Source organism: Tsuneonella sp. HG222 (assembly GCF_053819185.1).
Map to the genome: position 1 here is coordinate 1,265,139 of NZ_JBSOQZ010000001.1, position 56,580 is coordinate 1,321,718.

The window sequence follows — 56,580 nt, forward strand, 5'->3', positions numbered from 1 at the left end:
CACCGTGGGCGGGATGAGCGAGTTCGCCAGCGGCAACCGCGCGAAGCTGATCCGCTTCGACAAGCAGATGGGCCGCCAGCGTGAGTACGGCCTGCGCCTCGCCGACCTGCTCAAGAAGGGCGACAGCCGCGCCAACGTGATGCTGCAGCCCGGCGATGTGATCATCATCCCGGAATCGATGTTCTGACCGGAAATCAGGGGGACAGGGCTTGAACGGTCTTATCGAGGAAGCGCGCGAGGCGCTCTGGGCGATCTGGAACCGCCGGTGGATGGCGCTCGCCGTCGCCTGGGGGTTCTGCCTGCTCGGCTGGCTGGTCGTGGCGCTGATTCCCAACGCCTACGATTCCAAGACGCGGATCTTCGTCCAGCTCGACGACGCGCTGGCGCAGCAGATCGGCATCGGCGCGGCCACGCGTGAGAAGGAAATGCAGCAGGTCCAGCAAACGCTGAAGAGCGCGGTGAACCTTGAAAAGGTCATCCGTTCGACCCGCATCGGCGACGAGATCACCACCCCCGGCGAGATGGAGCGCGCGGTCCAGGGTCTGGGCGAAAAGATCATCGTGCTCGCCCAGGGCGAAAACCTGTTCGAGATCACCGCCACCAGCGGCCGCAGCGACCTGTCGGATGCCGAGAACGCACAACTGGCGCAGGACATCGCGCAGCGGATGATCGACATCTTCCGCGAGAGCAACATCGGCGGTTCGCGCGGGGAAATGCGCGAGACGATCGAGTTCCTCGACGCGCAACTGGCCGAGCGCAGCAAGCAGCTCGAGGAGGCCGAGCAGAAGCGCCTCGCTTTCGAAGCGCAGCATCCCGACCTTGCCGGCGGGACCGAGACCATTTCGCAGAAGATCGAGAACCAGCGCAACGAACTGCGCGCGGTGCAGGCCGATCTGGCCGCCGCTCGCAGCGCACTGGCCGCGATCGACGGCCAGCTTGCCTCCACTCCGCGCAACCTGGCCACGTCGGACACTGGCGGACCGCGCGCTTCGCTGGCGCAGGCGCAGTCCAACCTTGCCTCGATGCGCGGGCGCGGGCTGACCGACAGCCACCCCGACGTCGTCGCCGCGCAGAAGCAGATCGCCGCCCTGCGCACCGCCGCGGCGAGCGACGGCGGCAACTACGGGATGCCGAACCCGGCCTACACCTCGCTGCAGGGCATCCGCATCGAGCGGCAGGCCAATCTCGAGGCGCTGTCGAGCCGCGCGGCCGCGATCAGCACCACTCTGGCCGACTTCTCCGCCAGCCAGGCGACCGAGCCGGGCGTGGCGGCCGAAGCCCAGCGCATCAGCCGCGATTACCAGGTCCTGCGCGAGCAGTACGACAAGCTGCTGGGCGACCGCGAGGAATTGCGCCTGCGCGGCCAGGTTGAGACCGAGCGCAGCGCGATCAAGTTCGAGGTCATCGATCCGCCCAGCACGCCGCGCGTGCCGAGCTGGCCGAACCGGCCGATCCTGCTGTTCGCCGTGCTGTTCCTCGGCCTCTGCATCGGCGGCGGCGTGGCCTACCTGCTGCACAAGATGCGCTCGAGCTTCTCCACCGCGGCGAAGCTGGAAAGCACGTTCGAATTGCCGGTCGTGGGGACCATTTCGCTCGCCCTGACCGACGCCGCCAAGGCGCTGGCCAGGAAGCGTTACCGGCGGTTTGCCGCCGCAGCAGGCGGACTGGGCGCGCTATTCGTCATCCTGCTCGCGGCCGAGTTCGTCCAGCGCGGGATGGTGGCGTGAGGAGCGCGACATGACTGAACACACCAAGATCCCGCTGCCGACCGAAGGCGAAGGCGCCCACAAGGGAACGTCGCTGTTCGAGCGCGCGGATGCGCTTTACGGGCTCACCCCCGCAGCGGTCCCGGCGCAGCTGGCGCCGCCCGTCGCCAAGCGCGGCCGTACGGCGAAGGGCAAGGCCCAGGCAGAGGTCGTGCCGGCGCCGGCCGTCGCCCCCTCCTCGACGCCCATCGAACCCGTGGCGAGCTCGCCGGTCGTTGCAGCCCCCGAAGCGCCCAAGCCGCAGCCTGAACCGGCAGTAGTGCCGGCGAGTCCGGTCGTCGCGGTGCAGCCCGCCGTGTTCCGCTCGCAGCGCCATCCGATCGATCGCGCGCACCTGGCCAAGCAGGGCCTGATCCTGCCCGAAGGCAAGGTGAGCGGGCTGCTGGAGGAATTCCGCATCGTGAAGCGCGAGCTGCTCAAGGCGGCGCACGCTGCAACGGACAAGGGCGCCGGCGCCAAGGCCCAGCGTATCCTGATCTGCTCGCCGCTGCCGGGCGAGGGCAAGACCTTCTGCGCCACCAATTTGGCGCTGGCGATGGCGGCGGAAAAGGACGGCGAGGTCGTGCTGATCGATGCCGACTTCGCCAAGCCCTCGATCCTCTCGACGCTCGGCCTGCCGGGCGGTTCGGGTCTGATGGACGCGCTCGCCGACAAGACCCTGCGGGTCGAGGACTGCGTGCTGGCGACCGACGTCGCCGGGCTGTTCGTGCTGCCGGCCGGCAACCAGACCAATTCGGACAGCGAGTATCTTTCGTCCAACCGCACGGCCGAAGTGCTGGCGCGGCTGACCGACGGCGCGCCCAACCGCATGCTCATCTTCGATTCGCCCCCGGCGCTGGCGGCATCGCCCGCGGCGGAGCTGGCCAAGTACTGCGCGCAGGCGGTGGTCGTCGCGCGGGCGGATTCGACCGGTCAGACCTCGCTCGAGGATGCGCTTTCGCTGCTGTCGAACTGCCCGGACATCAAGCTGCTGCTCAACGCGGCGCATTTCAGCCCGAGCGGCCGCCGCTTCGGTTCCTATTACGGGTACGAGGGGTAATCCGATGAAAACCCATCTCCACACCAGCTCGCTGGCCGCCATGGCAGCCGCGCTGATCCTCCCGGCCAGTGCCGCCGCGCAGCAGGTCCAGGGCGAGCCGGTGCTCGAGAGCGGGTCCGCGCCGCGTGTCGGCCATGTCGAGGTCACGCCCTACATCGAAGCCGCGCAGGTCTTCACCACGCAGCTTGAGCCGATCAACGACAGCGTCACCTACACCAGCGTCGCTGCCGGAGTGGACGCGAGCGTGCAGGGCCGCAATTCGGCCGGCTCCGCCTCGGTCCGCTACGAACGCCGGTTCGGATACGACAGCGGGTTTTCAGACAGCGACACGGTGAGCGGCATCGCCCGTGCCTCGGTCGGTCTGGGTTCGCCCAACGTGACGATCGAGGCCGGTGCGCTCGCCTCGCGCACGCGCGTCGATTCCAACGGCGTCGCCACCACCGGCGCCTTCGCCCAGAACGACAGCCAGACCAGCCAGGTCTATTCGGGCTACGTCGGCCCGTCGATCCGCAGCCGCCAGGGCGCCGTCGAAATCGAGGGCCACTATCGGTTCGGCTACACCCGGGTGGAGGCTCCCGATGCGGTCGTGATCGCGCCCGCCGGGCCGACCCGCATCGACCTGGCCGACGACAGCACCACGCATTCCGCCAACGCGCGCGTGGGCCTTGCCCCGCGCACCGTCCTGCCGGTCGGCGTGGGCGTCGGCGGAGGGTGGAACGAACAGAACACCTCGAACCTCGACCAGCGCGTGCGCGATCGCCACGCGCGCGCCGACGTGAGCCTTCCGGTGTCGGAAAGCCTCGCGCTCGTCGGCGGCGTCGGGTACGAGGATGTGCAGATTTCCAGCCGCGACGCAGTGCGCGATCCGGTCACCGGCGCGCCGGTGGTTGGGCCGGACGGCCGCTACGTGACCAACGAGGCCGCGCCGCGGGTCATCGCCTACGAGACCGACGGGCTGATTTGGGATGCAGGCGTGATGTGGCGCCCCAGCCGCCGGACCTCGCTGCAGGCCTTCGTCGGCAAGCGTTACGATTCCACGACGTACTACGGCAGCTTCGCCTACGCGCCGAGCACCCGCCAGAGCATCAACCTGTCGGTCTACGACGGAATCCAGACCTTCGGCGGCGTGATTACCGACCGGTTGGCCGGGTTGCCCGCGCAGTTCCAGGCGATCCGCAACCCGTTCAGCGGCGACGTCGGCGGGTGCGTGACCACGACCCAGGGCAACAATTGCCTGGGCGGGGCCTTCGCCTCGCTCAATTCGGCGGTGTTCCGCAACCGCGGCGTGTCGCTCAGCTACGGGCTCAACCTTGGCCGCACGCAGCTCGGCCTGGGCGCGGGGTACGACCGGCGCAAGTTCATCGCCGCGCCCGGCACCGTGCTCGGGGCAGCGAACGGCGTGGTCGACGAAAGCTACTGGGTGGCCGCCAACCTCGGCACCCAGCTGGACGACAAGTCGAGCATCACCTCGAACGTCTACGCCAGCTGGTACGACAGCGGGCTGAGCGGCGACATGGCGCTCGGCTACTCGGCCTCGGTCGCCTACGCCCGGCGCCTGTTCGGGGGGCTCAGCGGCACCGCCGCCGTGGGCCTCGACGGGGTCGACCAGGACAATCTGCCCGATCTGCAATCCGCGTCCGCCCTTGTGGGCCTGCGCTACAGCTTCTGACGTTCGGAGAACGAGACGATGTTCGACAATTTTTACGGTCTCACCGGCAAGCCCTTCCAGCTTACCCCGGATCCTGCGTTCTATTTCCGCAGCACGACGCACCGCAAGGCGCTGTCGTACCTCGGTTACGGCCTTGCGCAGGGCGAAGGCTTCATCGTCATCACCGGCGAGGTCGGAGCGGGCAAGTCCACCCTGGTCGCGCACCTGATGGGCACGGTCGATCCCGATCGGCTGACCGTGGGCCAGATCGTCACCAGCAAGCTCGACGAGGAGGAGATTGTCCACGTCGTCGCGCAGAGCTTCGGGCTCGACATCGAAGGGCACGACAAGGCGACCGCGCTGGGCGCGATCGAGGGCTTCCTGCATGACGAGGCGCGCGCCGGCCGGCGCTGCCTGCTGGTGGTCGACGAATCGCAGAACCTGGCGATCCCCGCGCTCGAGGAACTGCGGATGCTGTCGAACTTCCAGCTCGGCAACCATCCGCTGCTGCAGACCTTGCTGCTCGGCCAGCCCGAGTTCCGTGCCACCCTGCAGACCAGCCCGGATCTGGAGCAGCTGCGCCAGCGGGTCATCGCCGCGCACCACCTCGAGCCGATGGAGAAGGGCGAGATCGAGCCCTACATCGTCCACCGGCTGCAGAAGGTCGGCTACAGCGGCAATCCCTCGTTCGACCAGCGCGTGTTCACCGAGCTGTACGAAGCGAGCGGCGGCATCCCGCGGCGCGTCAACCAGATCGCCAACCGGCTCCTGCTGCTCGGTGCGGTCGAGGAGCGTACCCGGATCGATTCCGCGATGCTCAAGGCCGTGCTCGACGAAATGGCTGGCGAGAAGGCCTTTCCCGAGGCCGCGCCCAAGCCCATGCCCCGGGTCGAGCGGCCGGCCGCTGCGCCGGTGCCGATCAACCACGAGCCCCGGCTCGAGCGTGCGACCGTCGAGGCTATGCTGGCCGAACGCGACGCGCAGATCGCCGAACTGCAGCAGGCCATCGTGGAGATGGCCAGCCAGCGCGACGAGGCCAATATCCAGGCGCTGATGCCCGAGATCGCCGCACTGCAGGAAAAGCTCGCCGCAACCGAAGCCAAGGCCTTCGAGCAGGAGCGCACGATCCGCCATACGCTGACCATGCTCATCGAATGGATCGAGAGCGAAATGGACGAAGCGCAGGCCGCCTGAGGCCGCGCGGCAGGCAGTCGGGCATGAATGCGGTAACGCCTTTCCACCGAGCCGACGGTGCCGCGGCGCCCGGCGGCGCGCACGATCACGCGATCGTCAACGGCCTGTCGGTCGACGTCGAGGACTGGTTCCAGGTCGGCGCGTTCGAGAGCGTGATCGAGAAGGACGACTGGCCATCTTTGGCCGATCGGGTCGAGCGCAACGTGCACGAGATCCTCGACCTGTTCGATGCGGCCGAGGTCAAGGCGACCTTCTTCGCGCTGGGCTGGGTGGCCGAGCGCCACGGCAGCATGATCCGCCAGATCGTCGACCGCGGGCACGAGATGGCAAGTCACGGCTGGGACCACGGGCGCGTCTTCCGCATGGACCGCCAGCAGTTCGGCGCGGATATCGCCCGGGCGCGCAAGGTGCTGGAGGATGCCTCCGGCTGCCGCGTGACCGGTTACCGCGCGCCCAGCTTCTCGATCGACCAGCGCACGCCCTGGGCGTTCCAGGAACTGGCCGAGCAGGGTTACGCCTACTCCTCCAGCGTCGCCCCCGTGAGCCACGACCATTACGGCTGGGCCGACGCTCCGCGCTTCGCCTTTCGGCCGATGCCGTGGTCGCCGCTGCTGGAAATCCCGGTCACCACCGCCATGTTCGCGGGCAAGCGGCTCGCGGCGGGGGGCGGGGGGTTCTTCCGTGTCATCCCCTATGCCTTCACCCGCTGGGCCGTGCGCCAGGTCAACCGACGCGAAGGCCGCCCGGCGATCTTCTATTTCCATCCGTGGGAGATCGACCCCGGCCAGCCACGCGTTGCCGGAGCGCCGCTCAAGTCGCGGCTGCGGCATTATACCAATCTCGAGGGAATGGCGCCCAAGCTGCGCCAGCTTGTCCGCGAGTTCGCCTGGGGCCGGATGGACGTCTTGGCCAACCGCGAGAATGTCCGCCTCGATGCGGAGGCGGCATGAATGCGCCCTTCGGCCTGACAAGGAGCACAATCCGGCTGGCCGACCTGCGCCAGCCGGACGAAGTCGCGCGGATCGAAGGGTTTGTTGCCGACATGGGCGGCAGTCTTTTTCACCGGCCAGCTTGGTCGATGGCGATCGAGCGCGGTACGGGGCAACGCTCGTGCGGGCTTCTCGCCGAAAAGGGCAGGGCGATCACGGGGTGGTTGCCGCTGAGCGAAATCCATTCGCCTCTGTTCGGCCGCATGCTGGCGTCCAGCGGATTCGCGGTCGAGGGCGGGGCGCTCGCCGTCGATTCCGTGACGGCCGACAGCCTGTGCCGAGCCGCCGAGGAACTGGCATTGCGCCGGTCGTGCACCACCATCGAACTGCGCGGCGGGGCTGCGCCTTCGGGCTGGACGGTGCGGTGCGACAGCCATCTCGCGTTTCAGGCCCTATTGGCACTCGACGATGAAGCTCAGTTGCTCGCCGTGCCGCGAAAGCAGCGCGCGGAAATCCGCAAGGGTCTTGAGCAGGATGTCGAAATCCGGATCGGCCGAGACCAGGCGGACCGTGCTGTACACTACGCCGTTTATTCCGAGAGCGTCCGCAATCTCGGTACGCCGGTTTTTCCGCGCGGCCTGTTCGACGCGGCCCTCGACGCTCTCGACAGCGATATCCTAACGGTGCTTCATGAGGGCCGGCCGGTCGCGAGCGTCCTGTCGTTCTATCACGGCGGTATGGTCATGCCCTACTGGGGCGGCGGCGTGCGCGCTGCGCGGCGCCTGCGGGCAAACGATCGGATGTACTTCGAGCTGATGCGTCACGCACGGCGTGACAAGGGAAGTGCCCGTTTCGACTTCGGTCGCTCGAAGACCGGCAGCGGGCCGGCGGCGTTCAAGAAGAATTTCGGATTCGAAGGCAAGCCGTTCACCTATTCGACCTGGACCGCGCCGGGCTGCGAGGCCCGCGACGCCGATCCCACCAGCCGGCGGCACGCGCGCAGGATCGCGCTGTGGCAGAAGCTGCCTTTGGCCGTGGCGAACCGGCTCGGCCCGCCCATCGCCCGGGGCCTGGGATGACTCGCGAGATCCTCTTCCTGGCGCACCGGCTGCCGTTTCCGCCCGATCGCGGCGACAAGATCCGCTCGCACCACATCCTCAAGGCGCTGGCGGAGCTGGCGCCGGTCCATGTCGGATGCTTCGGCGAAACCGAGGCAGACCTCGCGAACGAGCATCTGCTGGCCCAGGTTGCGGCAAGCCATTGCATGCCCATGCGTACCAAACCGCTGGTAGCGGCAGGGATCGAGGCGCTCCTGTCCGACGAACCGGTCAGCGTCACCGCATTCCGCCATCCCGCGCTGCAAGCATGGGTCGAGCGGACGCTGGCCGAACGGCCGATCGACACGATCTACGTCTTCTCCGGCCAGATGGGGCAGTACGTCCCGCCCGACTGGACCGAGCGGCTGGTGGTCGATCTGGTCGACGTCGATTCCGCCAAATTCGAGTCCTATGCCGCGGCCAAGCGGTGGCCGCTCGGCTGGATCGACCGGCGCGAGGGCAGGTTGCTTCAGGTGATGGAGGGCCGCCTGGCGCGCATCGCCGACCGGACCTTGCTCGTCAGCGAGGCCGAGGCCGACCTGCTCAAGTCGCGCCTGACTTATCCGCAATCCGCGCACGTCTCGGCACTGGGCAACGGCATCGACGCGTCGGCCTTCGACCCGGCGGCATGGCACCCCGCAGACCAGTTTGCGGCGGCACCGGGTCCGCACATCGTCTTTACCGGCCAGATGGATTACGCGCCCAACGTGACAGCCGTGACGCGCATGGCCGGCGCGGTTCTGCCGGAAGTCCTGCGGCAGCATCCCGACGCGCATTTCCACATCGTTGGACGTGCGCCAACGGCGGATGTCCGTGCCCTGGCCGGCAGGGACGTTACCGTCTGGGGCGAGGTGGCAGCGGTGCAGCCGTTCCTCATCTCTGCCGACCTGGTGGTGGCCCCTCTCGCAATCGCCCGCGGCGTGCAGAACAAGGTCCTCGAGGCGATGGCCATGGGCTGCACCGTGCTGCTGACGCCGGAGGCCGCGACGGGCATCGACGCGGTGGACGGCTTCCACTTCGCCATCGCGGCCGACGACAGCGCGCTCGCCCGGCGGGCTCTGGCGCTGCTCGCCGACCGCCCCCGCGCCCGGGCCATGGGTAACGAGGCACGCCGTTACGTGGTGGAGCGGATGAGTTGGACCGCCATGCTCTCCAAGCTGCCCGCGATCGTCGGCCACCGCGCGCCCGACGTCCGGCGCGACGCTGCCTGAGATGGCCGTCGCCAGCCTCCCCGCAGCGCGGCTGCCCGCCGTTCCGCACGGCTGGCGGGTTCCGCTCACCTGCCTTGCGCTGTCATGGCTGGCGCTGTTCGCGCTCACCCTGCGCGACTGGGTGGCGATGGCGCACCAGTGGTGGGACGTCTCGACATACAACCATGCGCTGCTGATCCCCGCGATACTCGCCTGGCTGGTGCATTCGCGCCTTTCTATCCTGCAGGGAATCGAGCCGCGGGCCTGGTGGCCCGGGCTGGTGCCGCTGGCCGGCGCGCTGCTGCTCTGGCTGCTCGGCACGGCGTCGAGCCTGGACAGCGCGAGCCAACTCGCGGCGGTCGTCATGCTGCAATCGGCGGTGCTGGCCGTGCTCGGCCCGCGCGTTGCCGCCGCGCTGCTGTTCCCGCTGGCCTACATGCTGTTCCTCGTGCCGTTCGGCGACGAACTGGTGCCGCTGCTGCAGATGATAACGGCCAAGCTGACCATCGCTTTGACACACTGGAGCGGTATTCCTGCAGAGATCGACGGGGTTTTCATCGATACGCCCGTGGGGCTGTTCGAGGTGGCCGAGGCCTGCTCGGGAGTGAAGTTCCTGATCGCCATGGTCGCGCTCGGCGCCCTGGCTGCGAACGTGTGTTTCCGTAGCACCGGACGCCGCGCGGCGTTCATGGCGCTGGCGGTGGTCCTGCCGGTCGTGGCCAACGGCATCCGGGCCTGGGGCACAATCTACATCGCGCAGTCGCAAGGCATCGCCTTCGCCGCCGGGTTCGATCACATCTTCTACGGCTGGATCTTCTTCGCCATCGTGATGATCGCCCTGTTCGCGCTGAGCTGGCGGTTCTTCGATCGCGCCCCGGGCGATGTGGACCCGGCGCCCGAATGGCCCATCCTCGCGATGCTGGAGCGGGGGCGGGCCGACCCGCGCAAGGTCGTCGCTGCGATCGCCGGGCTCTCGCTCGTCTTCGCCCTCTGGGCAGGGGCCAGTCGGGCCCTGGCGGCCGAATTGCCCGCACGCATTGCCCTTCCGCAGGTCGCGGGATGGCAGCGTGTCGACTACGAGCCCGCCGTCTGGTGGGAGCCGCGTGCCGGCGGTGCCGATCACCGGCTGCTGGGGCGGTACCGCGACGCGCAAGGCCGCGAAGTCGACGTATCGCTCGCGCTTTACGGCAGCCAGCATGGCGGTAGCGATGCGGGCGCTTCCGGGGAAGGCGCGTTGATGCCAGACACCGCGTGGCGCTGGCTGCGCCCCGAACCATCGCTGGCGGGCGGACAGGCACAATGGCTGCGCGCTGGTGGCAGCGTGCGGCGTCTGGCGGTAACCTGGTACGTCAGCGGTGACCTGGTCACAGCGCGGCGCTCGCAGCTCAAGCTGGCGACGATGGCCGACCGGCTGGCGATGCGCGCCCGGCCCGTGGGCGTACTGATCCTGTCGGCCGAGGCATCCGGAACCGACAATCCTCGCGAAGCCATTTCCGCGTTCCTCTCCGCCAGCGGCTCGCCCGGCGCGTGGATGGACGGCGTGGTCCGGACCAACTAAGCGCCCCGGCCATGTGCGGGATCGCGGGCATTTTCCATTGCGGGACGATCAAGCCGGTCGATCCCATGCGGGTCGAGCGGATGTGCGACGCGATCGCCCATCGCGGACCCGACGGCTCCGGCGTGTGGACCGCGCCCGGCGTGGGGCTGGGGCATCGCCGCCTGTCGATCATCGACCTCGCCGGATCGCCGCAACCGATGCTGTCGGCCGACGGGCGCGCGGCGATCGTCTTCAACGGCGAGATCTACAACTACCGCGAGTTGCGCAAGGAACTCGCCGGAATGGGCGCGGTCTTTCGCACCGACGGCGACACGGAGGTGATCCTGGCCGCCTGGCAGCGCTGGGGTACCGAATGCCTTGGCCGGCTCCACGGGATGTTCGCCTTCGCGCTCTACGACCTTGAGAAGCGCGAACTGCTGCTTGCCCGCGATCGCCTGGGCGTGAAACCGCTGTTCATGGCGCCCTTGTCCGACGGAAGTCTGGCCTTCTGCTCCGAACTGAAGGGCCTGCTGGCCCATCCCCTGCTGCGGCGCGAGGCCGATCCGCTGGCTGTCGAGGATTACCTCACCTGGGGCTACGTCCCCGATCACCGCTCTATCCTTGCCGGGGTCGAGAAGCTGCCGGCGGGGCACTATCGCCTCCTGCGCCACGATGCGGCGCCTGCCACGCCGGTGCGCTGGTGGGACATTTCGTTCGCCGAACGTCGCAAGGGCTCCGACGCCGATCTTGAGGCCGAGCTGCTGCATCACCTGCGCGAGGCGGTGACGAGCCGGATGGTGGCCGACGTGCCGCTCGGTGCCTTCCTGTCTGGCGGAGTCGATTCCTCCAGCGTCGTCGCTCTGATGGCCGAGGCGAGCCGCGATCCCGTCCGCACCTGTTCGATCGGGTTCGACGTCGCCGCGCATGACGAGACCGGATACGCCGATGAGGTGGCGCGGCTGTTCGCCACCGATCACCGGAGCCGCACCGTCAGCGCCGACCAGTTCGACGCCATCGGCGAACTGGCGGCGATGTTCGACGAGCCCTTCGCCGATGCCTCGGCCCTGCCGACCTGGCGCGTGTCGCAACTGGCGCGCGAAACGGTCACCGTCGCGCTGTCGGGCGACGGGGCGGACGAGGCGTTCGCCGGATATCGCCGCCAGGTCTTCCACGCTCACGAGGAGCGCGCACGCGCCTTGCTGCCCGCAGGACTGCGCCGCAGCGTGCTCGAACCGCTGGGCCGGGCCTGGCCCAAGGCCGACTGGGCGCCGCGCCCGCTCCGCCTCAAGACCACGCTGCAGTCGCTCGCCGGCAGCGGCGCGGAAGGCTACGCCGCAGCCGTCTCCACCACGCCGCCGGCCGTTCGCCGGGCCCTTTATTCGGACGATTTCCTGCGCCAGATCGGCGACTATCGCGGCGAACAGGCATGGATCGACACGATGGCCCGCGCGCCCGCGCGCTCGGGCCTCGACCGGGCGCAATATGCCGACCTCATGTTCTGGCTGCCGGGGGACATCCTGACCAAGGCGGACCGCACGAGCATGGCGGTGGGCCTCGAAGCCCGCGAGCCGCTGCTCGATCACAGATTGCTCGAATTCGCCTCCACCTTGCCCGATCGGCTGCGGGTTCGCGGCAGGCAGGGCAAGTGGCTGCTCAAGAAGGCGATGCGGCGCTACCTGCCCGATTCCGTCCTCTACCGGCCCAAACAAGGTTTCGTGACGCCGGTGGCCGAATGGCTGCGCGGTCCGCTCGCAGGGGAAGCCCGGGCCATCGCCAGCAGCGCGGCGCTGGCACGCACGGGCTGGTTCGATGCACGCCGCATTTCCCCGCTGGTCGAGGCGCATATCGCGGGCCGGGCGGACCACGGCAGGCTGCTGTGGCAACTGGTCATGCTGGACCGATCCTTGCGCAATCTGGGCGTTGTCACCTGACTTTCGTCAGTGTTACCCCCCGGTCACAGGGTCCGTGCCGAATTGAGACGCAGGTGTTCCGGGCAATACTTAGGGTAAATAACAAGTTGCCAAATTGACTCTCGCAAGCGTAGCCTCTGCTTGTTCAGCCCGAAAATCGAGCGGACAACAGGGTCGTGCGACGGGGTGGCAATGGATCGTTTGACGGGACAGCTCGAAAACGCAGAAAAGGTTTCAGAAGAAACCGATGCGCCTCTCATTGCGTTCGGTTGCGGTGAAGAACATCTTGTCGAGTTGCGGTCGGACCGGCCGAATATAGATCGGCAATTGTTCGAACTGTCCGAGCTCGAGTGCCGGTACGATCCCACGAACGCCGCGCTCTGGACTTTCATGAAGCCCGCCGGCCGGCCGAGTTTCACACCGCCGATGCTGCGCGATTTCGACAGCTGGCAGCGGTTGATCACCGACAATTTCGGCGATGACCGGGTGCCGCTGCGCTACCTCGTTCTCGGCAGCCATGCGCCGGGCGTGTTCTGCTTCGGCGGCGATCTCGAACTGTTCCAGCAGCTCATTCGCGCGGGCGACAGGCGCGGGCTGGAGCATTACGGCTTTCGCTGCGTGGAAATTCTGCATCGCAACATGAACGCGCTGGACCTGCCGATGCTGACCATCGGCCTGGTCGAAGGCGCAGCCCTTGGCGGCGGGTTCGAGGCGCTGCTGTCGTTCGATTTCATCATTGCCGAACGGGGCGCTACCTTCGGCCTGCCCGAGGTGCTGTTCGGCCTGTTCCCGGGGATGGGCGCGCACGCGATCCTGTCGCGCAAGCTCGGCGCGGCGATGGCCAGCCGGATCATCCTGTCGAACGAGACCTACACCGCCGAGCAGATGTACGATCTGGGGATCGTCCACCAGCTCGCCGAGCGGGGCGAGGGGCGCAAGGCCTGTGAGGACTTCATCAAGCGCTCCGAACGGCGCCACCTCGGGCTGGTCAACTCGCGCCGCGCGATGAGCCGATCGGCCGGTATCGAGCTGCGCGAGCTGAAGGACATCGTCGAACTCTGGGCCGAAACCGCGCTGCAGCTCTCCGAAGGCGACCTCAAGGTGATGAGCCGCCTGACCCGCGCGCAGGAGCGGGTCGCGGCGGCCTGATCGTGCGCTAGCGCGCGTCCACCATCACGAGTTCGCAGTCCTCGATCGCTTCGACCGTCAGAGTTTCCTCGCCGGTGATGGCGATGCCGTCGCGCGGCGCGGCTTCCGCGCCGTTGACGCGGATGCGACCCCCGGTCGCCACCAAGTACTGGTGACGCCACGGCGACGCTTCGTAAGTCGCGGTTTCACCCGCGGCGAGCGTGGCCGCCATGACCCGCGCGTCGGCACGGATCGGCAGCGCGGCGTCGGCCTCCGGATCGCCGCTCGCCAGGATTTCCCACTTGCCGGACCGCTCGCCGCGCGGGAATTCGCGCATGCCCCAGCCGGGCTCGCCGCCCGCGCTGTCGGGCAGGATCCAGATCTGGAACAAGGTCGTATCCTCGCTCTCGAGATTGTATTCGGCATGGGCCACGCCGGTCCCGGCGCTCATGACCTGCACGTCGCCCGCGCCGGTGCGGCCCTCGTTGCCCATCGAGTCGCGGTGGCTGATCGCCCCGCTGCGCACGAAGGTGACGATCTCCATGTCCGCATGGCTGTGCGGCGGAAAGCCGGATTGCGCGGCGATCTTGTCGTCGTTCCACACCCGGATCCGGCCCCAGCCCATGCGGTCACGGTCCATGTAATCGGAAAAGCTGAAGTGATAGCGGGTGTCGAGCCAGCCATGGTCACGGTGGGCCAGGCCGTCGAAAGGTCTGATGTCGATCATTGGAATATTCCACCTCGGCGGGGTGTTACCGCCGGCATGGGCGAAATGTGGGTAGCCTGCCGGATCATGCAAGCCCGTGTCCGCGCGCCATGTAGGCCTCGCTCTGCATCTCCTTCAGGCGGCTGACCGTGCGCTCGAACTCGAAGGCGCCTTCGCCGGCGGTGTAGAGTGCTTCCGGCTCGGCCGCGGCGGTAGCGAAGAGCTTGACGTTGTTCTCGTACAGCGCATCGACCAGCGTCACGAACCGTGCCGCCTGGTCGCGATTGTCGGGGCCCATTACCGGGATCCCGACCACGATCACCGTGTGATAGGCCTGCGCCACGGCGAGGTAATCGGCCGCGCCGCGGTTCTCGCCGCACAGCCGCTTGAAGCTGAAAACGGCCACGCCCTTCAGGCTCTTGGGGACATGCAGGATCCGGCCGCCGCCGAGGTCGAGCTCGGCAGAAGGGACGTGTGCGGCATCTTCGGGCCGGTAGTCGGTCAGCCGGAAGAATGCCTCCCTCACTTTCGCGGTGGCCTCCTCGCCAACGGGGCTGTGCCAGGTGTCCAGCCCGCCGATCCGGTCGAGCCGGTAATCGGTCGGCCCGTTCAGCGCGACCACGTCGAGCTCACTTTCGATCAGGGCGATGAAGGGCAGGAAAAGATCGCGGTTGATCCCGTCCTTGTACAGGTCGGCGGGCGGGCGGTTGGATGTCGTGACGACGGTGACGTTCTCGTCGCGGATCAGCGCGGTGAACAGCCGCCCCATGATCGCGGCATCGGCGGTGTTCTTCACCACCATCTCGTCGAAGGCGAGGCAGCGCAGATCCTCGCCGATGCGCCGGGCCACCGGGGCGATCGGGTCGCCGGCCTCCTTCGCGCGCTCCTCGCGGATCATCCGGTCGACCTCGAGCATGAAGGCGTGGAAGTGGACCCGGCGCTTGCGGCGGATCGGCAGCGTCTCGGCGAACAGGTCCATCAGCATCGACTTGCCGCGCCCGACGCCGCCCCACATGTAGACCCCGCGCACCCGGTCCTGCCCCTTGCCAAACAGGCGGGCCAGTGTTCCCGGCTCGCGTGCCGCGACGAGATCGCCCTGCAGGCGCTGCAATCGCACCGCCGCGGCGCGCTGGTCCGGGTCGGGCTGCAACTCGCCGGCGGCGACGAGCGCGTCGTAGCGAGCGAGCATGCCGGTCATTACGATATCTTGCGCACGATGCCCGAGAAGCCGGCGACGGCAATGTCGCCCTGGACGATGCGGCCCTGGACGAAGATCATCCGCCCCGTTTCCCGCAGCACCGAGACGACGGCGTCGAGCGGCTGGTCGATCACCCCCGCGCCGACGAACTGGACCGAGAGCTCGATCGTCGCCGCGGCCGCCAGGCGGCCCCCGCGCAGCACGCCGGGCCCGGCGAACAGCGACGCATCGGCGAAGGCGGAGATCATCCCGCCGTGCAGGTTGCCGACGATATTGCCCATGTGCGGTGCGGGCATGATTCGGGTGCGGGCGGTGCCGTCACCCTCGTCGCGGACCAGCAGGCGGCCCAGGACGTCGCGGTTGAAGGCGCCGGGCACTCGCCATTCCTGCCAGCCGGGATGGTCCGGGCAGTCGCGCAGGACAGGCTCATCGCTCACGCGAACCTCAGAGCTGGCGCTCGACCAGCATCTTCTTGGTCTCGGCGATGGCCTTGGCGGGCGACAGGCCCTTGGGGCACACGTTGGCGCAGTTCATGATCGTGTGGCAGCGATAGAGCCGGAAGGGATCTTCCAAATCGTCGAGCCGCTCGCCGGTCATCTCGTCGCGGCTGTCGGCCAGCCAGCGATAGGCCTGCAGCAGGATCGCCGGGCCGAGGAACTTGTCCGAATTCCACCAGTAGCTGGGGCACGCGGTCGAACAGCAGGCGCACAGGATGCACTCGTAGAGCCCGTCGAGCTTCTCGCGCTGTTCCGGGCTCTGCAACCGCTCCTTGCCGCTCGGCGTGGGGCTGACGGTCTGCAACCACGGGCGGATGCTGGCATACTGGGCGTAGAAGTGGGTGAAGTCGGGGACGAGGTCCTTGACCACCTCCATGTGCGGCAGCGGGGTGATCCTGATCTCGCCCTTCAGGTCTTCCATCGCCGTGGTGCAGGCCAGGCCGTTCTTGCCGTTCATGTTCATCGAGCACGAACCGCAGATTCCCTCGCGGCAGCTGCGGCGGAAGGTCAACGTGGGATCGACCTCGTTCTTGATCTTGATCAGCGCGTCGAGAACCATCGGCCCGCAGGCGTCGAGATCGATCTCGAAGGTGTCGTAGCGCGGGTTCTCCCCGCTTTCCGGGTCCCAGCGATAGATGCGGAAGGATTGCACGCGCGCGGCGCCATCAGCCTTGTGGCTGCGACCTTTGCCGGTGATCTTCGAGTTAGCGGGGAGGGCGAATTCGGCCATCGGAAGTCCTCGTTTGGGGTCTCTCTAGCGAACCTTGCCCCGAGGGCAAGATCAGAGACATGGACCGGATGTTACACGGTCCAGAGAGAAGAAAGTTTGCCGGGCGACAAAACGCGGCCAACTCTGCCTGGGGGCGCGGGGAGCAGGCGAATTCACAATCATCGAACCACCTTGAACATGCGGTGAGCGTGTAGGAAAGTCGTTTTCCGGGGAGAGGGGGAAAGAGGGATGGGCCTGCGCCACTGGTACGAGGAGACGGTTCTCCCCAAGATGATCGGCTGCGCCTGCGCCGATCCCAAGATCGCCGCGCTGCGCGCCAAGGTGGTGCCGAAGGCCAGAGGCCGCGTTTTCGAGATCGGCTGCGGCGGCGGGCTCAATCATCCGCTTTACGACGAGGGCAAGGTTACTCATTTCGCCGGGATCGACCCCAACGGCGCCCTGCTGGAGCAGGCCCGCGCCGCGGCGCGCGCGAAGGGCTGGGAGGCCGACATCCGCGAAGGGCGGGGCGAGGCGATCTCATTCGCCGACGCGAGCTTTGATACGGTGGTGTGCACCTACACGCTGTGCTCGGTCGACGACCCACATCAGGTGCTGTCCGAACTGCGCCGCATCCTGAAACCCGGCGGGCGGCTGCTCTATCTCGAGCACGGCAAGTCGCCCGATGCCGGGCCGGCGAAATGGCAGCGGAGGTTGGAACCGGTGTGGAAGCGCGTCATGGGCAACTGCCACCTGACTCGTCCCGTCAGCGGCTTAGTCACACAGGGCGGCTTTGCGCTGGAGGAACAGGGCAGCACATACATGGAGGGCATGCCAAGGTGGGCCGGCTGGATGGAATGGGGCGTGGGGGTGCGGTGATGGCGAGGCGAGTGACCATTGGCATTGCGAATCTTCGCGTGGAAACGACGTTGCTTCGTGATAAGTCTTAGTTATTCGGCGGGAGGTTATTATGCCTGAAGTGCGCGATTTTACCGCGATACTAAGCGGATCAATCCACGGACAAACAAATACGGGCGCTTTTGTCACATTCTCTTTTCCTACCGCGCCACCGCCGGATTACCACGGCCAGTTGCCTGCAGCACTGTTGCAAACATTCCGAGCTTTTACGGAAGCGGAGAAAGAGATCGTTCGGTCGGCCCTCAACCAATGGGGGTCGATTTCAGGCCTGACGCTGTTCGAAGTGCCGGAAGGCTTGGGTGAGATCCGTTTCGGCATTTACGACCTTTCGACATTGGCGGCTGGCACCGCCGGCTTCGGGTCGATACCCTTCGGCATCGGAGACGGTTTCACAAGCGACGTCCTCTTCCATCTGGCAGGCCCAAATCCGTTTCTTGCCTTACACGAAATTGGGCATGCGCTCGGCCTCAAGCACCCAGAGGAAGGCAATGTCGTCCTGGCACAGGATCTGAGGCACGTCGGATCGACAGTGCTGTCAAATCGATTTCTTGATGGGCAATCGGGGACCAGCTTGGGCCCGCTCGATCGCGATGCAATAATTCATCTTTATGGCGGCGCATCTGCCGATGGCACTCAAGTCGCTAGCTGGAATTGGAATCCCAATACGTTCGTGTTGACCCAGACGGGAAATGAACTTGCGAATAAAATTGTTGGTAGCGGCTCGCGGGACGTAATCAATGGGCTGGGAGGTGACGATATACTTTATGGTAAGGACGGCGACGACGCCATTGATGGAGGAAGTGGTCGAGACACCGTATATGCCGGTACAGGCAACGATTTAGTAAAAGGTGGTTCAGACGACGATACCATTCTTGGCTGGACCGGAAACGATACTATCGAGGGCGACGAAGGGAACGACTACCTCATAGGTTCAGAAGGGATTGATCGAATAGCAGGCGGTGAGGGAAATGACCGGCTTCTCGGCGAAGCCGGAGACGATTTCCTCGAAGGGGGCGAAGGGAATGATTACCTGTACGGTCGAAATGAAATGCCGCTGCGAGGGGGGACCAGCTTGCCACTCGCCGGCATTGATTTCCTCTCTGGTGGCGGCGGCGACGATCGCATCTATGCGACCGACTTTGATACGGTTTCAGGAGGTGACGGCAACGACATAGTATTTTTAGAGATGAAGAATGCTGTCGCTCTTCCATCAGCCGATGGCGGGTTCGGAACAGACCAGTTAGTTTTGACATTCCTTCAAACGTCGTATTTCGAGTTCACGAGCACCGACCTCAGTAAAGTTTCTGGATTTGAATCGCTCGAAATCTTGGCACTGAACGCCGGACTTTATCTGGATTTTCGCGCTTTCGTACCCTTCCTGAATTCGATCAGCATCGAAACCGGGAATTCGGACGACGTTTTGATTCTTAATACGGCGACCGAAGGATTTGTCCGCACCATGGGTGGTTCGGACCGCATCGTATTCCTCAGTCCGCAGGTGGGCTCACAGCGAGGCGTCAACATTGCGGACTTCGAGCGGGACAAGGACAAGATCGACCTTTCCAATCTAGAAGGCAGCGTGTCGTTGCAGGTGAATGAGGGCACTACTTCCGTAATAGTGACGAACGGCTCCAAAGAATTTTGGTTCATCGTTTTTGCGGCGATAGACATGTCGGATATCATTGCCCCGAAGGTTTCTTTGGTCGGCATGAACGGCGATGACAATCTTCAGGGTACGGCGACAGCCGATGCGCTTTGGGGTTTTGACGGCAACGACGTGCTCGCCGGAGGGGCTGGAGACGATTTCCTCCGCGGCGGGCTTGGCTCGGACGCGCTGAACGGCGGACCAGGCACCGACACGGCGATTTATGATAACGAGCAAGGCGGCGTGTTCGTCAACCTCTCGCTCGGCCGAGGCTATGGCAACTCCTCTTTCGGCGACACCTACGAAAGCGTAGAAAATATCACTGGAACTGCGTTCATCGATTTCCTGATTGGCGATCCTTCAGTAAACGCGATCGACGGCGGCGGTGGCAACGACACGATAATCGGCGGCCTGGGACCGGATGTTTTGACTGGAGGCTCGGGCGATGATCTGCTCAGCTATGAAGACAACTCTGGCACCGTCTTCATCAATCTACTTACCGGGGCGGGCTTCAACAACGCGGCGCAAGGGGACGTTTACAAGGGGTTCGAGAATGTCATCGGCGGGTTGTTCGATGATACGCTGATCGGCGATCATCGTGCCAATCGGATCGATGGTGCTCTTGGAGCCGATACTTTGGTTGGCAACGGCGGAGCAGATACCTTCGTATTTCGTTTCGCACCCAGCGCACCGAACACGTTCGAAAATCCCTTTGCAGGGCTGAATATCGACACGATTTTCGATTTTACGCAGGGAGAGGATTTGCTGGAAATCAGCGCCGTGGCTTTCGGCGGAGGCCTTGTTGCCGGATCCGTAGGAGCCTCAGCCTTTGTGCTGGGTGCGTCTGCGCTCGACGGAAATGATCGGTTTATCTACGATCAAGCCAACGGCAGGCTCTATTTCGACCCCGATGGCAACGGCTCGGCAGCGCAAGTGCTTATGGCGCTCATGCCAAACCACAACGCCATCGCCGCGACCGATTTCATCGTGGTGTAACGCCTCGACCCTTGCCTGACGCGGTGGTGCGGCTAACCTCTTTCACGAGGGAGAGCCCATGAAGAAATCCATCCTGCTTGCCGCCGTCGCGCTGACCGCCTGCGCTGCGCAGCCCGCGGCCGAACCGCTGCTCGCGGTGGCCGGGCCGCAGGATGCCTGCGCCGGGCTGGCCGCGCGCGATTTCGGCCCGGGCATCGCGATCACCTCGGCCAGCCGGATGGGCGCCGCCGCGGCGGGCACACTCGGTCAGGGACCGATGGCCAATCCCGATCTGCCGGCGCATTGCCTGGTCAAAGGCATGATAAACGAGCGGACCAACAGCGCGGGCAAGACGTACGGCATCGGTTTCGAGCTGGCGCTGCCGGCCGACTGGAGCGGGCGGTTCCTCATGATGGGCGGAGGCGGGCTCAACGGCTCGATCCGTCCGCCGTGGGGGCCGGTGGCCGCCGGGACCGTCCCGGCGCTGGCGCGCGGTTTCGCCGTGGTGAGCCACGACAGCGGGCACAAAGGTGCCGGATTCGACGCTTCGTTCAACACCGACCAGCGCGCGGCGCTCGATTTCGCGGAGACTAGCGTCCTGACGGTGACGAAGGCCGCCAAGGCGATCACCGAGGCGTTCTACGGCAACCCGATCGCCCGGTCCTACATGACCGGCTGTTCGACCGGCGGGCGCGAGGGGATGCTGGCGATCCAGCGCTATCCCGAGCTGTTCGACGGGGTGGTAATCGGCGCCCCGGCGATGCGCACCGGCGACAGCAACCTGGCGATCGAGAAGGGCGCGGTCGATTTCAACCGGGCCGCGCCGCTCGGCGCCGACGGCAAGCCCGACGTGACGCGCATCTTCTCCGATGCAGACCGGGCGACGATCAAGGCCGGTATCCTGAACCAGTGCGACGGTCTCGACGGCCTGAAGGACGGCGTGATCGAGAACGTCGCCCAGTGCCGTTTCGATGCCTCCAAGCTCACCTGCCGGCCGGGCCAGACCGAAGGGTGCCTGAGCGCCAAGCAGTCCGACGCGCTGGCGAAGGGATTCCAGCCGCCGGTGGATGCCGGGGGCAGGGCGCTTTACACGCGCTTCCCCTACGACAGCGGGGTGACCGATCCCCAGGGCGGTTACATCCCCTCGGGCCGGCCGGGGCCATTCGGCCCGCCGAGCACCGCGCTGACGATCGACGTCGACGCGCGCATCGCCGAGGTCCGCGCCGATGCGATGCAGCGACTGACCGACACCACATACTGGACCAACCTCAACACCTTCCTCGACCGCGGCGGGAAGACGATCTTCTATCACGGCGTCTCGGACTTCTGGTTCAGCCCGTTCGCCACATGGGATTGGTGGGAACGCGCCGCGCAGACCAACGGGAAGGCCTTCACCGATGCCAGCCGGATGTACATGATCCCGGGCATGTTCCATTGCCGGGGCGGCGACAGCTTCGACAATTTCGACCTCTTGGGCGAAGTGGTCGACTGGGTGGAACGCGGCGAGGCGCCCGACCGGCCGATCGCCAGCCGTGCCGACGGCAGCGCCAGTCGCCCGCTGTGCCAGTACCCGGCCTATCCGCACTACACCGGGGGCGATGCGACCAGGCCGGAGAGCTTCCAGTGCCGGGTCGGCACCTGACGACGGAACCGGAGCGGCGCCCGCGGGGTTGGGGAGCATAACTGCAAGGGACGCCAATCGATGTCGAACATTCCGAATTCCGCCATGCCCCATGCCTGGGCCGAAGATTCCCCTCACGCCCGCGAGGTGCGCCGTGCGCGCGGGGAGGAGTCCGGCCAGTGGAGCCTGGGCGCCAAGATCGCGCTGGGCCTTGGCCTGGGTTATATCGCGTTGAAGGCTTTCGGCCGCTGAGCGCGCTTGGGGCGTAGGTCACTCGACGGGGGGCGCCGGTAGGATCATACTCTTTCCTCGCGGTCGCGACGAGGAGAGTGGCGATGATGAAGCGATACGTGATCGAGCGCGACCTGCCCGGCGTGGGCCAGATGTCGGGCGGCGAGCTTGGCGGCGCCGCGAAAACCTCCAATGCTGCGCTCGCGGCAATTCCCGGCATCCAGTGGGAACATTCCTACGTCGCCGGCGACAAGACCTTCTGCATCTACCTCGCTGAAGACGAGCAGCGGATCCATGAACACGCGGAACGGTCCGGCTTTCCGGCCAGCAGGATAACCGAAGTCGTGACCGTGATCGATCCCACGACCGAGCTCAGCTGCGCCGTCTGACCCGCAACGAAAAAGCCCCGGCGCGCAGGCCGGGGCTTCTCGTTCTTTCGAAAGGCGATGTTATTCGCCGAAGGTCCGCTGCCACCAGCCCCGGCGCGGCGCCCCTTCGGCGGCCTCCACCGGTTCGGGCGCGCCGTTGGCGTCGTTCGCCGCGGCAGGCGCTTCGAGGACCAGTTCGGCGTCGGTCTTCTTCTTGCGGGTCCGCTTGGGCTTGGGCTTCTCCTCGACCGCCTCGGGCGCGAGCGCCTCTGCGGTGTCCGGAGCCGCGGCGGGCACTTCCGCCACCTCGGCCTTCTTGCGCCGCGAGCGCTTGGGCGGTGTGTCGCTGACGACTTCGGTCTCAGGCGAGACGTCGGTGCGGGCAGCCTGTTCCGCGTCGGGAGCGCTGGTCGCGGCTTCCTCGGCAGGTTCGGCATCCACCTTGCGGCGGCGCGAGCGACGCACCTTGGGCTTCTCCTCGGCCGGCGGTGCGGCATCGGGATCCGCGTCTTCCCCGCCAAGCGGCGCTTCGACCACCGCGCTGTCGACGGCGTCGTCCACCGCGTCGACCGTCAGCTCGACCTGACTGGTGATGTCCTCGACCGCGTCCTCGAGTTCCTCGGAGCCCGTTTCGCCTTCGTCACGCCGGCGGTTCCTGCGACGGCCACCACGGCGGCGGCGCTTCTTCGGACGGTCGCCGTTCTCGCCGTCCTCGTACTCGCCGCCCGATCCCTCGCCGGACTCCTCGCCGGTTTCCTCGGTGGACTCCTCGCGGTCGTCCTCTCCGGCAGTCTGGTCGGCCTGATCGCTATCCCTGTTACGGCCCCGGCCGCCCCGGCGGCGCCTGCGGCGCTTCTGCGAACGATCGTCTTCGTCCTCGGCGGCGGAGTCCTCTTCGACCTCGTCCTCTTCGTCCTCGATCCCGCCGTCGTCGTATTCCTCGGCGATGGGTTCGAACTTGGGGGTCGACGTCGGGCGCGGGCCGCTGCTGGTGACGCGCATCTTGGCGCCTTCATCCTCACCCTCGGGCACGACTTCGACGCTGACGCCGTAGAGCTGCTCGATGCCCGCCAGGTCGGAACGCTTGGCGTTGAGCAGGTAGATCGCGGCTTCGGTGCTGGCATAGAGCGTGATGATCGTGCCCTTGCCCTTGGCCGCTTCGTCCTCGATCAGGCGCAGGGCGGAAAGGCCGGCGCTGCTGGCGGTCCGCACGAGCCCGGTGCCGTCGCAGTGCGGGCACGAGCGGGTGGTCGCCTCGAGCACGCCGGTACGCAGGCGCTGGCGGCTCATTTCCATCAGGCCGAAGCCGGAAATGCGACCAATCTGGATACGCGCCCGGTCGTTCTTGAGCGCATCCTTCATACACTTCTCGACCTTGCGGACGTTCGATCCGTATTCCATGTCGATGAAGTCGATGACGACGAGCCCGGCCATGTCGCGCAGGCGCAACTGGCGGGCGATCTCCTTGGCCGCTTCGAGGTTGGTCGACAGCGCCGTCGCCTCGATGCCGTGCTCCTTGGTGGAGCGGCCGGAGTTGATGTCGATCGAAACGAGCGCCTCGGTCGGGTTGATGACCAGGTAGCCGCCGCTTTTGAGCTGCACGACCGGATCGTACATCGCCGAAAGCTGATCTTCCGCGCCGAAGCGCTGGAACAGCGGGACGGGATCGGAATAGGCCTTAACCCGCCGGGCGTGGCTGGGCATCAGGAGCTTCATGAACTCGCGCGCGGAACGGTAGCCTTCCTCGCCCTCGACCACGACCTCCTCGATCTCGCGATTGTAGATGTCGCGGATGGCGCGCTTGATCAGGTCGCTGTCCGAATGGATCATCGCCGGCGCCTGGCTGCCGAGCGTCTTCTCGCGGATTTCGTCCCACAGGCGGGCAAGATAATCGAAGTCGCGTTTGATCTCGGTCTTGGTGCGCTGGAGGCCCGCGGTGCGCACGATCATCCCCATCGAACGCGGCAGGCTGAGCTCGCCGACGATCGACTTGAGGCGCTTGCGATCGCTGGCGCTGGAGATCTTGCGGCTGATGCCGCCGCCGTGGCTGCTGTTGGGCATGAGCACGCAGTAGCGGCCGGCGAGGCTCAGGTAGGTGGTGAGGGCAGCGCCCTTGTTGCCGCGCTCTTCCTTGACGACCTGGACGAGCAGCACCTGGCGGCGCTGGATGACGTCCTGGATCTTGTAGCGGCGACGCAGCGCCATGCGCTTGTCGCGCAGTTCGTCCATCGCCTTGGCACGCGACTGACCACCGTTCTGGCCGCCGCGGCCATCGCGCTGTCCCTGCCGGCGGCCGCGACCGCGGCGCCCGCGCGGACGTTCGTCGGCCCCTTCGTCCTCGTCGGCGGCGGCATATTCGTCGCCGCTGTCGACATGGCCGTCCTCGATCGTGGCGACATCGTCCTTCTCGGACGTGTCGATTTCCTCGACCCCGGCGTCGCCGCCTTCGTCCTCGTCGTCGTGATCCTCGGCGTCGAGGTGGTCATCATCGTCCTCGGCGGCGCGCAGGGCGGCCTCTTCCTCGGCGTGGGCCTGTTCCTCGGCAATGAGGGCCTCGCGGTCCTCCTTGGGGATCTGGTAGTAATCGGGATGGATCTCGCTGAAGGCGAGGAACCCGTGGCGATTGCCGCCGAAGTCGACGAATGCCGCCTGCAGCGACGGTTCGACCCGAGTTACCTTTGCGAGATAGATATTGCCCTTGATCTGCTTGTGGTCAGCAGATTCGAAGTCGAATTCCTCAATCCGATTGCCCTGAAGCACCGCCACCCGGGTTTCTTCCGAGTGGCGCGCATCGATCAGCATGCGCGTTGCCATTGAATAGTCTCCATGCGCGCGGCACCCGAGCCGGGGCGAGCCCTGATCGGGCGGCAGCGCGCATCCTTAAGTGGGATCCGGAGCGCACGGATGCGCGGCCGGACAATGAAATGGCGCCGCTGCAAATAGACGCGGCGGCGCGGCTTGATGTGTCTGTCTCAGGCGAAAACTGCAGGGTTTCGATCTGCAAGCATGCGCGGCCCGACGCGTTGCCGGCCAGGGGCCGCAACGTGGTCGATAAGCGCATAATTTTCACGAGTGACATCAACCTGTATGCAATTCGGACAAGCCCGGAGGCAGTGCCGAGGAGTGGACGGGACGTGGTTGCCCGGTCCGCCCCTGCAATAGCAATGCCATAAACTTACGGCAAGTTCGTTGCAGCATACGCCAGAAAACGCTTGTCGCGCCCGGCGGCCGGTCGATAACCATGCGCTCGGATGAGCTATCGCCTGCAGATCCTTGCCGTGTTCCTGTTGCCGGTTGCGATCGTCGGCACGCTCTTCCTGCTGGGGCTGACCCTGCCGGTTCCGGCATTGGGACGGGCCTATGTCATCCGCTTCGACCTGCCGCAGGCCGGCGCAAGTGTTGGCCTGCCGCCGATCGAAGGGCCGCAGGATCCTTCGCGCCCGCTCGTCGTGATCGACCCCGGCCATGGCGGCCACGATCCGGGGGCGAGCGGTGCGGGCTTTCGCGAGAAATCGCTGGTCCTCGGCCTTGCCCAGGCGTTGCGCGACACACTTGTGCTGGAAGGCGGCATCCGCGTGGCCATGACGCGCGACGACGACCGCTTCCTGGTCCTGGGCGAACGCGCCGAGATCGCCCGCAAGCTGGGCGCCGACCTGTTTCTGTCGATCCATGCCGATTCCGCCGGGGAGAAGGACGATGTGACCGGGGCAAGCGTCTACACCCTGTCGGACCGGGCCTCGAGCGAGGCGGCGGCGCGCTTCGCGGCACGCGAGAACAGCGCCGACAAGGTCAACGGCGTCGCGCTTTCGGGGCGGAGCGAGGCGGTCAACTCGATCCTGGTCGATCTCGCCCAGCGCCGGACGTCCGACCAATCGGCGCAGTTCGCCGGGCTGATCCTGCGCGAGGGGGAGGGCGTGCTCACTTTCCATCCCCAGGCCCGCCGCTCGGCCGCGCTGGTGGTGCTGCGCGCGCCAGACGTGCCTTCCGTCCTGTATGAATCGGGCTTCATCTCCAATCCCGACGACGCCGAACGCCTCTCCTCGCCCGAGGGTCGCAAACGCTTCGCCACCACGATGGCGCAGGCGATCCGCGTCTTCTTCGCCCGCCAGGCCGGGGCCTGAGGGCGCCCTACGACGGGGCAAAGCGTGGTGTTTCATTCTGGCGCTGGACAGAATCGGCATGCTAGGGACGCGCCATCATGGCCGAAGCTGAGCTCCCGACCCGCGACTACATCCGCTATCGCATTCGCCGCGACGCGAGCGGCCTGGCCTCCTGGTTTCGTGAAGGTTGGCACGGCAGCCGCCGCTTCAGGTGGAGCTCGATCGTGTTGGGCGGGGGCGCGTTGCTTGCGCTCGCGCTGTGGATCTTCCTGTCCGCCGGGCTCCCCGATGCGCGCCGCCTGCTCAATTACGAGCCGCCGCTGCCCAGCGTCGTGCGCGGCGTCGATGGCGAGATCGTCCATTCCTATGCGCGCGAGCGGCGGGTCCAGCTGCAGTTCCAGGACTTTCCGCGCCAGCTGATCAACGCCTACACCTCGGCCGAGGACAAGACCTTCTGGACGCACGGCGGGATCGACTACTTCGGGTTTGCCGGGGCGGTGGTCGATTACCTCAATCCCGCGCGCACCGGGCGCGCCGTCGGCGGTTCGACGATCACCCAGCAGGTGGCCAAGAACATCCTCATCGGCGACGAGTACTCGGTCACCCGCAAGCTCAAGGAGATCATCCTCGCCCGCCGGATCGAGGACGTGCTGAGCAAGCAGGAAATCATCACCCTCTACCTCAACGAAATTCCCCTCGGGCGGCGCAGCTTCGGCGTGCAGGCGGCGAGCCGGGCCTATTTCGACAAGGACGTCGACGCCCTGACCCTGCCCGAGATGGCCTTCCTCGCCATCCTCCCCAAGGCGCCCGAACGCTATGGCCGCGCGGCCAACCGCGATCTGGCGATCGAGCGGCGCAACTTCGTGATCGACCAGATGGAAGACAACGGCCATGTCACCGCGGCGCAGGCCGCGGCGGCCAAGGCCGCGCCGCTCGGCCTCGTCACCCAGCGCGACGACACGCGCTCGGTCGATGCGGGCTATTTCCTCGAGGAAGTCCGACGCGAGCTGATCGGCAAGTACGGCGAGAAGGCGGAGGACGGGCCCCACAGCGTCTATGCCGGCGGCCTGTGGGTGCGCACGTCGCTCGATCCCGAGATGGCGATCGCGGCGCGCGATTCGCTGCGCCAGGGCCTGCTGGCCTATGCCGCGGGCAAGGGCTGGCACGGGCCGATCGCGACGTTGAAGGCCAGCGACGGCAACCTGACGGGGCAGCTCGCCAGCAGCAATTTGGGCATCCGCTACAAGGACTGGCGCGTTGGCGTCGTCACCGAACGCAGCGGCAACAGCGCCCGCATCGGCTTCTCGTCGGGCGAGGATGCGCCGCTGACGGGCCTGCCCGATGCGCTCAAGGTGGGCGACGTGATCGCCGCTGCGCCCAACGGCAGTTCGTGGGCGGTGCGGACCGTGCCCGAGGTCTCGGGCGGGTTCCTGGCCATGGACCCCCACTCCGGCCGCGTGCTGGCGATGCAGGGCGGGTTCGACAGCCGGCTGGGCGATTTCAACCGCGCCACGCAGGCGCTGCGCCAGCCCGGCTCCACCATCAAGCCGTTCGTTTACGCCACCGGCCTCGATTCCGGCATGACGCCCGCCACGATGGTCCCCGACCAGACCTATTGCTATTACCAGGGCGCCAACCTGGGCGAGAAATGCTTCCGCAACTTCGGCGGCGGCGGGGGCGGCGAGCACACGATGCGCTGGGGGCTCGAGCAGAGCCGCAACCTGATGACGGTCCACATCGCGATGGACGCCGGCATGGAGAACGTGACCAAGACGTTCGAGCGCGTGGGCATCGGCAAATACGAGAACTATCCGGCCTTCGCGCTGGGGGCAGGCGACACGACCGTGTTGAAGATGGTCAACGCCTACGCCGCGCTGTTCGACCACGGCCGGCAGCACAAGGCTTCGCTGATCGATTACGTGCAGGACCGCCGCGGCAAGGTTATCTGGCGCAGCGACACGCGCGACTGCACCGGCTGCAACATGGCCGAATGGGACGGCAAGGCGATGCCGCGCCTCAAGGACAGCGGCAAGCTGGTGCTCGACCCGCGCACCGCCTTCCAGGTGATCCACATGATGGAAGGCGTCGTCCAGCGCGGCACCGCGGTTCGGCTCCGCGCGCTCGGGATGCCGCTCGCCGGCAAGACGGGCACGACCAGCGGGCCGACCAACGCCTGGTTCGTCGGCGGCGGGCCGGACTTGATCGCCGGCATGTATGTTGGCTTCGACCAGCCGCGTAACCTCGGCGGATGGGTGCAGGGCGGCAATACCGCCGCGCCGATCTTCAAGGCCTTCGTGGAAAAGACGCCCGATCGTTGGACCGGTCGCCCGTTCCTGGCCCCGGCCGGCGTGCGCATGGTCCGGATCGACCGGCGCAGCGGCACCCGCGTGTTCGACGGCGAACCGGGCAACGATCCGATGGCCGGCACGATCTGGGAGGCTTTCAAGCCCGATTCCGAACCGCGCCGTCCCAAACGGCAGGACGAAGTGGACACGCTGCGCCAGCTCGTCCTCGCGCAGTTGCGCCGTGCCGAGAAGGGTCCGCGCGCGGCCTCGGTCAACAACGGCGAGACGCAGGAAAACTTCGCGGCCGAGCAGGGCGGTATTTACTGACACCCGGGCGCCTGCATGGTATGTTCGGACAAAGTCACTCGAGGAGCAGGATTGCAAATGAATAGGCTCGCTACTCTGTCCGCGCTCGCCGCGTTCGCTCTGGCCGCCGGGCCGGCCCAGGCCGCCCTCAAGGAAGGGGCGACCGCTCCCGCTTTCGTCGCCAAGGGTGCGATGGCCGGCAAGCCGATCACCTTCGACCTCAAGAAGGCGCTGAAGAAGGGGCCCGTCGTGCTCTACTTCTTCCCGGCCGCCTTCACCCCGGGCTGCAACATCGAAGCCGCCGCCTTCGCCGAAGCGATCCCCGATTTCACCAAGGCGGGCGCGACGGTCATCGGCGTCACCCAGGGCAACGTCGATCAACTGGCCGACTTTTCCGGCAAGCACTGCGCCGGCAAGTTCGCTGTCGCCGCCGCGAGCGACGCGATGAAGACCGGCTATGACGTGGAACTTAAGCGTCCCGGCAGCACGAGCAGCGTGACGGACCGTACGACCTTCGTGATCGCGCCCAACGGCAAGATCGTGATGAGCTTCTCGGACCTCAAGCCGAACGATCACATCACCAAGAGCCTCGCGGCGGTCAAGGCGCTCAAGAAGAAGGCCTGACGCCCCAGCGCGGGATTTTCCCGCACCACTTTCCCGAGCGGCCCGCCTGCGCTAGGCGGGCCGCTCTTTTTGACCTGAAGGATTGTTCCATGCGTGCCGAGGGGCAGGCCCATATCGACCGGATCGATGCAGCGCTGGCGCTGGTGCGCAAGTCGCTCGACTGGGAACGCGCGGTGCGCCGGCTCGACGAGCTCAACGCCCGGGTCGAGGATCCGACCCTGTGGGACAACCCCAAGAAGGCCGAAGAGGTCATGCGCGAGCGGCGCCGCCTGGAAAGCGCCATCGGCACGGTGAACGAGATTTCCGCCGAGATGGCCGACGCGATCGAATTCGTCGAACTGGGTGAAATGGAAAGCGACGACGCGGTCGTTTCCGAGGGCCTGGATTCGCTGCGCCGGCTGGCCGAACGGGCCGACGCCGACAAGGTCCAGGCGCTGCTCGCGGGCGAGGCGGACGGCAACGACACCTACATCGAAATCCACGCCGGGGCCGGCGGCACCGAAAGCCAGGACTGGGCCGAGATGCTGCTGCGCATGTACGCCCGCTGGGCGGAGAAGCGCGGCTTCAAGGTCGAGACGGTCGAGTACGGCGCGGGCGAGCAGGCCGGCATCAAGAGCGCCACGCTGCTGGTCAAGGGCGAGAACGCCTATGGCTATGCCAAGACCGAGAGCGGGGTCCACCGGCTCGTGCGGATCAGCCCTTACGACAGCAGCGCCCGGCGCCACACCAGCTTCAGCTCGGTCTGGGTCTACCCGGTGATCGACGACAACATCGATGTGGAGATCAACGAGGGCGATCTGCGGATCGATACCTACCGCGCGAGCGGCGCGGGCGGGCAGCACATCAACACGACCGATTCGGCGGTGCGCATCACCCACCTTCCGACCGGCATCGTCGTCGCCAGCCAGCACGACCGCAGCCAGCACAAGAACCGCGCGACCGCGATGAGCATGCTCAAGGCCCGGCTCTACGAAGCCGAACTGGCCAAGCGCGAGGCCGTTGCGGCCGGAGAGTACCAGGAGAAGACCGAGATCGGCTGGGGCCACCAGATCCGCAGCTACGTCCTGCAGCCCTACCAGATGGTCAAGGACCTGCGCACCGGCGTGACCAGCCCCACGCCCGACGACGTGCTCGACGGCGACCTCGACGAATTCATCGCCGCGGCGCTGGCCCAGCGCGTGACCGGCGAAACGGTCCAGGTGGAGGACGTCGAATAGTCAGGCTTTGCCTTGCCTAGCAGGGCTGGCTATTTGGAATCGTCGATGCAGCGCCTGCCACTCTTCGTTGCGCTTGCCGCCCTGGCCGCTTGCCAGCAGGCCGAGGAAAGGTCGCGCCCGCCGGGCTCGCGCGAATTCCCGCGTGCTTATCGGCCGGTGTCCGAAGCGACGAGCAACGCGTTCTCCAACGAACAGACGCGCGACGACAGGCGCGAGGCGCAAACGGTGATGGACCTGGCGGACATTCGCAGCGGCATGACCGTGGCCGATATCGGAGCGGGCGAGGGTTATTACACCGTTCGCCTGGCCGAACGCGTGGGCCGCAAGGGCCGCGTGCTGGCCGAAGACATCGACCGCGATGCTCTGGCCCGGTTGGCCAGCCGGGTGGAGGCCGAACGGCTCGACAACGTCTCGATCCGCCTGGGCACAGAGGACGATGCCAAGCTGCCCGCCTCGAGTTTCGACCGGGTGTTCCTGATCCACATGTATCACGAGGTCAGCGAACCCTATGCGTTTCTGTGGCGCCTGCGGCCGGGGCTGCGCAAGGGGGGAAGCGTGATCGTGGTGGACGTAGATCGTCCGACCCACCAGCACGGCATTCCGCCCAAGCTGCTGTTCTGCGAATTCGAACGGGTGGGCTTCCGCCTCGCCGAATTTGTTCGTAGACCTGAACTCGCTGGCTACTATGCCCGCTTCGAAGCAGTCGGGGACCGGCCCGAACCGCGCGATATCGAACCATGCGTACAACCGGGCAACACCGAAGCCGTCGACGTTTCCAACGGCTGAGACTGGGTATTAGGGTCTGTAAATGGCGTTCAAGGGATTGTCTCCGATCATGTACGGCGGCCGCGAGGTCTGGCCGCTGATCGAAGGCGGCAAGGGTGTTTCGGCGACCAACCACATGAGTTCGGGCGCCTGGGCCGCGGCCGGCGGCATCGGCACCGTCAGCGCGGTGAACGCCGACAGTTACGATGCCGAAGGCAAGATCGTCCCGCAGATTTACGACGCGCTGACCCGCAAGGAGCGCCACGAGCAACTGGTCCGCTACGCCATCGACGGTGCGGTCGAACAGGTCCGCCGCGCCTACGACATGGCGAACGGGCCCAACGGGATGCGCGGTGCGATCAACATCAACGTGTTGTGGGAAATGGGCGGCGCGCAGCAGGTGCTCGAAGGCGTGCTGGAACAGACCCGCGGCCTGGTGACGGGCGTCACCTGCGGGGCGGGAATGCCCTACAAGCTGGCGGAGATCGCCGCGCACTACAACGTCAACTACCTGCCGATCATCAGCTCGGCCCGCGCCTTCCGCGCGCTGTGGAAGCGCAGCTATCACAAGGTCGCGGACCTGATGGCGGCGGTGGTCTACGAGGACCCTTGGCTCGCGGGGGGCCATAACGGCCTGTCGAACGCCGAGGATCCGGAAAAGCCGGAAGATCCCTATCCCCGCGTCAAGGCCGTGCGCGACACGATGCGCGCCGAAGGCATTCCCGACAGCGTGCCGATCATCATGGCCGGCGGCGTGTGGTTCCTTCGCGAATGGGACCACTGGATCGACAATCCCGAACTGGGCCAGATCGCCTTCCAGTACGGCACCCGGCCGCTGCTGACCGAGGAAAGCCCGATCCCGCAGGGGTGGAAGGACGCGCTGCGCGATCTCGACGAGGGCGACATACTGCTCCACCGTTTCAGTCCGACCGGCTTCTACAGCTCGGCGGTGCGCAACCCGTTCCTGCGCAACCTGGAGGCGCGCAGCCACCGCCAGATTCCCTATTCGAAGGTGGCGGCGGGCGAGCACACGGTGCAGCTCGACGTCGGGGTGAAGGGCAAGAACTTCTGGGTCGCGCCCCAGGATCTTAATCGCGCGCGCGGGTGGGCTGCCGAAGGCCACACCGAAGCGCTCAAGACGCCCGACGACACCGTGGTGTTCGTCAGCCCGGAAGAGCGCGCGATCATCCGCGAGGATCAGACCGCGTGCATGGGCTGCCTCAGCCACTGCGGCTTCTCGTCGTGGAAGGACCATGACGACTACACGACCGGGCGTCTCGCCGATCCGCGCAGCTTCTGCATCCAGAAGACCCTGCAGGACATCGCGCATGGCCATCCAGTGGAACAGAACCTGATGTTCGCGGGGCATGCGGCCTACCGCTTCAAGCAGGACCCGTTCTACTCGAACAAGTTCACGCCGACCGTGAAGCAACTGGTCGACCGCATCCTGACGGGCGACTGACGCGCGGCTCAGCCGTCGCGATACTCACGCGAATAGCTGCAGGCGCGGATGCGGGTGAATTTCCCGCTCGTTCCGAGGTCGTAGATCGCAATGGTCGTGACGTGCAGCACCTTGCCGTGCGGCAGGTCGATGACTGATTGCTGCTGGCCGGGGATCGGTCGGAACGTTGCATCGACTTCGGCGAAGACGCAATTGCCGCCGTCGGCGAAGTTGACGATGTCGACCCGTTCCTGGACCGCCTGATGGAACGGCTTGTACATCCCGAGGATCGCATCCTTGCCGTGGAACACGAGACCGCGCTCGGGACTAAGGATGAATTCGACGTCTTCGGCGTAGTAACTCGCCATCCGGTCGTAGTCTTTGGTGTTGAAGGCGTCGACGTAGTCTTCGTAAGCGGCGCGCTCCATCAATCGAACTCCCAGCCGCGCTCGCCGTGGTTGGCGACGTCGAGGCCCTGCCGCTCGTCGTCCTCGCTGACCCGCATCGGGATCAGCACCGAGACGCCGAGCGCGATCAGCGCGGTCGCGATGGCCGAGAAGATCGCCACCGCCGCCACGGCGATGACCTGGGCGCCCAGCATGGCGCCCATGCCCATGCCCTCGGCATATCCGGTGCCGCCGAGATCCGGGGCGAGAAACACGCCGAGCAGGACGCTGCCGAGCATTCCGCCGACCCCGTGAACGGCGAACACGTCGAGCGAATCGTCGATCCGCAGCTTCGTCTTGATGAGCTGGATCGCGCCGTAGCAGACCACGGCCGCCGCCAGCCCCAGCAGCAGCGCCGCCCCGGGGGAGATGAACCCGGCGGCAGGCGTCACGGTCGCGAGGCCGGCGATGGCGCCGGTCGCGAAGCCGACGGTGGTGGGCTTGCCGAAGCTCCAGCGTTCGATCCCGATCCACGCCATGGCCGCGGCGGCAGCGGCAACGTGGGTGTTGATGATCGCGGCGGCGGCATCATCGGTCGCGGCGAGGGCCGAGCCGCCGTTGAAGCCGAACCATCCGACCCACAGCAGCATCGCGCCGATCATGGTCAGGCCGGGGGCATGGGGCAGCAGCGCACTGGTGGGAAAGCCCTGCCGCTTGCCGAGCAGCAGCGCCACGACGAGCGCCGAGACGCCGGCCGTGGTATGCACCACGATCCCGCCAGCGAAGTCGAGCGCGCCGAGCTGGGCGAGCCAGCCGCCGCCCCACATCCAGTGTGCTACCGGCGCGTAGACCACCAGGCCCCAGATCGCGCAGAACCACACGACCCAGCCGAACCGCGCACGGTCGACCCAGGCACCGACCATCAGGGCCGGGGTGATCGCCGCAAAGGTCATCTGGAACAGCGCGAAGGCGCTTTCCGGTATCGCCAGCCCTTCGCGCACGTTGCCCAGGTTGTTGAGCATCGCATTCGATCCCGATCCGATCCAGCCGCTGCCTACCGGTCCGAAGGCCAGGGTGAACCCGACCATGATCCACAGGAGCGATCCCACCGCGGCGACCGCCGCGACCTGCAGCAGGACGGAGAGGAAGTTCTTTCCGCGCACCAGCCCGCCGTAGAACAGGCCGAGGCCGGGCAGGGTCATCAGCAGGACCAGCGCCGCCGAGATGAGGATCCACGCCGTGTCGCCGCTGTCACCCGCCGCGACCACACCCGGGTCCTGGGCGAAGGCGACCGCCGGCGAAGCCGCCAGGAGCGACGCGAGTGCGATTTTGCGAAACATTCAGATCTCCCCCGAACCGCGACCCCTCGCGCGGCTGCCTCGGCGCCGCCGATACGACATTTGTGCAAGGCGGGGCAAGGTATTGGCGCAACGATATTGCAGCAACACGCGATACTTGCAGCGAATCCCCGTGCGGGGCTACATCCCTCCGATGCGCCGCCTCCTCGTCTTCGCTCTCCTCGTCACGGCGGTGCCCGCCGCCGGCCAGAACCGCGAAGTGCCTTACTGGGCATCGCTTCGCGCGGACGAGGTCAACATGCGGGTGGGCCCGAGCGAAAGCTACCCGATCGACTGGGTCTACAAACGCAAGGGCCTGCCGGTTAAAGTCGTGCGCCTGAAGGAAGGCTGGCGCCTGGTGCGCGATCCCGACGGCACCGAGGGCTGGATCCTGTCGCGCCTGCTCGATCCGGACCGGGGCGCGATCGTGATCGGCGACGAGCCAGCGGCAATGCGTGCGGAACCATCGGATGACGCCCCCCTGCGCTGGCAGGTCGAGCCCGGCGTCGTCGGCCGGCTGGGCGAGTGCGAGGCGGGCTGGTGCGAATTCGATGTGACGGGGCGCCGGGGCTGGATCGAGGCCGAACGCCTGTGGGGCGCCGGCGAGCCCTGACGCGAAAAGGGCGGCCCTTGCGGAGCCGCCCTCTACCTTGTGCGCTTAATGCGGTGCTCAGGCGGACTTGGTCCAGACCAACGTCACGCCGTCGTCGCCTGTCGTCCGGACCGTGCCGTCGGCCGCCGGTGAGGCGACAAGCAGGCACGAAGTCTGCGCATCGGTGCCTTCGGGGTCGAAGCAGGTCTTGCCCTGATCGTTCTTCCAGGTGCCGGTCTCGGTCGTGGCGCCCATGGAGCGGGTGTAGGTCCCGTCGCCGTTAAGCACGTTCTTGATCGCCGTACCGTCGGCCGCCGTCGCCTCGTAAGTCCCGGCGGTGACCAGATAGCCGCCTTCGGTGACTTGCTCGACTGCCGCTGGCGTCGGCAACGCGGCAACCGTCTCGTCGGCTGCGGGAGCTTCCGCCGGTTCGCCACCGGAACAGGCGGCGAGAAGAGCGGCGGGTGCAATGGCGGCAAGCAATCTTTTCATCTGTAATTCCTCTAGATAAGGTCGGATCAGCCCTGGGCGGGCACGTGATCTTCAAGCGCGCCTTCGACCGGTTTGATCGTCGCCACGTCGCCGTTCGCAGCGGTTGCCTTCACCACGCCGTTGGCATCGGGGGCGCTGTCGGTGAAGCAGCTCTCCTGCTCCTGGCCTTCGACGACAAAACAGGTCTTGCCGCCCTTCATGAAGATCGAGCCGCCGGTGGCGGATCCGTCGGCGGCGACGCGTGAGAAGGTCATCCCCGGGTGAATCTCGATGTAGTCCATTTCGCCGCCGGAACGGGTGACCTGGTAGGTGCCGGGGGCAACCGCTTCGAAGCCCGGCGCTTCGCCTTCGAGCACGCCGGACGCGGCCGCCGTCTCTTCGGTGGTCGCTGCGGAAGCATCAGCGTCGGCGTCCGCGGTTTCGGCGTTGTTGCAGGCCGCCAGTGCAATCACGGCGGCGCATGCGAGTAACTTCCTCATGGTCCATCTCCCTGTTCTATGAGCGTTCAGTTGCAAGAACCCCGGGGGCCGTTCGACGTTCCATCATGCGCCGCTTGTAAGAAGGGCGGCCTTCGCAGGCCGCCCTTACGTAATCAGACCAAAACGGATCGGTCAGCACATTTCGACCGCGATCGCCGTGGCTTCGCCGCCACCGATGCACAGCGATGCGATGCCGCGCGACTTGCCCTGCTTCTTGAGCGCGTTGACCAGGGTCACGATGATGCGCGTGCCACTGGCGCCGATCGGGTGGCCCAGCGCGGTGCCGCCGCCGTTCACGTTGATCTTGTCGTGCGGGATGCCGATGTCGTGCATCGCGAACATGGTGACGCAGGCGAACGCCTCGTTCACTTCCCACAGGTCGACATCGTCGGCCTTCCAGCCGAGCTGCGACAGCAGCTTCTGGATCGCGCCGACCGGCGCGATGGTGAACTCGCTCGGCTCCTGCGCGTGCGCGGCGAGGCCGACGATCTTCGCCACGGGGGTCAGGCCCTTGTCGCGCGCCACGCTCTCGCGGCTGATGACGAGCGCGGCCGCGCCGTCGGAAATCGAGCTGGAGGTTGCCGCCGTGATCGTCCCGTCCTTGGCGAAGGCCGGGCGCAGGGTGGGGATCTTCTCGGGCCGCCCCTTGTGCGGCTGCTCGTCCCGTTCGACCACCACGTCGCCCTTGCGCGAGCTGATGGTGACGGGAACGACCTCGTCGTCGAACTTGCCTTCGTCGATCGCGGCGACCGAGCGTCGCAGCGACTCGATGGCATAGGAATCCATGTCCTCGCGGGTCAGCTGGTACTGGTTGGCGGTTTCCTGCGCGAACGTGCCCATCGCGCGCCCTTCCTCGTAGGCATCTTCCAGCCCGTCGAGGAACATGTGGTCGTAGGCGGTGTCGTGGCCCAGCCGCGCGCCCGAGCGGTGCTTCTTGAGCAGGTAGGGCGCGTTGGTCATGCTCTCCATCCCGCCCGCGACGACCACGTCGACCGAGCCGGTGGCGAGCGCTTCGGAGCCCATGATGACCGTCTGCATGCCGCTGCCGCAGACCTTGTTGACCGTCGTCGCCTGGGCAGACTTGGGCAGGCCGGCCTTGAGCGCCGCCTGGCGGGCAGGGGCCTGGCCGAGGCCGGCCGGAAGCACGCAGCCCATGTAGACCCGGTCCACGTCCTCGCCCGAAACGCCTGCCCGCTCGACCGCCGCCCTGACCGCCGTCGCGCCCAGATCGGTTGCACTGGCGTCGGACAACACGCCCTGCATGCCGCCCATCGGCGTGCGCGCATAGCTGAGGATGACGATCGGATCGGAAGCGGAGAACTGTGCCATGAGCGGGTTAAGCCTCGAATTGGAGTGAGAGACGGGGGTTCAGGGTGCCCTTTGGGCATCTAGGGATGGGGCGCCGCCAAGGCAATGGAGCGGGCGCTTCCGGCCACGCAGTGCACGGCCGGAATGAAAGGTGACACGAAGAGTACACCTCGGTCGTCCGCGCCGCCGGCCCCCGACGGGCCCTGCAACAATGATAAGTGCGGCGACGGGCGGTGCGAGCGGACATAGGCGAATCCAAGCACATCAAGGCCATTGCGGGAAAGCCAATTTCGCGCCGCGCGGACATGCATCGTGAAAACCCGGGTCCAGCGGCCTTGCGCGCTTCGGACCCACGGACTAGGGCGCGCTTCGAACGCTAGCAATCGAGTCAGGCGCTTGGTCGATCTTTCGCAATACCTGCCGATCCTTATCTTTCTCGGCATCGCGCTGGGGCTCTCGGCCCTGTTCGTGTTCCTGCCGATGGGGGTCGCCCGGCTGACCGGCGCGCACAATCCCAATGCCGAGAAGCTGAGCGAGTACGAGTGCGGCTTCCCCGCGTTCGAAGACCCGCGCAGCCAGTTCGATGTCCGCTTCTACCTCGTGGCGATCCTGTTCATCATCTTCGACCTCGAGGCGGCGTTCCTGTTTCCCTGGGCGGTCAGCCTCGATCTGACCGGCTGGCCCGGCTGGATCACCATGATGGTGTTCCTGTTCGAACTGCTGATCGGCCTAGTCTATGCCTGGAAGAAGGGAGCGCTCGAATGGGAGTAGGTGACACCGGCCCGCTCGACCACGCACTGGCCAACCGCGGCGCCAGCACGGTGATCGGCCCCGCGAACAATCAGGTCCTGCACCCCGAGATTCGCCAGCCGGGCGCGGATTTCTACAACTCGCTCGCCACCGAGGTGAACGACAAGGGCTTCCTCGTCACCAGCACCGAAGAGCTGTTCCAGTGGGCTCGCACCGGCAGCCTGTGGTGGATGACCTTCGGCCTCGCCTGCTGCGCGGTGGAGATGATCCACGTCAACATGCCGCGCTACGACATGGAGCGGTTCGGCGTCGCCCCGCGCGCCTCGCCGCGCCAGTCGGACGTGATGATCGTCGCGGGCACCCTGTGCAACAAGATGGCCCCGGCGCTGCGCAAGGTCTACGACCAGATGTCGGACCCCAAGTACGTCATCAGCATGGGCAGCTGCGCCAACGGCGGCGGCTATTACCACTACAGCTACTCCGTTGTGCGCGGATGCGACCGGATCGTGCCGGTGGACATCTACGTGCCGGGCTGCCCGCCGACTGCCGAAGCGCTGCTTTACGGCGTGATGCAACTCCAGCGGAAGATCCGCCGCAGCGGGACGATCGAGCGCTAGGATGGCGAGCGTGTTCCACCCGGCGCCGAAGATTTCCTCGAACGAGGGCGTGCGCGAGGCGTTGACCGCGGCGCTCGGCAGTCACGTGCTCGCCAGCAAGGAAGAGCACGGCGAGATCGTGATCGGTGTGCAGCGCGAAGGCATCGAGGATGTCCTGCGCCTGCTGCGCGACGAGCACGGCTACCAGCAGCTGATGGAGATCGCCGGGGTCGACTTCCCGGGCCGCGACGAGCGGTTCGAGGTCGTCTACATGCTTCTGAGCCTGACCAAGAACCACCGCATCATGGTCAAGGTCCGTGCGGCCGAGAACACTCCGGTGCCGACCGTCACCACATTGTGGCCCAATGCCGGATGGCTCGAGCGCGAAGTGTTCGACCTCTATGGCGTGCTCTTCGCGGGCAACACTGACCTGCGCCGCATCCTGACCGACTACGGGTTCGAAGGGCATCCCTTCCGCAAGGACTTCCCGCTCACCGGGTACCAGGAACTCCGCTACTCCGAAGAAGAGAAGCGCGTCGTCTACGAGCCGGTCGAACTGGCGCAGGACTTCCGCAGCTTCGATTTCATGAGCCCATGGGAAGGCGCCGACTACGTGCTGCCGGGCGACGAGAAGGCGGCCAAGGCACCGCCACCTCCGCCGGTGGACGAGCCCAAGACGACCGAGAAGCCTTCGGATACCGGCGCCGGCAAGGCCGCCAACGAAGTGGCAGACGACAAGGTTTCCGCCGGAGCCCCGGCCGAGGATACGAGCAGCACGGAAGCGCCCGCCGCTCCCGAGCCGACCGAGGACCGCCCGGCACGCAAGCCGCGCAAGACGGCCGGCAGGGACACCGCGGGCGCCACCAAGACCAGGCAGACCAAGGAGAAGAAGGTATGATCCGCGCCATCTTCGCTCTCGCCGCGCTGCCTCTTGCGCTGGCCGCTTGCAGCAACGAACCCGATCCGGCCGCGTCCGACACGGTGCAGGATGCCGAAGACGCCCGCGTCGAGGAAAACAGCGGACTGTCGCCGGCCGTGAACGAGCAGAATGCAGTCGAAACCACGGCCGTGCCCGAGCTCGAGGCGTTCGCCACCGATCGCACGCCCGGGATACCGGGGGCGGTTGTCACCTGCAGCTTCAAGCTGGGCACCAACACGCTGCTGATCACCGGGCTCGAGCCGCAGGCCAATGCGCGCGGCAAGGGTATCGTCCAGGTCGGCGGCGAGGAGCGAATCCTGACCGGCACCGCCGCGCTGGGGGCCGACGGCATGCGCGCCGGCCCGACGATGACCGATGGCGAGTACACCGTCGTCGTCGAACGGGAATCCAAGACCGGCGCCGCCGCCGCGGGCGTGCCTGCGACGATCGTGTCGCGCTACAACATGGCCAACGAGCGCCGCTACGGCCCGGGCCTCTGGACGTGCAGCTCATGACGATGCAACTCGAGAAGTCGCCGACGACCGGCGACGAGGTCATCACCAACTACACCATCAACTTCGGGCCGCAGCACCCGGCGGCCCACGGCGTGCTGCGCATGGTGATGGAACTGGACGGCGAGATCATCGAACGGATCGATCCGCATGTGGGCCTGCTTCACCGCGGCACCGAAAAGCTGATCGAATACAAGACCTACCTGCAGGCGCTGCCCTATTTCGACCGGCTCGACTACTGCAGCCCGCTGGGGATGGAGCACAGCTACGTCCTGGCGATCGAGAAGCTGCTCAACATCGAGGTGCCGGTGCGCGCGCAGTACCTGCGGGTGCTGTTCGCCGAGCTGACCCGCATCTGCAACCACATGCTCAACCTCGGCAGCCACGTAATGGATGTCGGCGCCATGACGCCGAACCTGTGGATGTTCGAGATCCGCGAGGATTGCCTCAACTTCTTCGAGCGGGCGAGCGGTGCGCGGATGCACATGGCCTGGTTCCGCCCCGGCGGCGTGCACCAGGACGTGCCGCTCAAGCTGCTGACCGACATCGGCGACTGGCTCGACACCCGGCTTCCGCGCCTGTTCGAGGACGCGATGAGCCTGGTGGTCGACAACCGCATCTTCAAGCAGCGCAACGTCGACATCGCGGTGGTCGGTCGCGACGATGCAATCGCCTGGGGCTTTTCCGGTCCGATGATCCGCGCCGCGGGCATCCCGTGGGACCTACGCAAGAGCCAGCCCTACGACGTCTACGACCGGATGGACTTCGAGATTCCGGTCGGCACGAACTCCGACTGCTACGACCGCTTCATGGTCCGCGTGGAAGAGGTGCGCCAGTCGGCCCGCATCATGAAGCAGTGCCTGGCCGAAATGCCCGAAGGCCCCATCGCCAGCGACGATCGCAAGGTCGTCCCGCCTGCGCGGGGCGAGATGAAGCAATCGATGGAAGCGCTGATCCATCACTTCAAGCTCTACACCGAGGGATTCCACGTGCCTGCGGGCGAAGTCTACGTCGCCACCGAAAGCCCCAAGGGCGAATTCGGCGTCTATCTGGTCAGCGACGGAAGCAACAAGCCGTACCGCTGCAAGATCCGCCCGACCGCATTCAGCCACCTGCAGGCGATGGACTTCATGTCCAAAGGCCACATGCTGCCCGACGCGACCGCCATCCTCGGCGCGATCGACGTGGTGTTCGGGGAGTGCGACCGGTGAGCGAAGCACCCGTTAAATATGACCGCCTAGTGACTTTCAACCGTGTCGCGGGCGTCGTTGCCACTCTGTCGTTTGCGGCGCTCTTGCTAATTTCTGAAGAGCGTTCGGCGTCGATGTACTCCGCCGCGTTCTACGTTTTTCTCGCTTCGATCCTGAGCCTGATTGTGCTGACAATTTTTACCGCGCGCTGCAAACGCCGCCACGGGGTGCACCGTCATGGCTGACCGCGCCCCCGCACCCGATACGCCCGAGCTGCGCGAGCGGTGGGGTTCGTTCGCCTGGACCGCCGAGAACGCGGCCAAGGCGAAGGAGATCGTCGCGCGCTATCCTGAGGGGCGGCAGAAGTCGGCGGTGATGCCGCTGCTCGACCTCGCCCAGCGGCAGGTCGGCGCGGAGACGAACACGCAGGGCTGGCTGCCGTTGCCGGTGATGGAATTCATTGCCCGCGAGCTCGCCATGCCGGTGATCCGCGTGCTCGAGGTCGCGACGTTCTACACGATGTACAACATCGCGCCGGTCGGCCGCTTCCACGTGCAGGTCTGCGGCACCACGCCGTGCATGCTGCGCGGCTCCGACGACATCCTCGCCGCGTGCAAGAAGCGTGGCATGCATAAGGGCCACACCACGCCCGACGGGCTGTGGACGCTGACCGAGGTCGAGTGCATGGGCAACTGCTCGTCGGCCCCGATGGTGCAGATCAACGACGGCAACTACGAGGACCTGACGGTCGAACGCTTCGACGCCGTGCTCGATGCGCTTGCCGCCGGCCAGCAGCCCAAGGAAGGCACGCAGGATCCGGCGCGCCACACCGTCGAGCCAGTTGGCGGGCCGTCGACGTTGCGCGAAATGGTTAGCGAGAACCACGACTACCGGGGGGAATGGTAATGCCCCGGCCGCTGATGTTCCGCCTGGCCGCGACGCTGTTCTTCGTCGCCGCGATCGGCTTCTTCCTCGCCGACAGGATGGCGCCCGGCGCCGCGTTCATCGCGCTCGGCGCGGCGTTCCTCGGCATTTCAAACTCCAAGCGCATGAAGGGCGGCGACCAGTGAGTATCGCGACCATCGTCATCGCGCTGGTGCTCGCCTTCATCGCCTGGAAGGTGCTGACCGGCGTCATCAAGATCGCGGCCATCGTCGGCATCATTGCGCTCGCCATCTGGTTCGTCTCGCAGGGAGGGCTTGGCGCGTGAGCCTGGCTGACAAGGACCGCATCTTCACCAACCTTTACGGCTACCAGGACTGGGGCCTGAAGGCGGCGCAGCAGCGCGGCGACTGGGACGATACCAAGGCGCTCATGGGCGTCGGCCAGGATGCCATCATCGAGGAAATCAAGGCGTCCGGCCTGCGCGGCCGCGGCGGCGCCGGCTTCCCGACCGGCATGAAGTGGTCCTTCATGCCCAAGGAGAGCAAGGACGGCCGGCCGAGCTTCCTCGTCATCAACGCCGACGAATCCGAGCCCGGTTCGTGCAAGGACCGCGAGATCATCCGCCACGATCCGCACAAGCTGATCGAGGGTGCGCTGATCGCCGGCTTCGCGATGCGCGCGCGTGCGGCGTACATCTACATCCGCGGGGAATACATTCGCGAGGCCGAGACCTTGTTCAAGGCCGTGGCCGAAGCCTACGACGCAGGCCTGCTGGGCAAGAACGCCGCCGGATCGGGCTACGATTTCGACGTATTCGTGCACCGCGGGGCGGGGGCCTACATCTGCGGCGAAGAGACCGCGATGATCGAGAGCCTGGAAGGCAAGAAGGGCCAGCCGCGCCTCAAGCCGCCGTTTCCCGCCGGGGCAGGGCTCTACGGCTGCCCGACGACGGTCAACAACGTCGAATCCATCGCCGTCGTCCCCACGATCCTGCGCCGCGGCGCAGCGTGGTTCGCCAGCTTCGGCGCCGAGGGAAACAAGGGCACCAAGCTGTTCCAGATCTCCGGCCACGTCGAGAAGCCGTGCGTGGTGGAAGAGGCGATGAGCATCCCCTTCCGCGAACTGATCGAGAAGCATTGCGGCGGCATTACCGGCGGGTGGGACAACCTGCTCGCCGTCATTCCCGGCGGGTCCTCCGTCCCGCTGGTTCCGGCCAAGGACATCATCGACTGTCCGATGGATTTCGACGGCCTCAAGGCCGTTGGTTCGGGCCTGGGCACGGCGGCGATCATCGTGATGGACAAGTCGACCGACATCGTCCGCGCGATCAGCCGCATCAGCTACTTCTACAAGCACGAATCCTGTGGCCAGTGCACGCCGTGCCGCGAGGGCACCGGCTGGATGTGGCGCATGATGGAGCGCCTGCGCACCGGCGACGCCGAAATCGGCGAGATCGACATGCTTCAGCAGGTCACCAAGCAGGTCGAAGGCCACACCATCTGCGCGCTGGGCGACGCGGCGGCTTGGCCGATCCAGGGCCTGATCAAGCATTTCCGCCCCGAACTGGAGCGGCGCATTGCCGAGAACGTGCGGGAGGCCGCCGAATGAGTACGACTGGTTCATCCTGCATCCCTGCCATTGCAATTTCGCAGCGGCAGATCAGGTGCGACGCTTCGTTGGCCGCCCGCCATAAGCACGGTGGGCGCCCGACCACGACCCGCAGGTGGGCGACGCGTGGCGCGATTCTCGCGTGTGGTGCTCTGGCGGCGGCAGTTCCAGCCAGTGCGAAGGACGACGGAGTTACAACCATCGCCGAAGCGGTTGCAGAACTCAAAAAACGAAGCGCAAACCAGCCACCCGTCGAAGTGCGTCGCCGTACCGCGCAACTTATCGGCGAATGCATCGCCAAAGGCTCGCGTGAACGACCCAAGGTGCTCAAGTTTCTCCACAACGGGGTTGAGGAAGACGGACGCAAGCTCGTCGATCGAAATTGTCTTGGGGGCGCAATGCTCCAGGGTGGGATCAATCCCGGCAAGGTGATTGCCTATCCTCCGGCGGCAATGCGGGCGATGGTGGCTGACGGTCTCGTGAGGGTTGTTTACGACAAGAGCGGGCCCACCGACTTCCTGTCGGTTCCCCGCCTCGATTACTCGGAGTTCAAGGACATACCGCTCGAGAACACCACGGCAACGGCGCGTCGTGTCGTAGCCGAGCTTGGCGAGTGCACGGCCCGCATATCCCCCGAAGAAGTGCGAAAGCTCGCGCTGACGAAGGCTGCCTCCCCCGAGGAAATGACGCAGATCCGCGCGCTTGTGCCGACGTTCGCCCAATGCCTGCCGCCAAACGTGCAACTGGCGTTTCCGCCTGACGTGCTGCGCGATGCAAGCGTTCTCGCCTATGCGCGCTTGGCATTCGCCAATGAGGGACAGGATCGCCGCTGATGCCCAAAGTCACCGTCGACGGTCAGGAAATCGAGGTCCCCGCCGGGGCGACCGTGCTGCAGGCGTGCGAGCTTGCCGGCAAGGAAATCCCGCGCTTCTGCTATCACGAGCGGCTCTCGATCGCCGGCAACTGCCGGATGTGCCTGGTGGAAGTGAAGCCCGGGCCGCCCAAGCCGCAGGCCAGTTGCGCCCTGCCGGCTGCCGACGGGCAGGAGATCCGCACCGACACCCAGATGGTCCAGGCGGCGCGGGAAGGGGTGATGGAGTTTCTCCTGATCAACCATCCGCTCGATTGCCCGATCTGCGACCAGGGCGGGGAATGCGACCTGCAGGACCAGAGCCTGATGTATGGCCGCGGCGCCTCGCGCTACGACGAGAACAAGCGGGCGGTCACCGAAAAGTACATGGGCCCGCTGATCAAGACGGCGATGACCCGCTGCATTCACTGCACCCGCTGCGTGCGTTTCTCCGAGGAGATCGCCGGGGTGGACGAGATCGGCGCGCTCTATCGCGGCGAGAACATGCAGATCACCACCTATCTCGAGCGTGCGGCCGAGCATGAGCTTTCGGCCAACGTGATCGACCTGTGCCCGGTCGGTGCGCTCACCAGCCGGCCCTATGCCTTCGAGGCGCGGCCGTGGGAGCTCAAGAAGACCTGGGGCATCGACGTCAGCGACGCAGTCGGCGCGAACATCCGCATCGACAGCCGCGGCCGCGAAGTCCTGCGCGTTCTGCCGCGCATCAACGACGACGTTAACGAGGAGTGGATCAGCGACAAGGCGCGCTATCAGGTCGACGGCCTGACCCGCCGGCGGCTGGACAAGGTCTTCGTGCGCCGGGGCGGCAAGCTGGTCCAGGCGAGCTGGGACGATGCGTTCAAGGCCATCGCGGGCGTCAAGGCCGGTGCCAGCATCGCCGCGATCGCCGGCGACATGCTCGACTGCGAGACGATGTTCGCGGCCAAGGCGCTGCTCGGGGCCTGCGGTTCCGACCTGGTCGAAAGCCGCCAGACGGGGATGGACTATCCGACCGACAACCTGGCGGCGATGGCCTTCAATTCGACCTTCGCCGGGATCGAGGAAGCCGACGCGATCCTGATCGTCGGCAGCCACATCCGCTGGGAAGCGCCGCTGGTCAACGTTCGCCTGCGCAAGGCGGTCAAGCGCGGGGCCAAGGTCTTCGTCGTGGGCCCGCATTGGGAAACGACGTTCGGGGCCAAGTTCCTGGGCGACGACGTCAGCGTGCTCGGCGACCTGCCGGGGCATGTCGGCGAAGCGATGGCGGCGGCCGAGCGGCCGGCGATCATCCTGGGCGGCGGCGGGATCGCGGCCGGCGCGCTCGACGCGGCGCTCGGTCTCGCGAGCGAGTGGAACCTGGTCCGTGCGGGCTGGAACGGCTTCAACGTCCTGCATTTCTCGGCCGCGCGGATGGGCGCGCTGATGCTCGGTTTCGCGCAGAACGGCGGGGTCAAGGACCTGGTCCAGGCAGCGCCCAAGCTGCTGCTGGCGCTCGGCGCGGACGAAGTCGATTTTTCCCAGTTCGACGGCAGCTTCAAGGTCTACATCGGCCATCACGGCGACAAGGGCGCGCACGCGGCGGATGTAATCCTGCCCGCGGCGGCTTACACCGAGAAGGCCGGCACCTACGTCAACACCGAGGGCAGGGTGCAGTTCGCCGACAAGGCCGTGTTCGCGCCGGGTGACGCGCGCGAGGACTGGACGATCCTGCGCGCACTGGCGGATGCGCTGGGCGTCACCGTAGGCTTCGACACCTTCGACGAGCTTCGCGCCGCCATGGTCAGCGCGGTCCCGGCGCTTGGGGTCGAAGGATTGGCCGACTACGGCGCCCTGCCCAAGGGCCGGAAGGTCAAGGCCAAGTCCGCCCGCATCGGCAGCCCGATCAAGGATTTCTACCTGACCAACGCGATCGCCCGGTCGAGCCCGACGATGCAACGCTGCTCCGCCGAACTGCTGCACGGCGATGACAGCTTGGCGGAGGCTGCGGAATGACCGAAGCCTTTCAACGCCCGTTCTGGACGCCGTGGGGACCGTGGGACTGGGGTCTTTCGGTCGATGCTGCGTGGTTTTGGGCGACCATTGCGGGGATCCTGCTCATCGCCCTGCCGCTGATGCTGGCGGTGGCCATGATCATCTACGTCGACCGCAAGGTCTGGGCGGCGATGGCGCTGCGGCGCGGGCCGAACGTGGTCGGCCCGTGGGGCCTGCTGCAAAGCTTTGCCGACGGGTTGAAGGTCTTCCTGCAGGAAACCATCATTCCCAGCGCGGCCAACAAGGGCCTGTTCCTGATCGCGCCGATCATCACCTTCACGGTAGCGCTGCTCGCTTGGGCGGTCATTCCGTTTAATTCGGGCGCGGTGCTGGCGGACATCAACGTCGGCCTGCTCTATGTGCTCGCGATCAGTTCGCTCGGCGTTTACGGCGTGGTCATCGCCGGCTGGGCGTCGAACTCGAAGTACCCGTTCTTCTCGGCAATGCGCGCCGCGGCGCAGATGATATCCTACGAGGTCTCGATCGGATTCATCCTGATCTGCGTGGTGCTCTACGCGGGCACGTTCAACATGAACGACATCGTCGCCGCGCAGCGCGGGCACGGGCTGGGGATCGTCAACGGCTACTGGTTCAACCTACTGCTGTTCCCGATGTGGGTCATGTTCCTCATCTCGGGCATGGCGGAGACGGCGCGCGCGCCGTTCGACCTGACCGAGGCGGAAAGCGAGCTCGTCGCGGGCTACCAGACCGAATACAGCTCGATGAGCTTCGCGCTCTACTGGCTGGGCGAATACGCCAACGTCCTGCTGATGTGCGCGCTCAATGCCGTGCTCTTCTTCGGCGGATGGCTGCCCCCGCTCGAGATCGGCATCCTCTACACTGTCCCGGGCGTGGTCTGGCTGCTGCTGAAGATATTCTTCTTCTTCTTCGTGTTCAGTTGGGTGAAGGCGACCGTTCCGCGCTACCGCTACGACCAGCTCATGCGGCTCGGCTGGAAGATCTTCCTGCCCACCAGCCTGCTGTTCGTCGTGCTCGTCTCGGGCTGGCTCATGATTACGAGGTACGGGGCATGAGTCTCGCGCATTACATCAAGGCGTTCACCCTGTGGGAGTTCGTGAAGGCGCACGCCCTCACGCTGAAGTACTTCTTCAAGCCCAAGGCGACGATCAACTATCCGTTCGAGAAGAACCCGCTGTCGCCGCGCTTCCGCGGCGAGCACGCGCTGCGCCGCTATCCCAACGGCGAGGAACGCTGCATCGCGTGCAAGCTGTGCGAGGCGGTCTGCCCGGCGCAGGCGATCACCATCGAGGCGGAACCGCGCGAGGACGGCAGCCGCCGGACCACGCGCTACGACATCGACATGACCAAATGCATCTTCTGCGGCTTTTGCCAGGAAGCCTGCCCGGTCGATGCCGTCGTCGAGGGGCCGAACTTCGAATACGCGACCGAAACGCGCGAGGAACTGCTCTACGACAAGGCGAAACTGCTGGCCAACGGGGACAAGTGGGAGCGGGCCATCGCCGCGAACCTTGAAGCCGATGCGCCCTATCGCTAGGCGGCGCGCGCAACGATGATCCACACCATTGCCTTCTATGTCTTCGCCTTTATGGTCCTCGCCAGCGCCGTGCTGGTGATCACGGCGCGCAACCCGGTGCACTCGGTGCTCTGGCTGATCGTGGCGTTCTTCAACGCCGCGGGCCTGATGGTGCTCGTGGGCGCGGAGTTCATCGCCATGCTGCTGGTCATCGTCTACGTCGGCGCGGTCGCGGTGCTGTTCCTGTTCGTGGTCATGATGCTCGACATCGACTTCGCCGAACTGCGCGCCGGCTTCATGCGCAACTTCCCGCTGGGCATCGTCATCGCGCTGGTCCTGCTGACCGAGCTGGTCGGCGGAATGGTCGCGCTCAATTCGGGCGCGCTGCAGCTCGGCACGCCGGACGGCACCGGCGCGGTGCTGGCGGGCGAGAGCAACATCGAGAACATCGGCGCGCTGCTGTACGGCCGCTATCTTTTCCTGTTCGAGGCTGCGGGCGTGATCCTGCTGGTGGCGATGGTCGGCGCGATCGTCCTGACCCACCGCGAGCGCAAGGACACGCGCCCGCAGAACATCGCCAAGCAGGTCCGCCGCCGTCCGCAGGACGCGACGGTCAACGTCAAGCCCACCGTCGGTCAGGGGGTCGAACTGTGATCGGCATCGAACACTACGTCGTCGTCAGCTCGATCCTGTTCGTGCTCGGCGTCCTCGGCATCTTCCTTAACCGCAAGAACATCATCGTCATCCTCATGGCGATCGAGCTGATCCTGCTGGCGGTGAACATCAACCTGGTGGCGTTCAGCGCCTTCCTGAACGACCTCGTCGGGCAGGTCTTCGCCATGTTCGTGCTGACCGTTGCGGCAGGCGAGGCGGCGATCGGGCTGGCCATTCTGGTCATCTACTTCCGCGGCCGCGGCACCATCGCGGTCGACGATCCCAGCCGGATGAAGGGCTAGGCGCTTGAACGACCAGATCCTCATCATCGTCTTCGCGCCGCTCCTGGCCGCCATCGTGGCGGGCCTGGGCAACCGCGCGCTGGGCAACACCGTGTCCAAGGCGATCACCACCGGCGCCCTGTTCCTCTCCTGCGCGCTGTCGTGGCCGATCTTCCTGACCTATCTGGGCGGCGATGTCCCGGCGACAGTGACGCCGGTGCTGCAGTGGGTGCAATCGGGCGCGCTCAGCTTCGACTGGGCGCTGCGGGTCGACACGCTGACGGCGGTCATGCTGGTGGTCATCACCACCGTCTCCGCGCTCGTCCATCTGTACTCGTGGGGGTACATGAGCGAGGATCCGGACCAGCCGCGCTTCTTCGCCTATCTCAGCCTGTTCACATTCGCGATGCTGATGCTGGTGACGGCGGACAACCTGGTGCAGATGTTCTTCGGCTGGGAAGGCGTGGGCCTCGCCAGCTACCTGCTGATCGGGTTCTGGTTCCGCAAGCCCAGCGCCAACGCCGCGGCGATCAAGGCCTTCGTGGTCAACCGCGTGGGCGACCTTGGCTTCATGCTCGGCATCTTCGGCACGTTCCTCGTCTTCCAGACGACCTCGATACCCGAGATCCTCGCCGCCGCCCCGGCGATGAAGGGCGCCAGCACGATCGGTTTCCTCGGACTGCGGCTCGATACGATGACGATCCTCACGCTGCTGCTGTTCATCGGCGCGATGGGCAAGTCGGCCCAGCTCGGCCTGCACACCTGGCTGCCCGACGCGATGGAAGGCCCGACCCCTGTCTCCGCGCTGATCCACGCCGCCACGATGGTCACCGCGGGCGTGTTCATGGTTTGCCGCCTGTCGCCCATGTTCGAGGCCGCGCCCGACACGCTGACCTTCGTCACCTTCATCGGTATGGCGACCTGCTTCTTCGCCGCCACCGTGGGCACGACGCAGTGGGACATCAAGCGGGTTATCGCCTATTCGACCTGTTCGCAGCTCGGCTACATGTTCTTCGCCGCGGGCGTGGGCGCGTACGGTGCGGCGATGTTCCACCTGTTCACGCACGCCTTCTTCAAGGCGCTGCTTTTCCTGGGCGCTGGCTCGGTCATCCACGCGATGCACCACGAACAGGACATGCGGTACTATGGCGCCCTGCGGAAGGAGATCCCGCTCACGTTCTGGGCGATGATGGCCGGCACGCTGGCGATCACCGGCGTGGGGCTGCTCGGCGTGTTCGGTTTCGCCGGCTTCTATTCGAAGGACTCGATCCTCGAGGCAGCGTTTGCCAGCGGGACCGAGATGGGCCGCGCCGCCTTCTGGCTCGGATGCTTTGCCGCGCTGCTGACCAGCTTCTACTCCTGGCGCCTGATGTTCCTGACCTTCTGGGGCAAGCCGCGCTGGGCCGGTTCGGAGCACATCCAGCATGCCGTCCACGATGCGCACGGTCACGGCCATCATGGCGATCAGCCGAGCGAGGAAGACGCAGGCCACGACGTGGCGCATCATGTGCCCGATCCGCACCACGGCGAGGGCACCGGCGGCTATCACCCGCACGAAAGCCCGTGGACGATGCTCGTGCCGCTGGGCGTGCTGAGCCTCGGCGCGGTGTTCGCCGGGTTCGTGTTCCACACCCAGTTCATCGACGGGGAGTCGTTCTGGAACGGGGCGATCGCCTACAACGAGCACCTGATCCACGCGATGCATGAAGTGCCGCTGCTGGTGAAGCTGGCCGCGACGATCGTCATGCTGATCGGGCTGTTCTTCGCCTGGCTGGCCTACATCCGCGACACATCGATCCCGGGCAAGACCGCCGAGCAGATCCGCCCGGTCTACCTGTTCTTCTTCAACAAGTGGTACTTCGACGAGCTCTACAATGTGCTGTTCGTGAAGCCCGCGTTCTGGTTCGGCCGCGTGTTCTGGAAGCAGGGTGACGTGGGCATCATCGACCGCTTCGGACCGAACGGCGCGGCCTGGGTGGTGGCGAAGGGGGCGGTTGCCGCCAAGCGCATCCAGTCGGGTTACCTGACGAATTACGCCCTGATCATGCTCCTCGGCCTCGTCGCCGCGGTGACCTGGGTGCTGGTGCAGTGATGGGGGGCTTTCCGATCCTTTCCGTGATGCTTCTCGTGCCGCTGCTCGGCGCGCTGGCTTGCCTCTTCTCCGGCGCGAAGGCCGCGCGCATGATCGCGCTGATTGCCACGCTGATCGACCTCGCGCTCGGCATCGCGCTATGGGCCAACTACGACATCGGCGGCGCGCAGTGGCAGTTCACCGAGCGGGCGCCGATCTTCGCCGGGTTCCAGTGGGCCCTGGGGATCGACGGCATCGCGCTGATGCTGATCGTGCTGTCGGTCTTCCTGATGCCGATCTGCATCGGGGCGAGCTGGGATTCGATCACCAAGCGCGTGGGCGAATACATGGCCGCGTTCCTGTTCATGGAAGCGCTGATGATCGGCGTGTTCGCGGCGCAGGACCTGTTCCTGTTCTACATCTTCTTCGAGGCCGGCCTGATCCCGATGTATCTGATCATCGGCGTGTGGGGCGGGGACAACCGGATTTACGCCAGCTACAAGTTCTTCCTCTACACCCTGCTCGGCTCGGTGCTGATGCTGGTCGCCATGCTTTGGATGGTCAACGAAGCCGGCACGACCGACATTCCCACGCTGATGTCGTATGACTTCCCGGCCGGGGCGCAGACCTGGCTGTGGCTGGCCTTCTTCGCCAGCTTCGCGGTGAAGATGCCGATGTGGCCGGTCCACACCTGGCTGCCCGATGCCCACGTGCAGGCGCCCACGGCGGGCTCGGTGATCCTGGCGGGCGTGCTGCTCAAGATGGGCGGCTATGGCTTCATCCGCTTCAGTCTGCCGATGTTCCCCGAAGCGTCGCTGCAGTTCGTCTGGCTCGTTTGGGGGCTGTCGATGGCGGCTGTCGTCATCACCAGCCTGATCGCGCTGGTCCAGCACGACATGAAGAAGCTGATCGCCTATTCCTCGGTCGCGCACATGGCGATCGTGACGATCGGGCTGTTCGCCTTCAACGTGCAGGGCCTCGAAGGCGCGATGATCGTGATGCTGAGCCATGGGCTTGTGTCCGGCGCGCTGTTCCTGTGCGTCGGCGTCATCTACGACCGGCTGCACACGCGCGAGATCGACCGTTACGGCGGCCTGAGCATCAACATGCCCCGCTACGCGCTGTTCTTCATGCTGTTCACCATGGCCAGCGTCGGCCTGCCGGGCACCAGCGGCTTCGTGGGCGAGTTCCTCAGCCTCGCGGGCATCTATCAGGCCAATACCTGGGTGACCGCGGTTTCCGCCACGGGCATCATCCTGGGCGCAGCCTACATGCTCTACCTCTATCGCCGCGTGGCGTTCGGTGAGCAGAAGAACGCCGACGCTGCCGCCATGCCCGACCTCAACCTGCGCGAATGGCTAATGCTCGGCCCGATCGCGGCCGCGGTGCTGTGGATGGGCGTCTATCCCGAAAGCTTCCTCGCCCCGATGCGCAAGGACATCGCCGCGCTCGATGCGCGGGTGGCCCGCGCCAAGCCGGCGGGGGATTCGCTGGTCAAGATCGGAGAGCCCGTGCCCGAAGTCCACACGGCGAGCGATGAGGGCCACGGCCCCGCGCCTGCCGCGCCCGAGGGAGCGCACTGATGGATCTCCAGCAATCGCTCATCCTCATCCTGCCGGAAGAGGTGCTCAGCGTCGCGGGCCTTGTCCTGCTGCTGGTCGCCGCCTGGGCGGGCGACAAGGGCAGCCGGGCCATCTCCATTGCCGCGTGCGTCGCGCTGGGCGCTGCCTTCTTCCTCGTCGCTCCGTCGGTCTGCGGCGGCGCGATGGGTCCGGACACATCGGCCTTCTACGGGCAATTCAGCGCCGATGCCTTCGCCGGTCTCGCCAAGCTGATGATCTTCGCCGCGGCAGGCGCCGCGCTGGTTATCGCGCCGGCTTTCTTCGAACGCTTCGGCGCCATGCGCGCGGAATACCCGGTGCTGGTGATCTTCGCCGCGCTGGGCATGAGCATCATGGTCTCGGCGAACGATCTCATCACGCTCTACATCGGGCTGGAGATGAACTCGCTGGCGGCCTACGTCCTCGCCGCGTTCCTTCGCACCGACGGGCGCTCGGCCGAGGCGGGTCTCAAGTACTTCGTTCTCGGCGCTCTGGCATCGGGCATCCTGCTGTTCGGCATGAGCCTGGTCTACGGCTTTACCGGGACCACGGACTTTGACGGCATCCGCGCCGCACTCGACGGAGGGATGACCACCGGATCGCTGTTCGGCATCACGTTCGTCCTGGCCGGTCTCGCCTTCAAGATCAGCGCCGTGCCGTTCCACATGTGGACGCCCGACGTCTACGAAGGCGCGCCCACGCCGGTCACGATGTTCTTCGCCACCGCGCCCAAGGTCGCCGCCATCGCTCTGTCGGCCCGCGTGGCGCTCGATGCGTTCGGCCCGCAGGCCGATGCCTGGCGCCAGATCGTGATCTTCGCCGCGCTCGCCTCGATCGTGGTCGGCGCGCTCGGCGCGATCGGGCAGGCCAACGTCAAGCGGCTGCTCGCCTATTCCTCGATCAACAACGTCGGCTTCATCCTCATCGGTCTCGCCCTCGCGACGCCGGCCGGGGCCAGCGCCATGCTGGTCTATCTCGCGATCTACGTTGCGATGACCGTCGGCAGCTTCGTCGCCGTGCTGATGATGAAGGACGAGGCGGGCAACCAGCTCGAAGGGATCGCCGACCTTGCCGGGCTGTCGCGTACCAAGCCGATGCTGGCGCTGTGCCTTGCCATGCTGATGTTCAGCCTGGCGGGCATTCCCCCGCTGTTCGGCTTCTGGGGCAAGTTCGTCGTGTTCCAGGCGGCGGTCGACGCGGGCTTCGTGGCGCTTGCCGCGATCGGCATCGCGGCCAGCGTCATCGGCGCGTTCTACTACATCAAGATCGTCAAGATCATGTACTTCGACGATCCGGCCGACACGATCCGCGGGCAGAGCGACTGGGCGCACTGGGCCCTGCTGGCGATCAGTGCGCTGGTAATCTCGCCGGCGGGCTATCTGCTGACCGTCTGGCTCGGCAACCTGGCGGATGGCGCGGCCGCCGCGCTGTTCCTGTCTGCCTGATGCTCCGGGCTTGATCGAGTACGTCCCCGAAACCGGATCGACCAACGCCGACCTGATTGCGCGGCTCGCCGCGGGTGAGCGCATTCCGGAAGGGTTCTGGCTGGTGGCCGATCACCAGCGGTCAGGGCGGGGTCGGCAGGGGCGCAATTGGATCGACAGCGAGGGCAATTTCGCCGGCTCGACGGTCGTCCACCTGTCGGACCGGGACCTGGCGCCCAGCGGGCTTTCCTTCGTCGCGGCGCTGGCAGTCTACGAAACCGTCCTCGCCATGATCGCCGTACCGCAGGAACTGCAGCTCAAGTGGCCGAACGATGTGCTCTTGGGCGGGGCGAAATTCTGCGGCCTGCTGCTCGAACGCGAGGGCGATGCGGCGGTAATCGGGATCGGGGTCAACCTGGCCGGATCGCCGGACGTGGCGGATCGGCGGACCCGCTCGCTGGCCTTCTATGGCCCCGCGCCGGATCGAGACGCCTTCGCCCGTGCGCTGGTCGGCCAGTTCGATCTCGAGCTCGGCCGCTGGCGACAGTTCGGGCTCGAACCGGTTCTCAATCGCTGGAAACTGGCGGCCCATGCCGAAGGTACGCCACTGCGCGTCCATGACGGTGCGGGCGAAGTGCTGTGCGGCACCTATGCCGGCCTCGCGCCCGACGGCGCGCTCCAGCTTCGCTTGGACAATGGCGACACCCGTGTCATTCACGCGGGCGACGTCGCGATAGGAGAAGGCTGAGCCATGCTGCTCGCGGTAGATGTCGGCAACACCAACGTGGTCTTCGCGCTGATGGACCCGGGTGCGTCCCCGGGCCAGCCGGCCGAGATCCGCACGCGCTGGCGCATCGCGACCGATCCGCGCCGCACGGCCGACGAATATGCGGTCTGGCTGCTCCAGCTCATGGCGATCGAGGGGGTCGAACGGTCCGCGGTCGAGAAGATCATCGTATCCACGGTCGTCCCCCGGGCGCGGCACAACCTGGAAGTGCTGGCCAGCAAGTACTTCGGCGTGGCCCCGATCTTCGCCGGTGACGAAGGCTGGGGAATCGAGATCGACGTGGACGAGCCGCACACCCTGGGCGCTGACCGCGCGGTCAACGCAATCGCGGCGCATGCCAAGTACGGCGGCGACCTGATCGTGATCGATTATGGTACCGCGACGACGTTCGACGTGGTCGACTATAACGGGGCCTACAAGGGCGGGATCATCGCGCCGGGGATCAACCTCTCGCTCGATGCATTGGTCAACAACACCGCCAAGCTTTCGCGCATCGCCATCGAGAGCCCCAGGACCGACAGCGTCATCGGCCGCAACACCGAGGACCAGATGCAGATCGGCGTGTTCTGGGGTTATGTCGCGATGATGGAAGGCCTGATCGCACGCATCCGGGCGGAGATCGGCCGCCCGGCCAAGGTCGTCGCCACCGGGGGCCTCGCGATCCTGTTCGACCAGCACACAGATATTTTCGATCACGTCGATGCCGACCTCACGCTTCACGGCCTGGCGCTCATCGCAAGGCAGGGAAAGACGGCATGAAAAAGAACTTCGCACCAGAGGACGAACTGCTGTTCCTCGCGCTCGGCGGATCGGGCGAGATCGGCATGAACGTCAATCTCTACGGTTGCCGCGGCAAGTGGCTGATGGTCGACCTGGGCATGACCTTCGGCGGCGACGAGTACCCCGGCGTCGATCTGGTCTTCGCCGACCTGGCGTTCATCGAGGAGCGCCGCGACGACCTGCTGGGCATCGTGCTGACCCATGCGCACGAGGACCACATCGGCGCCGTGCCCTACTTCGCCGAGGAGCTGGGCGTGCCGCTCTATGCCACGCCGTTCACCGCCGACTTGGTGCGCCGCAAGCTGGCCGAGGCGGGGCTGGTCGACGCGGTCGAGCTGAACGTGATCGAGGAGGATCACGGATCGCTCGAGCTCGGCCCGTTCGAGATCACCTACATCCCGCTCGCGCACTCGATCGCCGAGGGCAATGCGCTGCTGATCGAGACGCCGCACGGGCGGATATTCCACACCGGCGACTGGAAGCTCGACGAGGAGCCGATGATCGGCGAGCC

The 56,580-nt window shown here is 66.3% G+C and carries 55 protein-coding genes (2 of these 55 running past the window's edge); 45 read left to right on the top strand and 10 right to left on the bottom strand.

The window, feature by feature from the left end; translation table 11 throughout:
• The 11 genes from ACWPMZ_RS06400 to ACWPMZ_RS06450 all read left to right on the top strand — a co-directional run.
• On the top strand, positions 1–187 hold the 3' end of the coding sequence (locus tag ACWPMZ_RS06400) for an XrtA/PEP-CTERM system exopolysaccharide export protein (RefSeq protein ID WP_455703171.1). The gene continues 455 nt to the left of window position 1, outside the view; only the last 187 of its 642 coding nucleotides appear in the window; its start codon lies off the left edge, out of view; it ends in the stop codon at positions 185–187.
• A gap of 22 nt (positions 188–209) precedes the next feature.
• A complete protein-coding gene (locus tag ACWPMZ_RS06405; protein WP_455703172.1) occupies positions 210–1,727 on the top strand; it encodes an XrtA system polysaccharide chain length determinant in 1,518 nt (505 codons plus the stop codon).
• Between the two features lie 10 nt (positions 1,728–1,737).
• On the top strand, positions 1,738–2,805 hold the full coding sequence (locus tag ACWPMZ_RS06410; protein ID WP_455703173.1) for a capsular biosynthesis protein: 1,068 nt from the start codon (positions 1,738–1,740) through the stop codon (positions 2,803–2,805).
• 4 nt (positions 2,806–2,809) lie between these two features.
• On the top strand, positions 2,810–4,474 hold the full coding sequence (locus ACWPMZ_RS06415; protein ID WP_455703174.1) for a preprotein translocase subunit YajC: 1,665 nt from the start codon (positions 2,810–2,812) through the stop codon (positions 4,472–4,474).
• A gap of 18 nt (positions 4,475–4,492) precedes the next feature.
• Entirely contained in the window at positions 4,493–5,647 is a 1,155-nt protein-coding gene (locus ACWPMZ_RS06420; RefSeq protein WP_455703175.1) for an XrtA/PEP-CTERM system-associated ATPase, read from the top strand.
• Positions 5,648–5,670: 23 nt separating this feature from the next.
• Positions 5,671–6,597 (top strand): XrtA system polysaccharide deacetylase, encoded by a 927-nt coding sequence (locus tag ACWPMZ_RS06425; protein ID WP_455703176.1) that lies wholly within the window; start codon positions 5,671–5,673, stop codon positions 6,595–6,597.
• Complete coding sequence (locus ACWPMZ_RS06430) at positions 6,594–7,655, top strand: FemAB family XrtA/PEP-CTERM system-associated protein (RefSeq protein ID WP_455703177.1); 1,062 nt, start codon at positions 6,594–6,596, stop codon at positions 7,653–7,655. Before ACWPMZ_RS06425 ends, ACWPMZ_RS06430 begins: the two co-directional genes overlap by 4 nt.
• The gene (locus ACWPMZ_RS06435; protein ID WP_455703178.1) at positions 7,652–8,884 is read left to right on the top strand and encodes a TIGR03087 family PEP-CTERM/XrtA system glycosyltransferase; all 1,233 of its coding nucleotides are present in this window, start codon (positions 7,652–7,654) and stop codon (positions 8,882–8,884) included. The genes ACWPMZ_RS06430 and ACWPMZ_RS06435 overlap by 4 nt, the downstream gene beginning before the upstream one ends.
• Before the next feature lies 1 nt (position 8,885).
• The gene (xrtA, locus tag ACWPMZ_RS06440; RefSeq protein ID WP_455703179.1) at positions 8,886–10,421 is read left to right on the top strand and encodes an exosortase A; all 1,536 of its coding nucleotides are present in this window, start codon (positions 8,886–8,888) and stop codon (positions 10,419–10,421) included.
• An 11-nt stretch (positions 10,422–10,432) separates the two neighbouring features.
• Entirely contained in the window at positions 10,433–12,331 is a 1,899-nt protein-coding gene (locus ACWPMZ_RS06445; protein ID WP_455703180.1) for an XrtA/PEP-CTERM system amidotransferase, read from the top strand.
• A 306-nt stretch (positions 12,332–12,637) separates the two neighbouring features.
• Complete coding sequence (locus tag ACWPMZ_RS06450) at positions 12,638–13,459, top strand: crotonase/enoyl-CoA hydratase family protein (protein WP_455703181.1); 822 nt, start codon at positions 12,638–12,640, stop codon at positions 13,457–13,459.
• 7 nt (positions 13,460–13,466) lie between these two features.
• Here ACWPMZ_RS06450 and ACWPMZ_RS06455 read toward each other — a convergent pair whose 3' ends face one another.
• The 4 genes from ACWPMZ_RS06455 to ACWPMZ_RS06470 all read right to left on the bottom strand — a co-directional run bounded on the left by ACWPMZ_RS06455 (position 13,467) and on the right by ACWPMZ_RS06470 (position 16,569).
• Entirely contained in the window at positions 13,467–14,165 is a 699-nt protein-coding gene (locus ACWPMZ_RS06455) for a pirin family protein (protein WP_455703182.1), read from the bottom strand.
• Positions 14,166–14,229: 64 nt separating this feature from the next.
• A complete protein-coding gene (zapE, locus tag ACWPMZ_RS06460; RefSeq protein WP_455703183.1) occupies positions 14,230–15,342 on the bottom strand; it encodes a cell division protein ZapE in 1,113 nt (370 codons plus the stop codon).
• Positions 15,342–15,779, bottom strand: a complete 438-nt coding sequence (locus tag ACWPMZ_RS06465; protein WP_455703184.1) for a PaaI family thioesterase — start codon at positions 15,777–15,779, stop codon at positions 15,342–15,344. The genes zapE and ACWPMZ_RS06465 overlap by 1 nt, the downstream gene beginning before the upstream one ends.
• 7 nt (positions 15,780–15,786) lie before the next feature.
• A complete protein-coding gene (locus ACWPMZ_RS06470; protein WP_455703185.1) occupies positions 15,787–16,569 on the bottom strand; it encodes a succinate dehydrogenase iron-sulfur subunit in 783 nt (260 codons plus the stop codon).
• A 228-nt stretch (positions 16,570–16,797) separates the two neighbouring features.
• Between ACWPMZ_RS06470 and ACWPMZ_RS06475 the strand changes: the two genes are divergently transcribed.
• From ACWPMZ_RS06475 to ACWPMZ_RS06495, 5 genes are all read left to right on the top strand, one after another.
• Entirely contained in the window at positions 16,798–17,424 is a 627-nt protein-coding gene (locus tag ACWPMZ_RS06475; RefSeq protein ID WP_455703186.1) for a class I SAM-dependent methyltransferase, read from the top strand.
• Between the two features lie 91 nt (positions 17,425–17,515).
• Entirely contained in the window at positions 17,516–20,104 is a 2,589-nt protein-coding gene (locus tag ACWPMZ_RS06480; protein ID WP_455703187.1) for a hypothetical protein, read from the top strand.
• Positions 20,105–20,162: 58 nt separating this feature from the next.
• The gene (locus ACWPMZ_RS06485; protein ID WP_455703188.1) at positions 20,163–21,725 is read left to right on the top strand and encodes a tannase/feruloyl esterase family alpha/beta hydrolase; all 1,563 of its coding nucleotides are present in this window, start codon (positions 20,163–20,165) and stop codon (positions 21,723–21,725) included.
• A 60-nt stretch (positions 21,726–21,785) separates the two neighbouring features.
• A complete protein-coding gene (locus ACWPMZ_RS06490; RefSeq protein WP_455703189.1) occupies positions 21,786–21,956 on the top strand; it encodes a hypothetical protein in 171 nt (56 codons plus the stop codon).
• Between the two features lie 83 nt (positions 21,957–22,039).
• Positions 22,040–22,324 carry a DUF4242 domain-containing protein gene (locus ACWPMZ_RS06495; RefSeq protein ID WP_455703190.1) on the top strand — a complete coding sequence of 95 codons (285 nt, stop codon included), beginning with the start codon at positions 22,040–22,042 and terminating at the stop codon, positions 22,322–22,324.
• Positions 22,325–22,384: 60 nt separating this feature from the next.
• On the opposite strand, the gene ACWPMZ_RS06500 is transcribed toward ACWPMZ_RS06495, so the two are convergent.
• Positions 22,385–25,117 carry an Rne/Rng family ribonuclease gene (locus ACWPMZ_RS06500; RefSeq protein ID WP_455703191.1) on the bottom strand — a complete coding sequence of 911 codons (2,733 nt, stop codon included), beginning with the start codon at positions 25,115–25,117 and terminating at the stop codon, positions 22,385–22,387.
• Between the two features lie 437 nt (positions 25,118–25,554).
• Here ACWPMZ_RS06500 and ACWPMZ_RS06505 point away from each other — a divergent pair, with 437 nt between their 5' ends.
• From ACWPMZ_RS06505 to ACWPMZ_RS06530, 6 genes are all read left to right on the top strand, one after another.
• The gene (locus ACWPMZ_RS06505) at positions 25,555–26,424 is read left to right on the top strand and encodes an N-acetylmuramoyl-L-alanine amidase family protein (protein WP_455703192.1); all 870 of its coding nucleotides are present in this window, start codon (positions 25,555–25,557) and stop codon (positions 26,422–26,424) included.
• Positions 26,425–26,501: 77 nt separating this feature from the next.
• Positions 26,502–29,015 (top strand): penicillin-binding protein 1A, encoded by a 2,514-nt coding sequence (locus tag ACWPMZ_RS06510; RefSeq protein WP_455703193.1) that lies wholly within the window; start codon positions 26,502–26,504, stop codon positions 29,013–29,015.
• A gap of 57 nt (positions 29,016–29,072) precedes the next feature.
• Complete coding sequence (locus tag ACWPMZ_RS06515; RefSeq protein ID WP_455703194.1) at positions 29,073–29,618, top strand: peroxiredoxin; 546 nt, start codon at positions 29,073–29,075, stop codon at positions 29,616–29,618.
• An 89-nt stretch (positions 29,619–29,707) separates the two neighbouring features.
• Complete coding sequence (gene prfB, locus ACWPMZ_RS06520; protein ID WP_455703195.1) at positions 29,708–30,835, top strand: peptide chain release factor 2; 1,128 nt, start codon at positions 29,708–29,710, stop codon at positions 30,833–30,835.
• A gap of 45 nt (positions 30,836–30,880) precedes the next feature.
• Complete coding sequence (locus tag ACWPMZ_RS06525) at positions 30,881–31,621, top strand: class I SAM-dependent methyltransferase (RefSeq protein ID WP_455703196.1); 741 nt, start codon at positions 30,881–30,883, stop codon at positions 31,619–31,621.
• 22 nt (positions 31,622–31,643) lie between these two features.
• Positions 31,644–33,062 carry an NAD(P)H-dependent flavin oxidoreductase gene (locus tag ACWPMZ_RS06530; protein WP_455703197.1) on the top strand — a complete coding sequence of 473 codons (1,419 nt, stop codon included), beginning with the start codon at positions 31,644–31,646 and terminating at the stop codon, positions 33,060–33,062.
• An 8-nt stretch (positions 33,063–33,070) separates the two neighbouring features.
• Here ACWPMZ_RS06530 and ACWPMZ_RS06535 read toward each other — a convergent pair whose 3' ends face one another.
• Both ACWPMZ_RS06535 and ACWPMZ_RS06540 read right to left on the bottom strand, forming a co-directional pair.
• On the bottom strand, positions 33,071–33,469 hold the full coding sequence (locus ACWPMZ_RS06535) for a nuclear transport factor 2 family protein (protein ID WP_455703198.1): 399 nt from the start codon (positions 33,467–33,469) through the stop codon (positions 33,071–33,073).
• Complete coding sequence (locus ACWPMZ_RS06540) at positions 33,469–34,767, bottom strand: ammonium transporter (protein WP_455703199.1); 1,299 nt, start codon at positions 34,765–34,767, stop codon at positions 33,469–33,471. The genes ACWPMZ_RS06535 and ACWPMZ_RS06540 overlap by 1 nt, the downstream gene beginning before the upstream one ends.
• A 151-nt stretch (positions 34,768–34,918) precedes the next feature.
• Between ACWPMZ_RS06540 and ACWPMZ_RS06545 the strand changes: the two genes are divergently transcribed.
• The gene (locus ACWPMZ_RS06545) at positions 34,919–35,377 is read left to right on the top strand and encodes an SH3 domain-containing protein (RefSeq protein ID WP_455703200.1); all 459 of its coding nucleotides are present in this window, start codon (positions 34,919–34,921) and stop codon (positions 35,375–35,377) included.
• A gap of 57 nt (positions 35,378–35,434) precedes the next feature.
• On the opposite strand, the gene ACWPMZ_RS06550 is transcribed toward ACWPMZ_RS06545, so the two are convergent.
• The 3 genes from ACWPMZ_RS06550 to ACWPMZ_RS06560 form a co-directional block, all read right to left on the bottom strand.
• Positions 35,435–35,848 (bottom strand): hypothetical protein, encoded by a 414-nt coding sequence (locus ACWPMZ_RS06550; protein ID WP_455703201.1) that lies wholly within the window; start codon positions 35,846–35,848, stop codon positions 35,435–35,437.
• Between the two features lie 26 nt (positions 35,849–35,874).
• Complete coding sequence (locus tag ACWPMZ_RS06555; protein WP_455703202.1) at positions 35,875–36,327, bottom strand: hypothetical protein; 453 nt, start codon at positions 36,325–36,327, stop codon at positions 35,875–35,877.
• 132 nt (positions 36,328–36,459) lie between these two features.
• Positions 36,460–37,656 (bottom strand): acetyl-CoA C-acyltransferase, encoded by a 1,197-nt coding sequence (locus tag ACWPMZ_RS06560; RefSeq protein ID WP_455703203.1) that lies wholly within the window; start codon positions 37,654–37,656, stop codon positions 36,460–36,462.
• Positions 37,657–38,031: 375 nt separating this feature from the next.
• Between ACWPMZ_RS06560 and ACWPMZ_RS06565 the strand changes: the two genes are divergently transcribed.
• The 22 genes from ACWPMZ_RS06565 to ACWPMZ_RS06670 form a co-directional block, all read left to right on the top strand.
• Positions 38,032–38,406, top strand: coding sequence for an NADH-quinone oxidoreductase subunit A (locus ACWPMZ_RS06565; RefSeq protein ID WP_455703204.1), 375 nt, complete (start codon positions 38,032–38,034; stop codon positions 38,404–38,406).
• Complete coding sequence (locus ACWPMZ_RS06570) at positions 38,397–39,002, top strand: NuoB/complex I 20 kDa subunit family protein (RefSeq protein ID WP_455703205.1); 606 nt, start codon at positions 38,397–38,399, stop codon at positions 39,000–39,002. Before ACWPMZ_RS06565 ends, ACWPMZ_RS06570 begins: the two co-directional genes overlap by 10 nt.
• A gap of 1 nt (position 39,003) precedes the next feature.
• Positions 39,004–39,879 (top strand): NADH-quinone oxidoreductase subunit C, encoded by an 876-nt coding sequence (locus tag ACWPMZ_RS06575; protein ID WP_455703206.1) that lies wholly within the window; start codon positions 39,004–39,006, stop codon positions 39,877–39,879.
• Complete coding sequence (locus tag ACWPMZ_RS06580) at positions 39,876–40,415, top strand: hypothetical protein (protein ID WP_455703207.1); 540 nt, start codon at positions 39,876–39,878, stop codon at positions 40,413–40,415. Before ACWPMZ_RS06575 ends, ACWPMZ_RS06580 begins: the two co-directional genes overlap by 4 nt.
• Positions 40,412–41,623: an NADH-quinone oxidoreductase subunit D gene (locus tag ACWPMZ_RS06585; protein ID WP_455703208.1), complete on the top strand. Its 1,212-nt coding sequence runs from the start codon at positions 40,412–40,414 to the stop codon at positions 41,621–41,623. The genes ACWPMZ_RS06580 and ACWPMZ_RS06585 overlap by 4 nt, the downstream gene beginning before the upstream one ends.
• Entirely contained in the window at positions 41,620–41,847 is a 228-nt protein-coding gene (locus ACWPMZ_RS06590) for a hypothetical protein (protein WP_455703209.1), read from the top strand. Before ACWPMZ_RS06585 ends, ACWPMZ_RS06590 begins: the two co-directional genes overlap by 4 nt.
• The gene (locus tag ACWPMZ_RS06595) at positions 41,840–42,508 is read left to right on the top strand and encodes a complex I 24 kDa subunit family protein (protein ID WP_455703210.1); all 669 of its coding nucleotides are present in this window, start codon (positions 41,840–41,842) and stop codon (positions 42,506–42,508) included. The genes ACWPMZ_RS06590 and ACWPMZ_RS06595 overlap by 8 nt, the downstream gene beginning before the upstream one ends.
• On the top strand, positions 42,508–42,672 hold the full coding sequence (locus ACWPMZ_RS06600; protein ID WP_455703211.1) for a hypothetical protein: 165 nt from the start codon (positions 42,508–42,510) through the stop codon (positions 42,670–42,672). Before ACWPMZ_RS06595 ends, ACWPMZ_RS06600 begins: the two co-directional genes overlap by 1 nt.
• Positions 42,669–42,812 carry a hypothetical protein gene (locus ACWPMZ_RS06605; protein WP_455703212.1) on the top strand — a complete coding sequence of 48 codons (144 nt, stop codon included), beginning with the start codon at positions 42,669–42,671 and terminating at the stop codon, positions 42,810–42,812. Before ACWPMZ_RS06600 ends, ACWPMZ_RS06605 begins: the two co-directional genes overlap by 4 nt.
• The gene (nuoF, locus tag ACWPMZ_RS06610) at positions 42,809–44,095 is read left to right on the top strand and encodes an NADH-quinone oxidoreductase subunit NuoF (protein ID WP_455703213.1); all 1,287 of its coding nucleotides are present in this window, start codon (positions 42,809–42,811) and stop codon (positions 44,093–44,095) included. Before ACWPMZ_RS06605 ends, nuoF begins: the two co-directional genes overlap by 4 nt.
• Before the next feature lie 68 nt (positions 44,096–44,163).
• Complete coding sequence (locus ACWPMZ_RS06615) at positions 44,164–44,928, top strand: hypothetical protein (protein ID WP_455703214.1); 765 nt, start codon at positions 44,164–44,166, stop codon at positions 44,926–44,928.
• The gene (nuoG, locus tag ACWPMZ_RS06620) at positions 44,928–46,937 is read left to right on the top strand and encodes an NADH-quinone oxidoreductase subunit NuoG (RefSeq protein WP_455703215.1); all 2,010 of its coding nucleotides are present in this window, start codon (positions 44,928–44,930) and stop codon (positions 46,935–46,937) included. Before ACWPMZ_RS06615 ends, nuoG begins: the two co-directional genes overlap by 1 nt.
• Complete coding sequence (nuoH, locus tag ACWPMZ_RS06625; protein WP_455703216.1) at positions 46,934–48,010, top strand: NADH-quinone oxidoreductase subunit NuoH; 1,077 nt, start codon at positions 46,934–46,936, stop codon at positions 48,008–48,010. The genes nuoG and nuoH overlap by 4 nt, the downstream gene beginning before the upstream one ends.
• Positions 48,007–48,492 carry an NADH-quinone oxidoreductase subunit NuoI gene (gene nuoI / locus ACWPMZ_RS06630; protein WP_455703217.1) on the top strand — a complete coding sequence of 162 codons (486 nt, stop codon included), beginning with the start codon at positions 48,007–48,009 and terminating at the stop codon, positions 48,490–48,492. The genes nuoH and nuoI overlap by 4 nt, the downstream gene beginning before the upstream one ends.
• 15 nt (positions 48,493–48,507) lie before the next feature.
• Positions 48,508–49,125, top strand: a complete 618-nt coding sequence (locus ACWPMZ_RS06635) for an NADH-quinone oxidoreductase subunit J (protein WP_455703218.1) — start codon at positions 48,508–48,510, stop codon at positions 49,123–49,125.
• Entirely contained in the window at positions 49,122–49,427 is a 306-nt protein-coding gene (gene nuoK / locus ACWPMZ_RS06640) for an NADH-quinone oxidoreductase subunit NuoK (RefSeq protein ID WP_455703219.1), read from the top strand. The genes ACWPMZ_RS06635 and nuoK overlap by 4 nt, the downstream gene beginning before the upstream one ends.
• A 4-nt stretch (positions 49,428–49,431) precedes the next feature.
• Positions 49,432–51,498, top strand: coding sequence for an NADH-quinone oxidoreductase subunit L (nuoL, locus tag ACWPMZ_RS06645; RefSeq protein WP_455703220.1), 2,067 nt, complete (start codon positions 49,432–49,434; stop codon positions 51,496–51,498).
• Entirely contained in the window at positions 51,498–53,060 is a 1,563-nt protein-coding gene (locus ACWPMZ_RS06650; RefSeq protein ID WP_455703221.1) for an NADH-quinone oxidoreductase subunit M, read from the top strand. Before nuoL ends, ACWPMZ_RS06650 begins: the two co-directional genes overlap by 1 nt.
• Complete coding sequence (gene nuoN / locus ACWPMZ_RS06655) at positions 53,060–54,523, top strand: NADH-quinone oxidoreductase subunit NuoN (protein WP_455703222.1); 1,464 nt, start codon at positions 53,060–53,062, stop codon at positions 54,521–54,523. Before ACWPMZ_RS06650 ends, nuoN begins: the two co-directional genes overlap by 1 nt.
• A 10-nt stretch (positions 54,524–54,533) precedes the next feature.
• On the top strand, positions 54,534–55,250 hold the full coding sequence (locus ACWPMZ_RS06660) for a biotin--[acetyl-CoA-carboxylase] ligase (RefSeq protein ID WP_455703223.1): 717 nt from the start codon (positions 54,534–54,536) through the stop codon (positions 55,248–55,250).
• 3 nt (positions 55,251–55,253) lie between these two features.
• On the top strand, positions 55,254–56,048 hold the full coding sequence (locus ACWPMZ_RS06665; protein WP_455703224.1) for a type III pantothenate kinase: 795 nt from the start codon (positions 55,254–55,256) through the stop codon (positions 56,046–56,048).
• Positions 56,045–56,580, top strand: partial view of a ribonuclease J gene (locus ACWPMZ_RS06670; protein WP_455703225.1) — the 5' end (the start) only. It continues 1,114 nt past the right edge of the window; only the first 536 of its 1,650 coding nucleotides appear in the window; its start codon is at positions 56,045–56,047; the stop codon falls past the right edge of the window. The genes ACWPMZ_RS06665 and ACWPMZ_RS06670 overlap by 4 nt, the downstream gene beginning before the upstream one ends.

Coding starts and splice junctions, on each gene's coding strand:
- ACWPMZ_RS06420 (WP_455703175.1), top strand. CDS start 4,493: ATGTTCGACAATTTTTACGGTCTCACCGGCAAGCCCTTCCAGCTTACC.
- ACWPMZ_RS06415 (WP_455703174.1), top strand. CDS start 2,810: ATGAAAACCCATCTCCACACCAGCTCGCTGGCCGCCATGGCAGCCGCG.
- ACWPMZ_RS06575 (WP_455703206.1), top strand. CDS start 39,004: ATGGCGAGCGTGTTCCACCCGGCGCCGAAGATTTCCTCGAACGAGGGC.
- ACWPMZ_RS06535 (WP_455703198.1), bottom strand. CDS start 33,469: ATGGAGCGCGCCGCTTACGAAGACTACGTCGACGCCTTCAACACCAAA.
- ACWPMZ_RS06525 (WP_455703196.1), top strand. CDS start 30,881: ATGCAGCGCCTGCCACTCTTCGTTGCGCTTGCCGCCCTGGCCGCTTGC.
- ACWPMZ_RS06665 (WP_455703224.1), top strand. CDS start 55,254: ATGCTGCTCGCGGTAGATGTCGGCAACACCAACGTGGTCTTCGCGCTG.
- ACWPMZ_RS06585 (WP_455703208.1), top strand. CDS start 40,412: ATGACGATGCAACTCGAGAAGTCGCCGACGACCGGCGACGAGGTCATC.
- nuoN (WP_455703222.1), top strand. CDS start 53,060: ATGGATCTCCAGCAATCGCTCATCCTCATCCTGCCGGAAGAGGTGCTC.
- nuoH (WP_455703216.1), top strand. CDS start 46,934: ATGACCGAAGCCTTTCAACGCCCGTTCTGGACGCCGTGGGGACCGTGG.
- ACWPMZ_RS06500 (WP_455703191.1), bottom strand. CDS start 25,117: ATGGCAACGCGCATGCTGATCGATGCGCGCCACTCGGAAGAAACCCGG.
- zapE (WP_455703183.1), bottom strand. CDS start 15,342: ATGACCGGCATGCTCGCTCGCTACGACGCGCTCGTCGCCGCCGGCGAG.
- ACWPMZ_RS06635 (WP_455703218.1), top strand. CDS start 48,508: ATGATCCACACCATTGCCTTCTATGTCTTCGCCTTTATGGTCCTCGCC.
- ACWPMZ_RS06580 (WP_455703207.1), top strand. CDS start 39,876: ATGATCCGCGCCATCTTCGCTCTCGCCGCGCTGCCTCTTGCGCTGGCC.
- ACWPMZ_RS06595 (WP_455703210.1), top strand. CDS start 41,840: ATGGCTGACCGCGCCCCCGCACCCGATACGCCCGAGCTGCGCGAGCGG.
- ACWPMZ_RS06545 (WP_455703200.1), top strand. CDS start 34,919: ATGCGCCGCCTCCTCGTCTTCGCTCTCCTCGTCACGGCGGTGCCCGCC.
- prfB (WP_455703195.1), top strand. CDS start 29,708: ATGCGTGCCGAGGGGCAGGCCCATATCGACCGGATCGATGCAGCGCTG.
- ACWPMZ_RS06550 (WP_455703201.1), bottom strand. CDS start 35,848: ATGAAAAGATTGCTTGCCGCCATTGCACCCGCCGCTCTTCTCGCCGCC.
- ACWPMZ_RS06470 (WP_455703185.1), bottom strand. CDS start 16,569: ATGGCCGAATTCGCCCTCCCCGCTAACTCGAAGATCACCGGCAAAGGT.
- ACWPMZ_RS06495 (WP_455703190.1), top strand. CDS start 22,040: ATGATGAAGCGATACGTGATCGAGCGCGACCTGCCCGGCGTGGGCCAG.
- ACWPMZ_RS06540 (WP_455703199.1), bottom strand. CDS start 34,767: ATGTTTCGCAAAATCGCACTCGCGTCGCTCCTGGCGGCTTCGCCGGCG.
- ACWPMZ_RS06650 (WP_455703221.1), top strand. CDS start 51,498: ATGGGGGGCTTTCCGATCCTTTCCGTGATGCTTCTCGTGCCGCTGCTC.
- ACWPMZ_RS06410 (WP_455703173.1), top strand. CDS start 1,738: ATGACTGAACACACCAAGATCCCGCTGCCGACCGAAGGCGAAGGCGCC.
- ACWPMZ_RS06435 (WP_455703178.1), top strand. CDS start 7,652: ATGACTCGCGAGATCCTCTTCCTGGCGCACCGGCTGCCGTTTCCGCCC.
- ACWPMZ_RS06530 (WP_455703197.1), top strand. CDS start 31,644: ATGGCGTTCAAGGGATTGTCTCCGATCATGTACGGCGGCCGCGAGGTC.
- ACWPMZ_RS06425 (WP_455703176.1), top strand. CDS start 5,671: ATGAATGCGGTAACGCCTTTCCACCGAGCCGACGGTGCCGCGGCGCCC.
- ACWPMZ_RS06570 (WP_455703205.1), top strand. CDS start 38,397: ATGGGAGTAGGTGACACCGGCCCGCTCGACCACGCACTGGCCAACCGC.
- ACWPMZ_RS06430 (WP_455703177.1), top strand. CDS start 6,594: ATGAATGCGCCCTTCGGCCTGACAAGGAGCACAATCCGGCTGGCCGAC.
- ACWPMZ_RS06485 (WP_455703188.1), top strand. CDS start 20,163: ATGAAGAAATCCATCCTGCTTGCCGCCGTCGCGCTGACCGCCTGCGCT.
- ACWPMZ_RS06490 (WP_455703189.1), top strand. CDS start 21,786: ATGTCGAACATTCCGAATTCCGCCATGCCCCATGCCTGGGCCGAAGAT.
- ACWPMZ_RS06480 (WP_455703187.1), top strand. CDS start 17,516: ATGCCTGAAGTGCGCGATTTTACCGCGATACTAAGCGGATCAATCCAC.
- ACWPMZ_RS06445 (WP_455703180.1), top strand. CDS start 10,433: ATGTGCGGGATCGCGGGCATTTTCCATTGCGGGACGATCAAGCCGGTC.
- ACWPMZ_RS06475 (WP_455703186.1), top strand. CDS start 16,798: ATGGGCCTGCGCCACTGGTACGAGGAGACGGTTCTCCCCAAGATGATC.
- ACWPMZ_RS06515 (WP_455703194.1), top strand. CDS start 29,073: ATGAATAGGCTCGCTACTCTGTCCGCGCTCGCCGCGTTCGCTCTGGCC.
- nuoI (WP_455703217.1), top strand. CDS start 48,007: ATGAGTCTCGCGCATTACATCAAGGCGTTCACCCTGTGGGAGTTCGTG.
- ACWPMZ_RS06505 (WP_455703192.1), top strand. CDS start 25,555: ATGAGCTATCGCCTGCAGATCCTTGCCGTGTTCCTGTTGCCGGTTGCG.
- ACWPMZ_RS06555 (WP_455703202.1), bottom strand. CDS start 36,327: ATGAGGAAGTTACTCGCATGCGCCGCCGTGATTGCACTGGCGGCCTGC.
- ACWPMZ_RS06560 (WP_455703203.1), bottom strand. CDS start 37,656: ATGGCACAGTTCTCCGCTTCCGATCCGATCGTCATCCTCAGCTATGCG.
- ACWPMZ_RS06510 (WP_455703193.1), top strand. CDS start 26,502: ATGGCCGAAGCTGAGCTCCCGACCCGCGACTACATCCGCTATCGCATT.
- ACWPMZ_RS06455 (WP_455703182.1), bottom strand. CDS start 14,165: ATGATCGACATCAGACCTTTCGACGGCCTGGCCCACCGTGACCATGGC.
- ACWPMZ_RS06600 (WP_455703211.1), top strand. CDS start 42,508: ATGCCCCGGCCGCTGATGTTCCGCCTGGCCGCGACGCTGTTCTTCGTC.
- xrtA (WP_455703179.1), top strand. CDS start 8,886: ATGGCCGTCGCCAGCCTCCCCGCAGCGCGGCTGCCCGCCGTTCCGCAC.
- nuoG (WP_455703215.1), top strand. CDS start 44,928: ATGCCCAAAGTCACCGTCGACGGTCAGGAAATCGAGGTCCCCGCCGGG.